At 66.5% G+C, this 51,829-nt stretch carries 50 protein-coding genes and 2 pseudogenes; 21 read left to right on the top strand and 31 right to left on the bottom strand.

Going from position 1 to position 51,829, the window contains the following annotated elements:
• The 6 genes from ASE11_RS26295 to ASE11_RS16950 all read left to right on the top strand — a co-directional run.
• The coding region (locus ASE11_RS26295) for an AMP-binding enzyme (RefSeq protein WP_414842465.1) at window positions 1-354 on the top strand (354 nt) is incomplete at its 5' end.
• Window positions 351-1,364 (top strand): Bug family tripartite tricarboxylate transporter substrate binding protein, encoded by a 1,014-nt coding sequence (locus tag ASE11_RS16930; RefSeq protein WP_056274418.1) that lies wholly within the window; start codon window positions 351-353, stop codon window positions 1,362-1,364. The genes ASE11_RS26295 and ASE11_RS16930, both read left to right, overlap by 4 nt.
• Window positions 1,365-1,410: 46 nt before the next feature.
• Window positions 1,411-2,421: a Bug family tripartite tricarboxylate transporter substrate binding protein gene (locus tag ASE11_RS16935; RefSeq protein ID WP_056274421.1), complete on the top strand. Its 1,011-nt coding sequence runs from the start codon at window positions 1,411-1,413 to the stop codon at window positions 2,419-2,421.
• The gene (locus tag ASE11_RS16940) at window positions 2,418-3,176 is read left to right on the top strand and encodes an SDR family NAD(P)-dependent oxidoreductase (protein ID WP_056274423.1); all 759 of its coding nucleotides are present in this window, start codon (window positions 2,418-2,420) and stop codon (window positions 3,174-3,176) included. Before ASE11_RS16935 ends, ASE11_RS16940 begins: the two co-directional genes overlap by 4 nt.
• A gap of 31 nt (window positions 3,177-3,207) precedes the next feature.
• Window positions 3,208-3,852 carry an SDR family oxidoreductase gene (locus ASE11_RS16945; protein WP_162258060.1) on the top strand — a complete coding sequence of 215 codons (645 nt, stop codon included), beginning with the start codon at window positions 3,208-3,210 and terminating at the stop codon, window positions 3,850-3,852.
• Window positions 3,853-3,885: 33 nt separating this feature from the next.
• A complete protein-coding gene (locus ASE11_RS16950) occupies window positions 3,886-4,653 on the top strand; it encodes an enoyl-CoA hydratase/isomerase family protein (protein ID WP_056274428.1) in 768 nt (255 codons plus the stop codon).
• 27 nt (window positions 4,654-4,680) lie between these two features.
• Here the strand turns inward: ASE11_RS16950 and ASE11_RS16955 are convergent, their stop codons facing one another.
• From ASE11_RS16955 to ASE11_RS17040, 18 genes and pseudogenes are all read right to left on the bottom strand, one after another.
• Complete coding sequence (locus ASE11_RS16955) at window positions 4,681-4,995, bottom strand: SDR family oxidoreductase (RefSeq protein ID WP_082585847.1); 315 nt, start codon at window positions 4,993-4,995, stop codon at window positions 4,681-4,683.
• The gene (locus ASE11_RS16960; protein WP_056274434.1) at window positions 4,992-5,753 is read right to left on the bottom strand and encodes an SDR family NAD(P)-dependent oxidoreductase; all 762 of its coding nucleotides are present in this window, start codon (window positions 5,751-5,753) and stop codon (window positions 4,992-4,994) included. The genes ASE11_RS16955 and ASE11_RS16960 overlap by 4 nt, the downstream gene beginning before the upstream one ends.
• Before the next feature lie 20 nt (window positions 5,754-5,773).
• Window positions 5,774-6,736, bottom strand: a complete 963-nt coding sequence (locus ASE11_RS16965) for a branched-chain amino acid ABC transporter permease (protein ID WP_056274436.1) — start codon at window positions 6,734-6,736, stop codon at window positions 5,774-5,776.
• A gap of 16 nt (window positions 6,737-6,752) precedes the next feature.
• Window positions 6,753-7,637 carry a branched-chain amino acid ABC transporter permease gene (locus ASE11_RS16970; RefSeq protein WP_056274439.1) on the bottom strand — a complete coding sequence of 295 codons (885 nt, stop codon included), beginning with the start codon at window positions 7,635-7,637 and terminating at the stop codon, window positions 6,753-6,755.
• 45 nt (window positions 7,638-7,682) lie between these two features.
• The gene (locus tag ASE11_RS16975; RefSeq protein ID WP_056275019.1) at window positions 7,683-8,402 is read right to left on the bottom strand and encodes an ABC transporter ATP-binding protein; all 720 of its coding nucleotides are present in this window, start codon (window positions 8,400-8,402) and stop codon (window positions 7,683-7,685) included.
• Window positions 8,395-9,183 (bottom strand): ABC transporter ATP-binding protein, encoded by a 789-nt coding sequence (locus ASE11_RS16980; RefSeq protein WP_056274443.1) that lies wholly within the window; start codon window positions 9,181-9,183, stop codon window positions 8,395-8,397. Before ASE11_RS16980 ends, ASE11_RS16975 begins: the two co-directional genes overlap by 8 nt.
• Window positions 9,180-10,070, bottom strand: coding sequence for an SMP-30/gluconolactonase/LRE family protein (locus ASE11_RS16985; RefSeq protein WP_056274446.1), 891 nt, complete (start codon window positions 10,068-10,070; stop codon window positions 9,180-9,182). Before ASE11_RS16985 ends, ASE11_RS16980 begins: the two co-directional genes overlap by 4 nt.
• Window positions 10,067-11,218 (bottom strand): hypothetical protein, encoded by a 1,152-nt coding sequence (locus ASE11_RS16990; RefSeq protein WP_056274447.1) that lies wholly within the window; start codon window positions 11,216-11,218, stop codon window positions 10,067-10,069. The genes ASE11_RS16985 and ASE11_RS16990 overlap by 4 nt, the downstream gene beginning before the upstream one ends.
• Before the next feature lie 49 nt (window positions 11,219-11,267).
• A pseudogene (locus ASE11_RS16995) lies at window positions 11,268-11,486 on the bottom strand (tripartite tricarboxylate transporter substrate binding protein); the annotation flags it as partial.
• Between the two features lie 46 nt (window positions 11,487-11,532).
• Window positions 11,533-12,762, bottom strand: coding sequence for an ABC transporter substrate-binding protein (locus ASE11_RS17000; protein ID WP_056274453.1), 1,230 nt, complete (start codon window positions 12,760-12,762; stop codon window positions 11,533-11,535).
• A gap of 19 nt (window positions 12,763-12,781) precedes the next feature.
• Complete coding sequence (locus ASE11_RS17005) at window positions 12,782-14,017, bottom strand: ABC transporter substrate-binding protein (protein ID WP_056274456.1); 1,236 nt, start codon at window positions 14,015-14,017, stop codon at window positions 12,782-12,784.
• Between the two features lie 54 nt (window positions 14,018-14,071).
• Window positions 14,072-16,411 (bottom strand): acyl-CoA dehydrogenase, encoded by a 2,340-nt coding sequence (locus ASE11_RS17010; RefSeq protein ID WP_056274459.1) that lies wholly within the window; start codon window positions 16,409-16,411, stop codon window positions 14,072-14,074.
• A gap of 37 nt (window positions 16,412-16,448) precedes the next feature.
• Window positions 16,449-18,095, bottom strand: coding sequence for a 3-(methylthio)propionyl-CoA ligase (locus tag ASE11_RS17015; RefSeq protein WP_056274461.1), 1,647 nt, complete (start codon window positions 18,093-18,095; stop codon window positions 16,449-16,451).
• Between the two features lie 8 nt (window positions 18,096-18,103).
• The gene (locus ASE11_RS17020; protein ID WP_235501342.1) at window positions 18,104-18,886 is read right to left on the bottom strand and encodes an SDR family NAD(P)-dependent oxidoreductase; all 783 of its coding nucleotides are present in this window, start codon (window positions 18,884-18,886) and stop codon (window positions 18,104-18,106) included.
• A gap of 114 nt (window positions 18,887-19,000) precedes the next feature.
• Window positions 19,001-19,663, bottom strand: a complete 663-nt coding sequence (locus tag ASE11_RS17025) for a TetR/AcrR family transcriptional regulator (RefSeq protein ID WP_056274465.1) — start codon at window positions 19,661-19,663, stop codon at window positions 19,001-19,003.
• 67 nt (window positions 19,664-19,730) lie between these two features.
• Complete coding sequence (locus ASE11_RS17030; protein WP_056274470.1) at window positions 19,731-20,504, bottom strand: enoyl-CoA hydratase/isomerase family protein; 774 nt, start codon at window positions 20,502-20,504, stop codon at window positions 19,731-19,733.
• 28 nt (window positions 20,505-20,532) lie between these two features.
• Window positions 20,533-22,623: an acetate--CoA ligase family protein gene (locus ASE11_RS17035; protein ID WP_056275023.1), complete on the bottom strand. Its 2,091-nt coding sequence runs from the start codon at window positions 22,621-22,623 to the stop codon at window positions 20,533-20,535.
• A 22-nt stretch (window positions 22,624-22,645) separates the two neighbouring features.
• Window positions 22,646-23,404 carry an SDR family NAD(P)-dependent oxidoreductase gene (locus tag ASE11_RS17040; protein ID WP_056274472.1) on the bottom strand — a complete coding sequence of 253 codons (759 nt, stop codon included), beginning with the start codon at window positions 23,402-23,404 and terminating at the stop codon, window positions 22,646-22,648.
• Between the two features lie 80 nt (window positions 23,405-23,484).
• Between ASE11_RS17040 and ASE11_RS17045 the strand changes: the two genes are divergently transcribed.
• Window positions 23,485-24,030: a nuclear transport factor 2 family protein gene (locus tag ASE11_RS17045; protein ID WP_200959377.1), complete on the top strand. Its 546-nt coding sequence runs from the start codon at window positions 23,485-23,487 to the stop codon at window positions 24,028-24,030.
• Window positions 24,031-24,037: 7 nt separating this feature from the next.
• Window positions 24,038-24,790 (top strand): IclR family transcriptional regulator, encoded by a 753-nt coding sequence (locus ASE11_RS17050; protein ID WP_056274474.1) that lies wholly within the window; start codon window positions 24,038-24,040, stop codon window positions 24,788-24,790.
• A gap of 61 nt (window positions 24,791-24,851) precedes the next feature.
• Here the strand turns inward: ASE11_RS17050 and ASE11_RS17055 are convergent, their stop codons facing one another.
• The gene (locus ASE11_RS17055) at window positions 24,852-26,513 is read right to left on the bottom strand and encodes a flavin-containing monooxygenase (RefSeq protein WP_082585809.1); all 1,662 of its coding nucleotides are present in this window, start codon (window positions 26,511-26,513) and stop codon (window positions 24,852-24,854) included.
• 381 nt (window positions 26,514-26,894) lie between these two features.
• A pseudogene (locus ASE11_RS27140) lies at window positions 26,895-27,354 on the bottom strand (integrase); the annotation flags it as partial.
• A gap of 305 nt (window positions 27,355-27,659) precedes the next feature.
• Between ASE11_RS27140 and ASE11_RS17065 the strand changes: the two are divergent.
• Genes ASE11_RS17065 through ASE11_RS17085 form a run of 5 tightly spaced genes read left to right on the top strand, consistent with a single transcriptional unit; the run spans window position 27,660 to window position 31,918 of the window.
• Window positions 27,660-28,508, top strand: coding sequence for an ABC transporter substrate-binding protein (locus tag ASE11_RS17065; protein ID WP_082585810.1), 849 nt, complete (start codon window positions 27,660-27,662; stop codon window positions 28,506-28,508).
• 11 nt (window positions 28,509-28,519) lie between these two features.
• On the top strand, window positions 28,520-29,206 hold the full coding sequence (locus tag ASE11_RS17070; protein ID WP_156406411.1) for an ABC transporter permease: 687 nt from the start codon (window positions 28,520-28,522) through the stop codon (window positions 29,204-29,206).
• A 9-nt stretch (window positions 29,207-29,215) separates the two neighbouring features.
• Window positions 29,216-29,929 carry an ABC transporter permease gene (locus tag ASE11_RS17075; RefSeq protein WP_056274482.1) on the top strand — a complete coding sequence of 238 codons (714 nt, stop codon included), beginning with the start codon at window positions 29,216-29,218 and terminating at the stop codon, window positions 29,927-29,929.
• Window positions 29,930-29,951: 22 nt separating this feature from the next.
• Window positions 29,952-31,091 carry a succinylglutamate desuccinylase/aspartoacylase family protein gene (locus tag ASE11_RS17080; RefSeq protein ID WP_056274487.1) on the top strand — a complete coding sequence of 380 codons (1,140 nt, stop codon included), beginning with the start codon at window positions 29,952-29,954 and terminating at the stop codon, window positions 31,089-31,091.
• Window positions 31,092-31,117: 26 nt separating this feature from the next.
• Complete coding sequence (locus tag ASE11_RS17085; RefSeq protein ID WP_056274490.1) at window positions 31,118-31,918, top strand: ABC transporter ATP-binding protein; 801 nt, start codon at window positions 31,118-31,120, stop codon at window positions 31,916-31,918.
• An 11-nt stretch (window positions 31,919-31,929) separates the two neighbouring features.
• On the opposite strand, the gene ASE11_RS17090 is transcribed toward ASE11_RS17085, so the two are convergent.
• Together ASE11_RS17090 and ASE11_RS17095 are read right to left on the bottom strand one after the other, a co-directional pair.
• On the bottom strand, window positions 31,930-34,419 hold the full coding sequence (locus ASE11_RS17090) for a penicillin acylase family protein (RefSeq protein ID WP_056274493.1): 2,490 nt from the start codon (window positions 34,417-34,419) through the stop codon (window positions 31,930-31,932).
• A gap of 71 nt (window positions 34,420-34,490) precedes the next feature.
• On the bottom strand, window positions 34,491-35,435 hold the full coding sequence (locus tag ASE11_RS17095) for an adenylate/guanylate cyclase domain-containing protein (RefSeq protein ID WP_056274496.1): 945 nt from the start codon (window positions 35,433-35,435) through the stop codon (window positions 34,491-34,493).
• A 325-nt stretch (window positions 35,436-35,760) separates the two neighbouring features.
• Between ASE11_RS17095 and ASE11_RS17100 the strand changes: the two genes are divergently transcribed.
• Window positions 35,761-36,096, top strand: coding sequence for a hypothetical protein (locus ASE11_RS17100; protein ID WP_056274499.1), 336 nt, complete (start codon window positions 35,761-35,763; stop codon window positions 36,094-36,096).
• A 31-nt stretch (window positions 36,097-36,127) separates the two neighbouring features.
• On the opposite strand, the gene ASE11_RS17105 is transcribed toward ASE11_RS17100, so the two are convergent.
• Together ASE11_RS17105 and tadA are read right to left on the bottom strand one after the other, a co-directional pair.
• Window positions 36,128-37,060: an LD-carboxypeptidase gene (locus tag ASE11_RS17105; protein WP_056275030.1), complete on the bottom strand. Its 933-nt coding sequence runs from the start codon at window positions 37,058-37,060 to the stop codon at window positions 36,128-36,130.
• Between the two features lie 40 nt (window positions 37,061-37,100).
• Window positions 37,101-38,480, bottom strand: a complete 1,380-nt coding sequence (gene tadA / locus ASE11_RS17110) for a tRNA adenosine(34) deaminase TadA (protein ID WP_056274502.1) — start codon at window positions 38,478-38,480, stop codon at window positions 37,101-37,103.
• A gap of 123 nt (window positions 38,481-38,603) precedes the next feature.
• Here tadA and nhaA point away from each other — a divergent pair, with 123 nt between their 5' ends.
• Both nhaA and opgC read left to right on the top strand, forming a co-directional pair.
• Window positions 38,604-39,959 carry a Na+/H+ antiporter NhaA gene (gene nhaA / locus ASE11_RS17115; RefSeq protein WP_056274505.1) on the top strand — a complete coding sequence of 452 codons (1,356 nt, stop codon included), beginning with the start codon at window positions 38,604-38,606 and terminating at the stop codon, window positions 39,957-39,959.
• A gap of 25 nt (window positions 39,960-39,984) precedes the next feature.
• A complete protein-coding gene (opgC, locus tag ASE11_RS17120) occupies window positions 39,985-41,115 on the top strand; it encodes an OpgC domain-containing protein (protein WP_056274508.1) in 1,131 nt (376 codons plus the stop codon).
• Here the strand turns inward: opgC and ASE11_RS17125 are convergent.
• Both ASE11_RS17125 and ASE11_RS17130 read right to left on the bottom strand, forming a co-directional pair.
• Window positions 41,095-41,766 carry a GDSL-type esterase/lipase family protein gene (locus ASE11_RS17125; protein WP_082585811.1) on the bottom strand — a complete coding sequence of 224 codons (672 nt, stop codon included), beginning with the start codon at window positions 41,764-41,766 and terminating at the stop codon, window positions 41,095-41,097. The genes opgC and ASE11_RS17125 overlap by 21 nt on opposite strands.
• Window positions 41,759-42,388: an FMN-binding negative transcriptional regulator gene (locus ASE11_RS17130; RefSeq protein WP_056274512.1), complete on the bottom strand. Its 630-nt coding sequence runs from the start codon at window positions 42,386-42,388 to the stop codon at window positions 41,759-41,761. Before ASE11_RS17130 ends, ASE11_RS17125 begins: the two co-directional genes overlap by 8 nt.
• A gap of 119 nt (window positions 42,389-42,507) precedes the next feature.
• On the opposite strand from ASE11_RS17130, the gene ASE11_RS17135 reads away from it, so the two are divergent.
• Window positions 42,508-43,083, top strand: a complete 576-nt coding sequence (locus ASE11_RS17135; RefSeq protein WP_156406399.1) for a hypothetical protein — start codon at window positions 42,508-42,510, stop codon at window positions 43,081-43,083.
• Between the two features lie 81 nt (window positions 43,084-43,164).
• Window positions 43,165-44,085, top strand: a complete 921-nt coding sequence (locus ASE11_RS17140; protein ID WP_056274516.1) for a RibD family protein — start codon at window positions 43,165-43,167, stop codon at window positions 44,083-44,085.
• On the opposite strand, the gene ASE11_RS17145 is transcribed toward ASE11_RS17140, so the two are convergent.
• The 4 genes from ASE11_RS17145 to ASE11_RS17160 are packed head-to-tail and all read right to left on the bottom strand — an operon-like array spanning window position 44,082 to window position 47,484.
• A complete protein-coding gene (locus tag ASE11_RS17145) occupies window positions 44,082-44,978 on the bottom strand; it encodes a class I SAM-dependent methyltransferase (protein WP_056274519.1) in 897 nt (298 codons plus the stop codon). The genes ASE11_RS17140 and ASE11_RS17145 overlap by 4 nt on opposite strands.
• Window positions 44,975-46,036 (bottom strand): glycosyltransferase family 4 protein, encoded by a 1,062-nt coding sequence (locus ASE11_RS17150; protein ID WP_056274520.1) that lies wholly within the window; start codon window positions 46,034-46,036, stop codon window positions 44,975-44,977. Before ASE11_RS17150 ends, ASE11_RS17145 begins: the two co-directional genes overlap by 4 nt.
• Window positions 46,033-46,467, bottom strand: coding sequence for a 6-pyruvoyl trahydropterin synthase family protein (locus ASE11_RS17155; RefSeq protein WP_056274521.1), 435 nt, complete (start codon window positions 46,465-46,467; stop codon window positions 46,033-46,035). Before ASE11_RS17155 ends, ASE11_RS17150 begins: the two co-directional genes overlap by 4 nt.
• A gap of 18 nt (window positions 46,468-46,485) precedes the next feature.
• Window positions 46,486-47,484 carry a zinc-dependent alcohol dehydrogenase gene (locus tag ASE11_RS17160; protein ID WP_056274522.1) on the bottom strand — a complete coding sequence of 333 codons (999 nt, stop codon included), beginning with the start codon at window positions 47,482-47,484 and terminating at the stop codon, window positions 46,486-46,488.
• A 91-nt stretch (window positions 47,485-47,575) separates the two neighbouring features.
• On the opposite strand from ASE11_RS17160, the gene ASE11_RS17165 reads away from it, so the two are divergent.
• The 3 genes from ASE11_RS17165 to ASE11_RS17175 are packed head-to-tail and all read left to right on the top strand — an operon-like array spanning window position 47,576 to window position 50,694.
• A complete protein-coding gene (locus ASE11_RS17165; protein ID WP_082585849.1) occupies window positions 47,576-48,373 on the top strand; it encodes a CDP-alcohol phosphatidyltransferase family protein in 798 nt (265 codons plus the stop codon).
• Window positions 48,374-48,376: 3 nt separating this feature from the next.
• Window positions 48,377-48,994, top strand: coding sequence for a YceI family protein (locus tag ASE11_RS17170; protein WP_082585812.1), 618 nt, complete (start codon window positions 48,377-48,379; stop codon window positions 48,992-48,994).
• A complete protein-coding gene (locus tag ASE11_RS17175; RefSeq protein ID WP_056274526.1) occupies window positions 48,991-50,694 on the top strand; it encodes a hypothetical protein in 1,704 nt (567 codons plus the stop codon). The genes ASE11_RS17170 and ASE11_RS17175 overlap by 4 nt, the downstream gene beginning before the upstream one ends.
• Window positions 50,695-50,706: 12 nt before the next feature.
• Here ASE11_RS17175 and ASE11_RS17180 read toward each other — a convergent pair whose 3' ends face one another.
• Window positions 50,707-51,492 carry an FkbM family methyltransferase gene (locus ASE11_RS17180; protein WP_056275034.1) on the bottom strand — a complete coding sequence of 262 codons (786 nt, stop codon included), beginning with the start codon at window positions 51,490-51,492 and terminating at the stop codon, window positions 50,707-50,709.
• Between the last annotated feature and the right edge of the window lie 337 nt (window positions 51,493-51,829).

Below are 51,829 nucleotides of genomic sequence, written 5' to 3' on the forward strand. Positions count from 1 at the left end.
CACGCCGACGGCTCCATGCAACTGCTCGGCCGTGGCAGCCTGGTCATCAACTCGGGCGGCGAAAAAATCTACGTCGAAGAAGTGGAAGAGGCCTTGAAGCGCCTGCCCGGTGTGGACGACGTGCTGGTGGTGGGCGTGCCCGACGTGCGCTGGGGAAGCGCCATCGTGGCCCTGCTGCGCACCGACACGCCACCCGATGCACAGGCCTTGCGCGCGGGTCTGGCACCGCACCTGGCGGGCTACAAGATGCCCAAACATTTTCTCGCCGTGGACCAACTGCCCCGCGCCGACAGCGGCAAGGGCGACTACAAGGCCGCGCGTGCGTTGGCCGAACAACTTCTGGAGACAACATGAACAAGGACATGAACCACAACGCGAGACGCACCCTTCTGAAAGCCTTGCCCGCTGCCCTGGTCGGCAGCGTGAGCGGCGCCAGTCTGCTCACCGCGTTCAGCGCGCACGCCAACGACGACACCTGGCCCAACAAGCCGATCCGCCTCATCGTGCCGGCCGCGCCCGGTGGTGGCGCAGACACCGTCGGCCGCATCGTGGCCCAGGGCCTGAGCGAGAAGCTCGGCAAGTCGGTGATCGTGGACAACCGCGCCGGTGCCGCAGGAACGCTCGGCGTCACCTCGGGCCTGCAAAGCCCGGCCGACGGCTACACCTTCATCTGGTGCACCCCCTCGGCACAGATCATGACGCCGGGCAGCGTGCGCTACGACCCGGTCAAAGACATCGTGCCCGTGAGCCTGGTGGTGTCGGCGTCCTACCTGCTGGTGGTGGGCAACCAGCAGCCCTGGCATAAAGTGCAAGACCTCGTTGCCGCTGCACGCGCCAAGCCGGGCAGCATCAACTACGGCACGGCCGGCACCGGCACGTTCGGTCATTACATGGCAGCCTCGTTCGGCCTGGCCACCGGCAGCGAACTCGTGCAGATCCCGTATGCCGGGGAAGGACCAGCCATGGTGGCGCTGATGCGCGGCGACGTGCAGATGGCCTTCATCAGCGGCGCGGGCGCCTTGCCGCACGTGACCTCGGGCCGCGTGCGCGCGCTGGGTGTGTCGTCCGCCGCGCACATGGAAGGTGTGCCGACGGACATTCCGTTCGTGGCGAACAGCGTGCCCGGCTTCGACCTCGTGGCCATCAACTACATCGCCGCGCGCGCCGGTACGCCGCAGCACATTGTCGACAAGATGAGCCAGGCCATTCAGACCGTGCTGGCCACGCCTGCGGTGCGCGAGCGTGTCATTGGCCTGGGCGTGTCGCCGGTGGCGAGCACCCCCGATGCGTTGGGCCGCCGTGTCGCGGTCGAGCGCAAACGCGTTCAAGACACCCTGCAGCGCGCCAAGATCGTGCTGGAGTAGCGGCACCGTTTCGCGGGCAATTCACACAAGAACAGAAGGAAACAAGATGACTCATTCCCAGAACCCGGCCCAAGGCCTCCGCCGCCGCGACGCGTTGCTCGCCGCTCTCGCCAGTGCCGCAGGTATCGCCGCGCCCACGGTCGCTTTCGCTGCCGGCCCCGAAGCCAACTGGCCCAACCGCCCGCTACGCCTGGTCGTTCCCTTCCCGCCGGGAGGCGGCTCCGATACCGTGGCACGCATCCTCTCCACCGTGCTCGCCGAGCGTCTGGGTCAACCCGTGGTGATCGACAACAAGCCCGGTGGCGCGGGCACCGTGGGCGTGAGCTACGCGCTCGCCCAGCCGGCCGATGGCTATACCATCGTCTGGTGCACGCCCGCGGCGCAATACCTCGCGCCCAAGTCGGTGCGTTACGACCCGATCGCCGATTTCGCGCCCGTCAGTCAGACGGTGGCCGCGACCTACATACTGCTGGTCGATCCCAAGCTCAACATCCATTCGGTGGCTGACTTGGTCGCGGCCTCCAAGGCCAAGCCAGGCACCATCAACTACGCCACCGCAGGCACAGGTGGCCAGGGTCACCTCATGGGCGCGTACTTCAACCTGCTGGCCGGCACCGACATGACCATGGTGCCTTTCACCGGCGAAGCCCCTGCGCTCATGGGCACCATTGGAGGCCAGGTACACGCCACCTTCATCAGCAGCGCGGCCGCGCTGCCGCAGGTCAAGGCGGGCAAGCTGCGTGCCATCGGCATGTCCTCCGCCACGCGCCTGCCTGGCATACCCGAAGACATCCCGCCGATCGCCGCGACACTGCCGGGTTACGACGTCACGGCCATCAACTATGTGGCCATGCGCGCCGGCACCCCAAAGCCCATCGTGGACCGACTGAGCAAGCTGGTCAACGAAGCGCTCGAGACGCCATCGGTGCGCGACCGCATCGCCGCCGTGGGTGTGGTGCCCGTGGGCAGCACGCCCGAAGAGCTGGGCCGCCGCGTGGCCGTGGAGCGGGTCAAATGGGCCGATATCCTGCGCAAGGCCAACATCGTTCTCGAATGAGCACGGCCACCGAGCCAGCTAGTGCCCCGGCGCGCTGCGCGGTGGTGACCGGCGCGGCGCGCGGCATCGGCCTCGCGGTCGTCGAGCAACTCGCGCGCGACGGCCTGCGGGTGCTGGCCACCGACCGCGATGGTGATGTGCTGCAGACGGAGGCCGAACGCCTGCGCGGCCAGGGCCTGAACGTGCAGGCCGCTGCGCTCGACGTGCAGGACCGCAGCGCGGTCGCGGCGCTCTTCGCCACGTTGTCCACCATCGACGTGGTGGTAAATAACGCTGGCATCGCGTCGACCCTGCTGCCGTTTCGCGAACTCGACGCCGCGCGTCTGCGCAGCATGATGGGCGTCAATCTGTTGGGCAGCTTCATCGTGGCCCAGGAGGCGGTGCGCCGCATGCCCGAGGGCGGGCGTGTGGTTCAGATCGCCTCGCGCGGTTACCTGGGCGGCTCGGGCGCCGCGCACTATGTAGCCAGCAAAGCGGCGGTGGTGGGCATGGTGCGCGCGATGGCGATCGAGCTGCGCTGGCGCAGTATCACCGTCAACGCGATCGCGCCGGGCATGGTTGACACCCGCATGCTCGAGGGATTCACGCCCGAGATGCGGCGCGTGCTCGAACAGCGCGAACCGGCCGGCGCCGCGGCCAGCCCTCAAACCATCGCCGATGCCGTGTCCTTCCTGGCCTCGCCGCGCGCGGCTCAGTGCAACGGCCAGGTGCTGTTCGTGGATGGCGGCAAGAGCGTCGGCATGCCGCCACTGTGAGCCGCTGTCATCCACACCGATCATGATCCCCATGCCCCCTCCATTCTTCGAAAATCGCCAGGGCGCGTTGCTGCTCGTGGGTGCGCAGGAGCCGCTGGCCGATGCCGTGCTGCGCCGCCTGCAGCACGACGGCCACGACGTGCTGACCGTCCACAGCGGCGATGACGCCGCGCTGCAGGCGGCCCTGGCCGCCGCTCCGCCCTTCGATGCGCTGGTCACGCTCACGCCCACCAGCCGTTCCAACCTCGCCTTCGACGACATCGACGACGCGGCTTTCGAAGCCGCGATCGACGCCCAGTTGCTCAGTGTGGTTCGCACCGCACAAACCGTGCTGCCACGCCTGCGCGAAGGCGCGCGCATCGTGCACGTGGGCTCGCGCGGTCACCTCGGGGCCTGGGGCGGCGTTCACCAGATGGCCGCGAGCGCGGGCCTGGTCGCCATGACGCGTTCCATGGCGCTGGAGCTGCAGCCCGAGGGCTTCTTCGTGAACCTGGTGGCGAGCGAGTTCACCCACGAACGCCAGGACACCCAGCGCAACCGCGAAGCCGTGGCGCATGCCGTGAGCATGCTGGTCGCGCCGCACAACGGCATCACCGGCCAATGCCTTGTCATCGACGGCCTGGCCTCGCTGCGCATGAGCGAAGCGCGCAGGCCCCATGTCACGCCCCTGAACTGAAATTTCCAGACCTATCCAACCGAGGAAAACACCATGCAATACCTGAAACTGAACGTTGAGAACTTCGTCGCCGTGATCACCATGGATGCGCCGCCCGTGAACGCCGTGTCTGCCGATCTCATGGACGAGATGATTGCCACCTTCGACCAGATGAGCGACCGCGACGACGTGCGAGTTGTGGTGCTTACCGGCGCCGGCAAGATCTTCTGCGCCGGCGCCGACATCAAGAGCCGCGCCGGCAAGGTCTTCGAGCCAGGTGAGCGCTGGGCCCACTCGCGCCGCGCGCGCGAGCTGAGCTATTCCATCATCGAGTGCAAGAAGCCCGTGATCGCCGCCATCAATGGCGCTGCGCTGGGCGCGGGCCTGGGCATCGCCGTGTCCTGCGACATCCTGATGTGCTCCGAGAACGCCTCGCTGGGCCTGCCCGAGGTCGATGTGGGCCTGATGGGCGGAGGTCGCCACGCCATGCGTGTCTGCGGCCATTCGCTCACGCGTCGCATGATGCTCACGGGCGACCGCATCAGCGGCGCCGAACTCTACCGCCGCGGTATCGTGGAAGCCTGCGTTCCGCTCGAACAGCTCATGCCTGCCGCCATGGAGATGGCCACACGCATCGCGTCCAAGAGCCCCATCGCCAGCCGCACGGCCAAGAACTCGGCCGCCACCATCGAGAACATGACCCTGCGCGACGGCTACCGCTTCGAGCAGAACATGACGGCCGAACTGGGCCAGACCGAAGACTCGCGCGAAGCCATGCGCGCCTTCGCCGAGAAGCGCCCGCCGGTATTCCAGGGCCGTTGAAGCCGGGGTGGCCGCGGGCTCCAGGGCTCAGCGCGCCAGCCAGCCGCCCATATTCAGGCTGCCCATAAGTCCATTGGACAGTCCGCCGTCGACCAGCAACTCGGTGCCGTTCACATAGGCGGCGTCGGACCCGACCAGGAAGGACAGCACGTTGGTTATGTCCTCGGACTGCGCGATCCGCTGCAGCAGCACACGCGCCTCGCGCTGCGCGCGCGCCTGTGCGTCGGCATACACCGGCGCGGTGCCCGGTGTCTCGGCATGCGAGCAGACAGCAGCGGGCTCGGGATCGCGCAGGCGTTCGATCGAATCGCGCGCCAGGCGCTCGGCCAGGGCGCGCCTCAGTTCGCGAGCACGCCACCGTCCACTGGCAGCGTCACGCCATTGATGTAACTCGCCATCGCCGAGGCCAGGAACACGGCGGGCGCGGCGATCTCGTCCGGTTGGCCCACGCGGCCCGACGGCGTGCGGCGCAGAAAGCCTTCGAGCCGGCGCGCATCGGCGCGCGTGGCATCCGTCATCGGCGTTTCGATCACGCCAGGTGCGATGGCGTTGACCCGGATGCCGTCCGGCGCGAGGTCCACCGCCATGCTTTGCGTCAGCATCTTCACCGCGCCCTTGGAGCCCGAGTAGCCGATGCAACCGGCCTGCGCGATGAAGGCCGCGCCCGAGGCGATGTTGATCACGGTGCCGCGCGTCTTGCGCAAGGCGGGCAGGAACGCGTGCAGCACGTTGAAGCCCCCCATCACGTTCACGTCGAAGACCTTGCGGATCTTTGTGTGCACGTTGGGCGTGTCGATGCCTTCGCGGATCAAGATGCCGGCGTTGTTGACCAATGTGTCCACCGCGCCGATCTCGCGGCCCACCTGCTCGGCAAGCGCGGCACAGGCCGGCACATCGGTGATGTCGAGTGCGAAGGCCCAGGCGTCGCCACCTGCGTCGCGGATGGTTTGCACGGTGGCCACGCAGTCTTCGGCTCGCAGGTCCACCAGCACCACGCGGGCACCAGCTTGCGCGTAGTGCAGGGCGATGGCGCGGCCGATGCCGGCGGCAGCGCCGGTGACCAGAGCCAGGCGGCCTTCCAACAGTCGTTCGTTGCTCATGGTGTCTTTCTCTTTTGAGTTCAAAGGGCTACCGCGCGAGCCGAGCGGCGTGCGAAATACGCGTTGATCTCGCCGACGATGCCGCGGCGGAACAGCATCACCACGATGACGAACACGGCGCCCTGCACGATCAGCACGGCCTCCGCAATGGCGGACAGCGAGTTCGCCATGGTGACCACCACGATCGCGCCGACCACCGGGCCGAGCAAAGTCTGCAGGCCACCGACGATGCCCATCAGCAGCGCTTCGCCCGAGGTGACCCAGCTCACGTCGGTGAGCGTGGCAATCTGGAACACGATCGTCTTCATGCTGCCCGCCAGACCCGCGAGCGCGGCCGACAGCGTGAAGGCCAGCAGCTTGTAGCGGTTCACGCGGTAGCCCAGCGAAATGGCGCGCGGTTCATTGTCGCGAATGGCGGTGAGCACCTGGCCAAACGGCGAATACACGATGCGCCAGATCAGCCAGAACGCAGCCACGACGGCCAGCATGACCACGTAGTACAGCGTGAGGTTGTTCGATAGATCGATGACGCCCAGCAAGTGACCGCGCGGTACGTTCTGGATGCCGTCTTCACCGCCCGTGATGGGCGAACGCAGCGCGATGAAGTACACCAGCTGCGCGCTGGCCAGCGTGATCATCGAGAACGCAATGCCTGCGCGGCGGATCGCCAGCAGGCCGGTGACCACGCCGAGGCCTGCCGCCACCAGCACGCCGAACGACACGCCCAGCGCCGGCTCGAAGCCCCACACCTTGACCGCGTGCGCCGTGCCGTAAGCGGCCGAGCCGAAGAACATCGCGTGCCCGAAGGACAGCAGACCCACGTAACCCACCAGCAGATTCAGGGAAGCCGCGAGCAGCGCGAAGCACAGTAGCTTCATGAGGAAGATCGGGTACGCCAGAAAAGGCGCGATCAGCAGCGCGAGTGCGCCAGCGATCAGCAGCGGGCGCTGGTAGCGCGTGAGGAGAGAAGGGGTGTCGCTCATCGTTGTCTTCCTGGTTTTATTTGTTGCTACCAAACAGACCGTTGGGTCGCACGGCCAATGTAAGCAGCATGATCACGAACACCACCATGCCTGCCCCATCGGGGTACACCACCTTGGTGATGCCTTCCACCACCCCGAGCGTGAAGCCCGCGACGATGGCGCCGACGATGGAGCCCATGCCGCCGATCACCACCACCGCGAACACCACGATGATGAGTTGTGACCCCATCAGCGGATTTACCTGGTAGATCGGTGCCGCCATCACGCCGCTGAAGCCGGCCAGCGCCACCCCCAGGCCGTAGGTGAGCATGAGCATGCGCGGCACGCGCACGCCGAATGTGCGCACCAGGTTCGGATTCTCGGTGGCCGCGCGCAGGTACGAGCCGAGCTTCGTGCGCTCGATCACGTACCAGGTCACGAAGCACATGGTGATCGAGACCGCGATGACCCAGAGCCGGTACCAGGGGAAGAAGGCCATGTCGGTGTCCAGTCCGCCCGCGATCGGGTTGGGGTAGGGCTGGCCGGTGGCGCCAAACTTGTAGCGGAAGGTGCCTTCCAGAATCAGCGCGAAGCCGAAGGTGAGCAGCAGCGCGTAGACGTGGTCGAGGTGGTAGAGCTTGCGCAGCAGGAAGCGCTCAAGCGCAATGCCCGAGAGGCCCACCAGCAGCGGTGCAATGACCAGCGCCCACCAGTAGTTCAGGCCAAGGTACTCCAGCAAACCCCAGGCCACGAAAGCGCCAAGCATGTACTGCGCGCCGTGCGCGAAGTTCACCACGCGCAGCAGGCCGAAGATGATGGCCAGGCCCAGGCTCATGAGGGCGTACAGCGAGCCGTTGATCATGCCCACCAGCAACTGCCCTGAGATGGCGGCCAGGGGATATCCGAACAAGGTGTCGGGCATGGTTGATGTCTCCAGTGTTGTGTTCTTGTGCGACGCGCTGAAGGGTCAGACGCCCAACAAGGTTTCGATGCGTGCGCGGTCGTCGGCGATGGCCTGGCGGTCGAAGTGCTCAACCACACGGCCTTCTTCGACCACGTAGAAGCGGTCGCCAACGCCCGAGGCGAAGCGGAAGTTCTGCTCCACCATGAGGATGGTGAAACCGCGTTGGCGCAGCAAGGCGATGGTCTCGCCGATCTTGTCGATGATCACGGGCGCCAGGCCTTCGGTACATTCGTCCAGCAGCAGCAGCATGGCGCCGGTGCGCAGAATGCGGCCGATTGCGAGCATCTGCTGCTCACCACCCGACAGACGCATGCCCGGGCTTCGGCGGCGCAGCTTGAGGTTGGGGAACAGCGTGTAGATCTCGTCCACCGACATGCCGCCGGGCATGAGCACCGGGGGCAGCATCAGGTTCTCTTCCACGTCCAGGCTGGCGAAGATGCCGCGCTCTTCCGGGCAATACGCCACGCCGAGGTGGGCGATGTCTTCGGGCGCCATGCCTTCGGTGGAACGGCCGTTAATGGCGATGTGGCCCTGGCGCTTGGTCAGCAGGCCGACGATGGCGCGCAGCGTGGTGGTTTTGCCGGCGCCGTTGCGGCCCAGCAGGCAGACCACCTCGCCCGGGTTCACCACGAAATCGAGGCCGTGCAGCGCCTGGGTTTCGCCGTAATGGCCGGTGAGGCCACGCACTTCGACGCAAGGCACGGTGTTGTTGTTCTCAGGCATGAGCGCCACCTCCGACATAGGCTTCCCGCACGCGCGGATCGTTGGACACCTGCTCGTAACTACCCTCGGCCAGCACCTCGCCGGATTGCAGCACGGTGATGCGGTCGCACAGCTCGGCCACCACCTTCATGTTGTGTTCGACCATCAGCACGGTGCGCTGCTTGGCCACCTCGGCAATGAGCCGCGTGACCGGGCCGATGTCTTCGTGGCCCAGGCCGGCCATGGGTTCATCAAGCAGGATCAGTTCGGGATCGAGCGCGAGCGTGGTGGCCAGTTCCAGCGCGCGCTTGCGGCCGTAAGGCAGGTCGGCGGCGGTGTGGTTCTCGTAGCCGCCCAGGTTCACCGAGGCCAGCAGCTCGCGCGCACGCGGCGTGAAGCGGTCCAGCGTCTTGACGCTGCGCCAGAACGCGTAGGTGCCACCGGCCTTGCGTTGCAGGGCCACGCGCACGTTGTCGAGCACGCTCATCTGGCCGAAGACGGCCGAGATCTGGAACGAGCGCACCATGCCGCTGGCGGCCACGCTGGCCGGGTCCTTGCGCGTGATGTCGCGACCGTTGTAGTGGATGCGGCCGGTGGTCGCGGGGATGGACGTGGTCAGCAGGTTGAAGCAGGTGGTCTTGCCCGCGCCATTGGGGCCGATGAGCGCGTGGATGCTGTTGCGCCGGATGGAGATTGACACGTTGCGCACGGCGTAAAAGCCCATGAACTGTTTGCTCAGGCCTTCAGTGCGCAGGATCACGTCCTCTCCCGCGGTGTTGTTGTTGTGGTGTGTTGTGGTCATGTGATGGCCTCGTCGCCGAACAGCACCTCGGGCAGACCGCGCACGCCCAGGCCGCGGATGGAAAAGACCGCGCCGGCATCGGGGTGCTCGCTCTTCAGGAGGTTGCCGCTGTTGCTGATGCTGGTGACGTAGAGCACGTCCAGATCGGGCCCGCCGAAGCAGGGGCAGGTGGGGTAGGTGGTGGGCACGTCGATCAGGCGCAGAAGCTTGCCTTGCGGCGTGTAGCAACCCAGTTTGCCGGCCTGCACCAGGGCGACCCAGAGGTTGCCGTCGGCGTCGACCGTGGTGCCGTCGGGCGCCGAGCCCTGAGCGCGCGTGTTGAACAACGCACGGCGTGGACCCACCGCGCCCGTGACGGTGTCGTAGTCAACCGCGCTCACTTCGTCGCTGAAGCTGTCGGCGTGGTACAGGGTGCGGCCGTCGGGGCTGAAGCAGGTGGCGTTCGCGAGTGCGATGCCGTCGAAGAGCTTCGTGGCGCTGCCGTCTCGCTCCAGCCGGTAGTACGCACCATCGCGGTCGTGGCGGCCCACCACCAGGGAGCCCGCGACGAAGCGGCCCTGGCGGTCGGTTCTGCCGTCGTTCAGGCGCATTGAGGGGCCGGCATGCTGCACTTCGGCGAGGCGGCGGGTCGCGCCGCTTTGCAGGTCGAGCAGGTGGAAGCCGTCTTCGAGCGACAGCACCAGGCGGCCGCGCTGCGTGAGCGCGATCGAGCCCACGTCGCTGGGCGTGGCCCATTCGGTGTACTCGCCCAGGGTCTCGCCCTTGAGGCGGCGCACCAGGCGGGCTTTGGAGTCTATCCAGTACAGCGCCTGTTCGCGGTGGTCCCACAACGGGCATTCGCCCAGCAGGTCGCGGCGGGTGTCGAGAATGTCGATGCGCAAGCTCATGCGGTGCTCCGGGTCATGTTGGACTTGCGAAGTGCGTCGGCGGCCGCTGCCCGGCGGACGAGGTACATGCGGTATTGCAGCGGCCAGGTGGCGTAGTCGTGGTTCACGCCCAGCGCCAATTCGGCGTGTACCGGCCAGTTGGGGTTGTAGAGCGCCTCGCGGCCCAGGGCCACGAGGTCGGCTTGTCCGGCCTGCAGGTAGTCTTCGGCGGTTTGCGGGTCGATCACCAGGCCCACACCCATCACCTGCAGGCCTGTGGCCGCGCGCAGTTGCGCCGCCATTTCCGCGCGGAACAGCAGGTTGTTGGACACCGATCGCCCCTGGGTGGGATAGCTGGAGATGCCACCGCCCGACGAGCAATCCACCACGTCCACCCCACGCTCCTTGAGCGCGAGAAGCAGGCCAACCATGTCGTCGAACTCCATGCCGCCATCGACCACGTCGGCCAGCGACATGCGCCAGAACAATGGTTTGTCGTCAGGCCATTCACTTCGCACCGCCTCTGCCACATCGAGCGCGAAGCGCCAGCGGTGCTGGCCGAAACGGTCGCTGCGCTGGTTGGCCACGGGCGAAAGAAACTGGTGGATCAGGTAGCCGTGCGCGCCATGCACTTCCAGCGCTTCAAAGCCGGCCTCACGCGAACGGCGCGCGGCAGCGGCCCAGGCTTGCACCAGGTCATCCACCTGCGTGGTGTCCAGTACCTGTGGTGTGGGCCAGCCCGGTCCCACAGGCAGCGCACTCGGGCCCACCACCGTCCAGGGAGACTCACCACGCGCAGCGTCGGTTTCGTTCAATGGGCCATGGCCGTTCCACCATTTCTGCATGCCGGCTTTGCGGCCGGTATGGCCCAGCTGGATCGCGGGCACCGCACCGTCGCGGCGCAGCGCAACGGCGATGCGCGCGAGCGGCGCGATCTGCTCGTCGTTCCACAGGCCGATATCGCCGTGGGTGTTGCGTCCACGCGCTTCCACGGCCGTGGATTCGACAAAGACGATGCCCGCGCCGCCCATCGCAAAACGCGCGAGGTGCGCCAGATGCCAATCGGTCGCCATGCCTTCGACGCCGGCGGACTGCTGCATCGGCGAGATGACCACGCGGTTGCGCGAACGCATGCCGCGAAGCGTGTAGGGGCTGAAGAGTTGGGTCATGGTCGTTGTCTGCCTTGTCTATGTTTCTGTGAGCGTGAACGTCGCGGCCCTATTGCGGCTGGATACCGACTTCGCTGGCAATGCGGCGGAATCGCTCGGTTTCTCGAACCTGGAACTCGCGCAGCTGCACCGGTGACAGCGTCAGCGGGTCCGAGCCGAACTTGCGTATGAACTCGGTGGCGGCCGGCGTCGACTGGATGCTGCTCATGGCCTGAACCAGCCTGGCGGTGATGGGATCGGGCGTTTCATAGCGCACATACATTGCGCCCCAGGTGTAGTTGACGGGTGTTCATGGTGGGTCTGCGGCTCAGGGTCTACTTCTTGATGAAATCGCAGCCACCTTCGGCCAGCGGGCGGAAGATCTGCTCAGCCGGAATGGCAGTGCCGACCTTGTAGTAGTCGTACTTGTATTTCGACTCGGCGGGCGACTTGATCTCGATCGGATACACCGCGCGCATCACCTGGCCGTCTTCGCGGATCGGAGCGTTCGCCGTCATCATGTCGTTGACGCGCGTGGCCTTCATCTTGGCGATCACCTTGGGGCCGTCGTCGGTGTTGATCTCCTTGATGGCCTTGAGGTAGTGGGACACCGCGCTGTAGACGCCCGAGTTGGTGAAGGTGGGCGGCACGCCGCCGCTGCTGCGTTCCATGAAGCGCTTGCTCCAGGCGCGCGTGGCTTCGCTCTGGTCCCAGTAGAAGGGGTCGGTGATGGTGAGACCCTGTGCCACGTCCAGGCCCATGGCGGTGACGCTGTTGATGGTCATGCCGAACACGGCGAGCGTCTGGCCGCCGCGCGTGAGGCGGAATTCCGCCGCCTGCTTGAGCGAGTTGGAAACATCTGCGCCCGCGTTCAGGATCACGATGCCCTTGGCGCCGCTGGCTTGCGCCTGCAACAGGTAAGACGAAAAGTCGGTCGCACCCAGCGGATGTTTCACCGAGCCCACCACGCGGCCACCGGCGGCCTGGATGAAGCGCGTGGCCTCGGCCTGCATCGCAGCGCCGAACGCGTAGTCCACCGTGATGAAGTAGAAGTCCTTGATGCCCTTGTTCACCATCAGCTGCACGCCGGCCTTGGGCAGCGAGTAGGTGTCGACCAGGAACTGGATGCTCATCGGCGAGCAGGCCTTGCCGGTGAGGTCCGATGAGATCGTGCCGGCGATCAGGTAAGGCTTCTGCTTTTCGCGCATGAAGCTCTGCACGCCCAGCGCGATGGAAGAGGCCGAGCCGCCCACGATGACGTCGACCTTGTCGGTGTCGATCCACTTGCGCGCCGCGGCCAGGCCCACGTCCGGTTTGTTCTGGTCGTCCACCGACACCAGCTCGATGGTCTTGCCGTTCACCTTGCCGCCAAAGTCTTCGATGGCCATGCGCGCGCCCAGCACCGAGCCCAAGCCGCCCGCACCGGAGTAGGGGCCACTGGCGTCGTTCATCACGCCGATGCGGATCACGTCGTCCGAGATCTGCGCCTGGGCGGTGGCGCCCACGAGGACGAGGGCAGCGGCCAGGGCGTGGACGCTCAGTTTGAATTTTTTGCTGGGGGTCATGGAGGTCTCCGGGTCTGGTTTATTTCTTGATGAAGTCGCAGCCGCCTTCTGCCAGCGGACGGAAGATCTGATCGCCGGGAATGGCAGCGCCGACCTTGTAGTAGTCGTACTTGCCCTTGGACTCGGCAGGCGTCTTGACCTCGATCGGGTACACCGCGCGCATCACCTGGCCGTCTTCGCGGATGGCGGCGTTCTTGGTCATGAAGTCGTTGACGGTCGTGGCCTTCATCCGGGCAATCACCTTCGGGCCGTCGTCGGTGCTCGCGTCCCGCACTGCCTTGAGGTAGTGGGTTACGGCGCTGTAGACACCGGCCTGGATGTAGGTCGGCACCACATTGCCGCTGCTGCGTTCCATGAAGCGTTTGCTCCAGGCACGCGTGGCGTCGTCCTGGTCCCAGTAGAACGGCACGGTAATGTTCAAACCTTGCGCGACGTCCAGGCCCATGGCGGTGACGCTGTTGATGGTCATGCCGAACACGCTGAGCGTCTGGCCACCGCGCGTCAGACGGAACTCGGCCGCCTGCTTGAGCGAGTTGGACACGTCTGCGCCCGCGTTCAGGATCACGATGCCCTTGGCGCCGCTGGCTTGCGCCTGCAACAGGTAAGACGAAAAGTCGGTCGCACCCAGCGGGTGTTTCACCGAGCCCATCACGCGGCCACCGGCGGCCTGGATGAACTTCGTGGCCTCGGCCTGCAGCGCAGCGCCGAAGGCGTAGTCGACGGTGATGAAGTAGAAGTCCTTGATGCCCTTGTTCACCATCAGCTGTACGCCGGCCTTGGGCAGCGAGTAGGTGTCCACCAGGAACTGGATGCCCATCGGCGAGCAGGCCTTGCCGGTGAGGTCGGCCGAGACGGTGCCGGCGATCAGGTAGGGCTTCTGCTTTTCCTTCATGAGCGTCTGCACGCCGAATGCGATCGACGAGGCCGAGCCGCCGACGATGGTGTCGACCTTGTCGGTGTCCAGCCATTTGCGCGCTGCGCTGAGGCCCACGTCGGGTTTGTTCTGGTCGTCCACCGTGACCAGGTCGATGTTCTTGCCGTTGACCTTGCCGCCAAAGTCCTCGATGGCCATGCGCGCGGCCAGCACCGAGCCGGGGCCGCCGTTGCCCGAGTAGGGGCCGCTCAGATCGCCCATGACGCCGATGCGCACCACGTCGTCCGAGATCTGGGCCATGGCCGCGCCGCCTGCGAGGGCGAGTGCGGTGGCCACGAAGCTGGCGCGCAGGCCGCTGTTGAATGTCGTATTGCTCTTCATGTCTGTCTCCGGTTGTTGTCTGCGTTGAGGGAAGGGAACGGGGAACGGGAAAGTTCAGCTCCTCGGGTTGCCCGAAGGCAGCGCCAGGATCTGTTTGGCGAGAATGTTTCGCTGGATCTCGTTGGAGCCACCGAAGATCGCGGGCATGCGCGAATCCAGGTACTGGCCCATCACATCGGTGGCGATGCCGTTGACCACCACGTCGTCCATCTGCCCACCGTGGTCGCCCGCGAGCTGCACCAGCTCGTCGGCAATGCGCTGGTAGGTCTCGGTGCCCCACACCTTGAGGTAGGACACGTCGGGGCCGAGTTCTTCGCCACCGCGCAGGCGGCCCATGAAGATTTCGAACGCGGCCTTGAGATCGCGCACGTCGAGCACCAGTTGCGCATAGCGGTCGCGGAAGTCGGCCTTGTCCAGCGCGTTCGTCGCATCGGCCAGGCGGTCCAGCTGGGCCAGCGCGCCTTCGCACTGGCGCGGCGTGCCGAAGAAAATGCGCTCTTCGCGCAGGAACGAGTTGGCGACGTTCCAGCCGTCGTCGATGCGGCCCACCACGTTGCTCACGGGCACGCGCACGTTGTCGAAGAAGACTTCACTGAACTCGCTCTCGCCCTTAAGGTTGACGATGGGGCGAACCTTCACACCGGGGGTCTTGAGGTCGATCAGCAGGAAGGTGATGCCGCGTTGTTTCGCGCCTTCGATCTTGCTGGTGCGCACGAGTGCAAACATCCAGTCGGCGCCCGGGCCCAGCGTGGTCCAGATCTTCTGGCCGTTGACCACCAGCTCGTCGCCTTCGCGGTCGGCACGGGTACGCAGGCTGGCCAGGTCCGAACCGGCGTTGGGTTCGGAATAGCCCTGGCACCACATGATCTCGCCGCTGAGCACGCGCGGCAGGTGGTGATTGATCTGCTCGGGCGTGCCGTGCATGAGCAGCAGCTTGCCGATGGCCAGGCCGTGGTCGGGGATGCGCGCGCAGCCGTGGCGCGCCATTTCTTCGGCGTAGATCACCTGCTTGATGGGCGACAAGCCCATGCCGCCGTGCGCCTTCGGCCAGGAGGGCGCGAGCCAGCCTTTCTTCGACAGCGACTGGTACCAGTCCGAGATGTCGGCGTAGTAAGCGCGCTTCTTCATGAAGCGTTTTTCGGGCGGGTAGTTGGCGGCGATCCAGTCGGCCAGCACGTGGCGGAACTCATCGTCGGGCAGGTCGTCCACGTCCACACCGTCGGCCAGTGTGACGGGCGTGCCACCGTTGAGCTGGCGCATGCGGCCGGTCTTTTGCAGTTCGTCCAGGAACTGGCCTCGCTGCCACAACGGATTGCCCAGCCAGGCCGAAAGCGTGAGCGCGCGTTTGAGGCACAGGCCGATGTCGGTCTCGTCGGCAATGCCCATGCCACCGTGCAGGTGGATCGCGGCCTTGCCCACCAGCAGGGCGCTGCTGGCGGCGCGCGCGCGTGCGGCGCGCAGCGAGAGCGTGCGTTGTGCCGCGTCTCCTGCGCCGTTCCAGTCGAGCAGCGCGTTTTCGGCCGAGGCGCGCGCGAGTTGGCAGTGCATCCACATGTCGACCATGCGGTGTTGCAGCGCCTGGAAAGAGGCGATGGGCTTGCCGAACTGCACGCGTTGCGAGGTGTAGGCGACCGTGTCGTGCAGCGCGCGCTCGGCCACACCGACGAGTTCGAAGGCCGAGGCCAGGCGCGCGAGTTCGATCGCTTGTGCCACCGCATCGCGCACGGCCGGGCCACTGGCGAGCAGCGCATCGGCCGGCAAGGTGATGCCGCTGAAATCAAGCGCGCCGAAGTCCATGCCGTCGACGGTGCGGCTGCTTTGCACGGCCGGACCTTGTGCGCCAGCGGCGGTCCAGAACAGCGCGGGTTCGCCGCCGTTCAGCGCATAGACCACGAAGCCTTCGGCGGCACTGGCCAGAGGCACGAAGCGTTTCACCGCGCCTTGCAGTTGCCAGCTGTCGGCGTGGCGCTTTGCTTGCAGTTGAATACCGTCGAGATCGAGCGCATCGGCGGCTTCCTGCCAGGCAAGGGCGGCCAGCGTCTTGCCCGTGACCACGTCTTCGAGCAACTGGCGCATGGCGGCGGAACCGTCCGCGAGCGGCACCAGGGTCTGCACCACCATCAGGCCGCTGGCCACGAAGGGTTCGGGCGTGAGGCCACGGCCGAGTTCGCTCGCGATCAGCGCGGCTTCGGTCAGGCCCAGGCCGTGTCCGCCGAGCGCTTCGGGCACCAGCACACCGAACCAGCCGGCTTCGGCCATGTCGCTCCAGACCGCCCGGTCCAGCGGCACGGCCTGGTCGCGCAGGCGGCGCACGCGGGTGGGCGCGGGCTGGCGTTGGTGGAAGTCCTGCACGCTGTCGCGCAGCATGCTCTGGGTTTCGTCGAGTGTGGTCATGGGGTCGGTGTTCGGTCAGGGAGCTGGCGCAGCGCGCTCAGGCCATGTCGGTGGGAAGAACGTGGGCGCGGAATTGCTCGCGCAACTTGAGCTTTTGCAGCTTGCCGGTGGCCGTGTGCGGCAGCGTTTCCACGAAGACCACGTCGTCCGGCATCCACCACTTGGCGACCTTGCCGTCCATGAACTGCAGCAGGTCTTCGCGAGTGGTTTGCTGGCCGGCCTTGGGCACGATGATCAGCAGCGGGCGCTCTTGCCAGCGCGAGTGCGCCACGCCGATCACGGCGGCCTCCTGCACGGCGGGGTGGCCCATGGCGGCGTTCTCCAGGTCGATCGACGAGATCCATTCGCCGCCGGACTTGATGACGTCCTTGCTGCGGTCGGTGATCTGCACGAAACCGTCGGCATCCAGCGTGGCCACATCGCCGGTGGCGAACCAGCCATCCGCGTCGAGCACGCTGCCTCCTTCGGCGCGGTAGTAGCCGCTGGCCACCCACGGGCCACGCGCCTTCAGGTCGCCGAAGGCCTTGCCGTCGTGCGGCAGCGGCTGGCCGTCTTCGCCGAAGATTTCGAGGTCGACGCCGTAGATGGCGCGGCCTTGTTTGGCTTGCAGGTCGAAGCGCTGCTGAAGGTCGATGTCGCGGTGCTTGTCAAGCAGCGTGCCGATGCTGGCCAGCGGGCTGGTTTCGGACATGCCCCAGGCATGGATCACGAACGCGCCGAACAGGGTTTCAAACTTTTCGATCATGGCGCGCGGGCAGGCCGAGCCGCCGATGACGAGGCGCTTCAAGTGGATGTCGGACAGGTCCAGCGAGGCGCGGTTGCGCTCGACGTAGTCGAACAGGCCGAGCCACACCGTGGGCACGCCGAGCGAGAAGTTGCAGCGCTCCTCCTTCAACAGGCGGTACATGTTTTCGCCCGAGAGGTTGGGGCCGGGCAGCACCAGCTTGGCGCCGCACATGGCGCCCGCGTACGGAATGCCCCAGGCGTTGACGTGGAACAGCGGCACCACCAGCAGCACGCTGTCGCGCGCCGACAGGCCCAGGCCGTCGGTGGTGCAGGCGGTGAAGGAATGCAGGACGGTGGAGCGGTGGCTGTAGAGAACTCCCTTGGGATTGCCCGTGGTGCCACTCGTGTAGCAGAGCGAGGAGGCGGTGTTTTCGTCGAAGCGCGGCCAGGTGTAGTCGGGCGAGGCGGCTTCGAGCAGGTCCTCGTAGCACAGCAGGTTGGGCAGGTTCACCTGGGGCATCTGGTCGCGCCGGCACATCGCCACGAAACCCTTGGCGTGCGTGAGCTGTGGCGCGAGGCCAGCGAGCAGCTCGGCGAAGCTGGTGTCGAAGAACACGTAGCCGTCTTCGGCGTGGTTCAGGATGTAGGTGATCTGCTCCGGGAACAGGCGCGGGTTCACTGTGTGCAGCACGGCCTGCATGCCCGAGACGCCGAAGTACAGCTCGACATGGCGGTGCGTGTTCCAGGCCAGCGTGGCCACGCGGTCGCCGGCCTGCACGCCCAGCGTGGTGAGCGCATTGGCCAGGCGCTTGGCGCGTTGCTGCACCTCGCGCCAGTTGCTGCGGTGTGTGCTGCCGTCGACCAGGTGCGACACGATCTCGCGCTCGCCGTGGAAAGCGGCCGCGTGGTCGAGCACGCCGGAGAGCAGCAGTTGGTGTTGTTGCATCAGGGCTTGCATGGGGTTTCCTAGTGGTAGCTGCGGCCGCCATCGACGGCGAGCGTGATGCCGGTGACGAAAGACGATTCGGCGCTGGTGAGGTAGAGCGCGGCGAGGGCGATTTCCTGCGCTTCGGCAATGCGTTCGAGCGCGTAGCGCGGGCCGACCTGGGCGCTCAGTTGTTCGGCGGTATAGCCGCCGCGCACCATCGGCGTGTCGACCGCGCCAGGGCAGACCGTGTTCACGCGCACGTGGGGCGCCCATTCCATGGCGATGCTCTTGGAGAACGAGATGACGCCGGCCTTGGACGCGGCGTAGGCGCTGCGTTGCTTGAACGGCTGCAGGCCCTGGCCGGACGAGAGGTTCACGATGGTGCCGGCGCCGGCCGCGCGCAGCTGCGGCAGCGCGGCGCGGCAGACGTTGAAGGTGCCGGTGAGGTTGACGTCGATCACGCGCTTCCAGTCGTCAAGCGAGACCTCGTCGGCCCAGTCGGTGTTGGCAACGCCGGCCGCGTTGACCACGCCGTCGAGGCCGCCGAAGTGCTGAACGGCCAGTTGCACGGCGCGCTCCACAGCCGGTGGTTCGGTGATGTCGGCCTCACAGGCCCGCCACTGCGAGGTTGCGCCGGCCAGGTCGGCGGGGCGGTGGCGGTCGAGCGCCAACACCTGCGCGCCGGCGCGCAGGAAGAGCTCGGCGATGGCGCGTCCGATACCCGAGGCGGCGCCCGTGACCAGGATGCGCCGGCCGGCAAGACGGTCCTCCATCCGGGCGTCGCTGGGGTTGAAGGGGGGATGGGGGTTGCTGTTGCTCATGTCGAGAGGTTTGGGGTTGATTGGCAGTTACCAGCCGGCAGGTAAATAGCAAACGCCAAAAAAAACCGTTGGATTCCTGGGTATGGCGGGGATGGGCGGGAAATGTGCGACGGCTCAGGCCGTCTCGGTCTTGCGGCGCCGCGCCGCGGGGGTGGTCGGTTCTTCGATGACAAGGCCGTGCAGCAGCATGTCGAGGAACTGTTGCATCACCTCGACCGCGCTGAGTTTGCCGTCGGGCTTGTGCCAGCGCGGCATCTGGTTGAGTGCCGAGAGCAGGAAGCGGCCGGCCATGGCCGGGTCCACAGCGCGCATCTCACCCGCTTTGATGCCGTCGGCGATGCACTGGCGCAGCAGTCCTTCGTAGCTGTCGCGCAGCTTGAGCGCGGCCATACGCTGCCCATCGGTGGCGGCCTGCCAGAACGCGTTGGAGCCGGCGATCCAGCGGTCGCGGCCAGTGTCCTGCACGCGCGCCGAGGCTTCCATGAAGGCGCGCACTCGCGCCGTCGGGCCTGTGGCCTGCGCTACCGCAGCTGCGACTTGGTCGTGCAGCAACTGGATCGATTCAAGCACTATGCGCTCGTACAGCGCGTCCTTGTTCGGGAAGTAGTAGTACAGCGCAGCCTTGGTTATGTTGGCGGCTTCGGCAATGTCGCGCAGCGAAGTGCGGTCGTAGCCATGCTGCGCGAACAGCCGGCGCGCGATCGCGAGCAACTGGTTCTCGCGCGTGTCCAGCGGATCGGGGGCATCCATCGTGACGGCGGGCTTGTGTTGGCGCATAGGGAATCTTCCGTGGTGGTGGGGTTCAGCGGACCATCATAGAAAGCTCGTGAAGGGTGTGAGGATTTCAGCGGCCCTGATAGACCGGTTTGCGTTTTTCGAGGAAGGCTTTTTGCGCCTCGCGTGCGTCTTCGGTTTTGGACAGCGCGACCGTGTTGCCCTGCTCGTAGCGGTAGGCTTCTCGCGTGGGCATGTGCAGCGTCATGCGGGCGGCTTCCTTGGCCAGGCGCATGGCGATGGGGCTCTTGGAGGCGATCTCGCGTGCGATGCCCATGGCGTAGGGCATCAGCTCGTCGGGCGGCAGGCAGGCCTCGATCAGGCCCAGGCGGTAGAGCTCTTGCGCCGACACCTGCATGCCCGTGAAGAACATGCGGCGGGCGCGTGACTGGCTGAAGTGCTTCTGCAGAAAGGTGGCGCCGCCGGCCAGGCCGACGTTGATCTCGGGCATGGAGACATACGCGCTCTCCGAGGCCACCCAGATGTCCGAACCCAGCACCAGACCAAAGCCGGCGCCCAGGGCGGGGCCGTTGATGGCTGCGATGATGGGCTTGGCGCACTCGACCATGGCGTTGGTGCACTCGCGCGTGAGGCGGTTGTGGCGGCCATAGGCGCCGGGCGTATCGCCCAGGTTCGGGCGCTCGCGGATGTCGGCACCGGCCGAGAAGGTTTTGCCCGCGCCGGTGATCACGATGGCGGCCACCTCTGCCATGTCGCTCAAGGTGTCGAAGCACTCGATGATTTCGCCGCGCAGTTCGGCGTTCTGGGCGTTGACCGGCGCGCGGTTCAACGTGACGACGGCAATGCCTTCATCGATCTGCAGCTGGAGGTGTTGGAAGTTCATGGTCGGTGTCCTGCGGCGTCGCGTGGTTTCAGTGCGTGGTGGAGATCAGCGCGTCCAGGCACACACCGCCTTCGGTCTGCACCACGAAGGGGTTGATGTCGATGCCCGCGAGCTGGTCGGCGTGTTGCACAGCGAATTCAGATAGCTTGCTAATTGCTTTGCACAGCGCCGGCACGTCGTAGACCGGCCCACCGCGCCAGCCCTTGAGCAAGGCCGAGGCGCGCACTGAATCCACCAGCGTGAGACTCTGAGCAGGCGTGAGTGGCGCCGACGCAAAGGCCACGTCCTTGTAGAGCTCCACCGCCGTGCCGCCCAGGCCGAACATCACCATGGGGCCGAACACTGCGTCCATGTGGATGCCGATGATGGTCTCCACACCGCCGCGCACCATGGGCGCGATCAGCACGCCGTCGATGCGGGCATGCGGCGCGCGCTCGGCCGCGCGGGCGAGCAAGATGTCGTAGCCTGCGGCCACTGCATCGGCGTCTTGCAGACCCACGAGCACGCCGCCGACTTCGGTCTTGTGCGGGATGTCGGCCGAGACGATCTTGGCCACCACGGGATAGCCCATCGCGTTGGCCGCAGCCACCGCATCGCTCGCGCTGTTGCAGGTTTTTTCGGGCAGCACGGGAATGCCGGCCGCGCCCAGCAAGGCCTTGGCCTGCGTTTCGGTGGCAACCGTGGGCAGCTTCTGCGCAGCGGCGGGCACGGCCACATCGGCGGTGCGCATGTCGCGGCGCAAGCGGGCCATGCGCGCGGCACCGGCGATGGCGCGCACCGCGCGGGTCGGGTCGGCAAACACGGCCACGCCCGCCGCTTCAAGGCGTTGCGAGACCCCCTCGTCGGACAGCATCACCACCACCAGCGCGCGGTCCGGGTGTTCGCGGTGGATGGCAATCAACCGGTCTTCGGTGGACTGGAACCGCTTGGGCGACAGGCCCACGTGCGCGAGGTACGCGAACAGGCTGCCATAGGCGGCGTCCTTGCCGAGCATGGCTTCGATCGTGCGCGCCACGCCGTCGGGCACGGCGGTCACTTGCGCCGTGGTGTCAAAGGGGTTGGCCGGCACGGCGTAGGGCAGCAGCTCGCGCAGCGCGGCGTTGGCGCTCTCGGTCAGCGCGGGCAGCTTCATGCCGAGTTCGGTGGCGTTGTCGGCCATCAGGATGCCGATGCCGCCCGAGCCGGTCATGATGCCGATGTCTTCGTTGCTGGGCAGCGTGCCGATGACGGCGCACAGGTGCGCGAGGTCGAGCATTTCTTCCACCGATTGCGCGCGGTGCGCACCGCATTCGGCAAACACGGCGTCGTAGACCGCGTCGTTGCCGGCCAGCGAGCCGGTGTGGGTGGCGGCGGCCGCAGCACCCACGTCGGTGCTGCCGATCTTCATGATGATCACAGGCTTGCCGGCGACCGCTGCCTTGCGCAGCGCGGCGCGCAGACGCGCGCCGTCCTTGCAGGCTTCGAGCGCGGCACAGATCACGCGCGTATCGGGGTCTTCTGCGAGGTAGTCGATGCACTCGGCCACGTCCACGTCGGCCTCGTTGCCGGTGGCAATCACGCGCGACAGGCCGATGCCGCGCAGTGTGGCCATGCCATACGTGGCCGAGCCGAAAGCGCCGCTCTGTGTGGCAAGGCCGATCACGCCGTGCTTCGGGCGCAGGCCGTTGAGCGCGGTGGAGAAGGTGGCGTAAAAATTCTGCGAAGGGTTCAACAAGCCCAGCGCGTTGGGCCCGACCATGCGCATGCCGGCTTCGCGGCAAATGGCCACCAGGCGCGCCTGCAGCTCAACACCGGCTGCGTCCACCTCGGCAAAACCGGCGGTGAACACCTGCACGGCCTTCACGCCTTTGGCTGCGCATTCCTTCAGCGCGGCTTCCACGCCTGGCACTGGCACGGCGATGATCGCGTGGTCCACCGGGCCCGGCACGTCGAGCAGGCTCGCGTACGCAGGCAGGCCCTGGATCTCTGCGGCACCGCTGCGGTTAACCGGATGCAACCGGCCTTTGAAGCCGGCTTCGAGCAGAAAGCGCAGAGGGCGGCCACCGATGCGCTCGGGGTCGGACGAGGCGCCGATCAGCGCCACGGAAGTTGGAAAGAACAGCGGGTGTAGGGGGTGCATGGCGTCGGCGCGCATAGGGTTCTTAAAGAAGAGCGTGGGTCACGCCACCGTCGACCAGCAGCGATTCGCCTGTGACGAAGCTGCTCTCATCGGAGGCCAGGAAGCAAACGGCCGAGGCAATGTCGTTCACCTCGCCCAGGCGGCCCAGCGGTGTGCGTGCAATGCGTTTGGCCACCATGTCGGGATTGACGTTGATGGCCACGCCTTCGGTCGACACCGAGCCGGGGCACACCGCATTTACGCGGATTTTCTGCGGGCCCAGATCGACCGCCGCTGAGCGCGTGAGGCCCAGCACGCCGGACTTCACGCCGCAGTACACCATGCCCGACGGAATGCCCAGAAAGCTCGCGGCCGAGGCGATGTTGACGATGGCGCCGCCACCCGAACGCGCCATTGCGGCTGCACCTATCTGAATGCCCCAGACCACCGAGTGAAAACCAGTGCCGGTCATGCGCGCCAGGGTTTCGGGGGTGATCGCATCGATGGGGCCGTAGCGCACCCAAATGGCGTTGTTGACCAGGATGTCGAAGTGACCGAAGCGGCGCTCGAGGTCTTCGACGGCGTGCTCGAAAGTGGCGCGTTGGGCCACGTCGCCCGCGTAGGCCTGGGCTTGTGCGCCTTGGTCGCGCAGCGCCTGGGCCGCGCGCTCTGCGTTGTCGCCCTTGATGTCGAGCACACCGATGGTGGCGCCCTCGGCCGCGAAGCGTTCGCAGATGGCGCGCCCGATGCCTTGTGCGCCGCCAGTGACAAGGGCCACCTTGCCCTTCAATCTTGATCCCATGTTGCAGTCTCCATCGTTGTGAATTATTCTACCTGCCGGTTAGTAAATCACGATAGCGTCAAAAACTAAGTAAATACCCTATGTCAACCCCAGATCTGAACCAGCAAGTCACCCAACTGATGGACCGCGAGGCGATCCGCGAATGCATGGCGCGGTACTGCCGCGGCATCGACCGCCAGGACGAAGAAGCGCTGCGCAGCGCTTACTGGCCGGATGCAACCGACCGCCACGGCCCCTACCAGGGCAGCGCTACCGGTTTCATCGACTGGGCCCTGAAAAAACTCGCCAAGGACAGCGAGCGCTCTATCCACAACATCACCAACATGTCGATCACGCTCGCAGGCATGCAGGCCGGCGTCGAGACCTACTTCCTTGCGCTGCAGCGCGACCGCGATGCGCAGGGCATCGCGCGCGAGGTCTTCATCGCCGGTCGCTACGTGGACCGCTTCGAGAAGCGTGGCGACGAGTGGCGCATTGCGGCGCGCACCGTGGTCTACGACTGGCTGCGCTCGTTGGGCACGCCCGGCGTGAGCGAGGCAGAGCACTTCGGCTCGGTGCGCCAGCCCGTGGGATCGCTGCGCGACAGCGACCCCATCTATGCGCTGCTCGCTTCTCTGAAGAATTGAGCACGCCATGACCTGCACCCCCGCGACCGTCAAATCGGCCGCGCGTGCACTGGAGTTGCTTGAGCACTTCCGCGCCGAGCGCGTGCCGCGCTCGCGCAAGGATATCGCCGACGCGCTCGGCTACCCGCAGTCGAGCACGACGGCGCTGCTCAAGAGTCTGACCGTGCTGGGCTACCTGAACTACGACCGCGTGCAGCGGGTGTATTTCCCCACACTGCGCGTGGCTGCGCTGGGCGAGTGGATCGGCCCCACGCTGCTCGGTGACAACGAGCAACTGCTGGAGGCGATGCGTGATGTGCACAACGCGACGGGCGAGACCGTGTCGCTGGGTTTGCTCAACGATGTTTACATACAGCACGTGCGCATCATCCAGTCCACGCACGCCATGCGCTTCTATACCGAGGAAGGCAGTATGCGGCCGGTGGTGAAGTCCTCGCTGGGCTGGCTGCTGATGTCCACGCGCAGCCCGGAGCAGATTGAGCGCCTGGTTCGGCGCTCCAACATTGTCATCACCCAACCGTCGGAGCGGGTGAATGTGGCCGAGATGGTCCAGCGCATCCTGTCATTCAAGGGCCAATCGCAGATCTACATCGAGGGCATGCCCTTCGCGGACGGCGCCACGATGTGCGCGCTGGTGCCTGTGACCATTCATGGCCAACCCGTGGTGCTCGGACTGGGTGGCAGCCTGGAGCGCGTGCGGGCAAACCGCGTGCGTTACGCGGCGGTGCTGCGCCGCGCCGTGGCTTCGATACGGCCGTAGGGCCCACTTCCTTCAGTGGAAGGAAAATGGAAAACGGAGCGGCTGAGGCCGCTCCTTGTCATCAGACCTCCACTGCCTGGCGCACCGGCTCGATCTGGTGGCCCGCGTAGCCGTTGGCCGCGGCCGCGGCGCAGTGCTCGCGGTACTTCAAGAAGCCGCCAATGAACTGCGTGAGGCCCTGCGGTTTGCCTTCCACGTTCGCGCCCACCCACCAGGTCTTGGCCTTGTTGATCAGGGAGTTCTTTGCTAGCGCGTGCACCAGCTCCATCCAGTCGTCTTCGATCTTCCTGCTGGGCTCGATGCTGCCCAGGCCGTTCTTGCGCAGGTGCGTGATGGCGTCGGCGATCCAGTCGACGTCGTTCTCGCTCATGCGGATGATGTTGGCCAGCGCCGCCGGGCCGTTGGGGCCGGTGGTCATGAACAGATTGGGGAAACCTTCCAGCATGATGCCCAGGTGCGAACGCGGGCCGTTCTTCCACTTGTCCTGTATCGTGCGGCCGTCGCGGCCCACCACGTCAAAGGCCAGCAGCGCGCCGGTGAGGCCGTCGTAACCTGTGGCCAGGATCAGGATGTCGAGTTCAGTCTCGCCGCTTGCGGTGCGGATGCCCTTTTCGGTGGCTTCGAGGATCGGGTCCGTCAGGCAGTCCATGAGGTGGACGTTGGGCAGGTTGTAGGTCTCGTAGTAGCCGGTGTCCAGGCAGGGCCGACGCGCAAAGATGGGGTAGCCGCGGGGCTTGAGTGATTCCGCCGTTGACGGGTCGGTCACGACCTCGCCGATCTTGCCGCGCACGAACTCGGCCACGTGCTCATTGGCCTCTTCGTTGATCATCAGGTCGCCAAAGGTGCCGAGCATGGCCAGGCCGCCCTGGTTCCAGGAGTCTTCGAGCAGTGCGAGGCGCTGGCCCGGCGTGACGGTGAAGAAACCGCGCGTAGACAGCGGCCGCGCGCCACCGATCGCGCTGTTGCGCGCGATCTCGCGGATACCTGCGTAGTGGCGCTTGACCTCGGCCATGTACTCGGGCTCGATCGGCACGTTGCGCATGGGCATGGTGAAGCTGGGCGTGCGCTGGAACACAAATAGCTCGCCAGCCTGACGGCCCACTTCCTGCACGATCTGGATGCCGGTTGACCCGGTGCCGATCACGCCCACGCGCTTGCCAGCAAAGTCGACCGGCTCATGTGGCCATCGCGCGGCGTACATCAGTCGACCTTTGAAGCGATCAAGGCCTTCGATCTCGGGCTTCTTGGGCACCGACAATGGGCCGGTGGCCATGATGCAGAAGGGCGCCTCAAAGGTGTCTCCGCGGTTGGTCTTCACGGTCCAGAGTTGACGGTCCTCGTCCCACACCGCGCTGTCGACGCGGGTGTTGAACTGAAAGTGGCGGCGCAGATCGAGGCGCTTGGCCACGAAGTCAATGTAGCGCAGCAACTCGGGCTGCGCGGCGTACTGCTCGGACCAGGTCCACTCCTGCTCGATCTCGGGCGAGAAGGAATAGCTGTAGTCGATGCTGGGCAGGTCCACGCGCGCGCCCGGGTAGCGGTTCCAATACCAGACGCCGCCGACGTCGTTGCCGGACTCGAAAGCCTGCAGCTTCAGACCCAGCTTGTTGAATTTGTACACGGCGTACATGCCGCCGAAGCCGCCGCCGACGATGATCACGTCGAGGCGCGTGACGCCGTCATCCGCGGGCCGAGAACGTTGGGGTAAGGCTGTTGCCGCCATGCTTGTCTCCTGGACTTGTTGCGGTGCCGCTTCGGTTCGACGCGCTGCCGCAGGTTGATCGGTCTACTCAGACGCGATCATGGCAATTAACCTGCCGACAGGCAAGTATCAAATGCATGGCGTTTGAAATATCACGTATGTGTTTTTTTCTGGCCTAGGGTTATGTGGCTGGACTGCACAGACACGGCGCGACCTTGCAACATCCGATTCATCCAGAAAACCCACCCTTACTCAGCGATGGAGGTCGGCCGTTCGCCGCGCCGGGCCGAACGCAGAGGCTAACTGATCGCCGGTGCTCTTCTAATTGCCATGAGAGCAAACTGGAGGCGGGATTGTTGGAAAGCCCACCCTGGCGCTGGTAGCCGAGCACCACGGCAACGCACCCAAGTCACCGCCATTGAGCCCCCGGCGGAAGAGGGCGCCCTCGCGGATGCCGCTCACCGACAACCAGGCTTGCAAGGCGACACCCGCCGCGCCCAGAACCGGCAGTGGTTCTCGGGCCGATTCAGGAATTTGACGTCTGCCGCGGCCACCTCGGAACGCCGGCGCTCGCCACTGGCCCAGGCAAAGAGGAGAAGGGTGCGGTCGCGTTTTCCCTTCAGTGAATCGTCGCAGGTGACCAGCACGAGCTGCAGCGGGCCCTTGGTCAGCGCGTCCTTCTTTTTGGGCAGCTCAACGCGTTTGGCGTAGGCCTTGCGCGTGCGCGAGAGCAACTCGCGCGCCCTTGGGATCCTGACACGGGTTTTTCACGTCAAGGCGAGCACGGCCAGGCGCTGCACCAGTGTGTGTGCGCCATCGGTCCTGGTTTTTGTTTGTAGCCGGCGTCGATCTCGGGCGGGAGCTAGTGCACATGGCTTTGAACCGAAGGGCTTGTTCCATGCGGGTTTCAGGGCTGCAAGGCCGTTTCCTAGGTGGTGGCTTGATCTTCCACGATGTATATTATGTATAGTTAATGATGCGGAAGTGCTTTCCGTTTCGGGCTTGAAGCTTGCTTAGTATTCCCGTGCCTTATCCAGACCGTACATCCCTACTATGCGGGGAAACACCTGCAGCCCAATGACGGTGCACCCTGAAGCGTCAACCTACAATCCAAACGCTTGTATCAACCCATTTGGCGATCAACTTAACCGCCATTGAAAGATGTCCATGAAAAACCTCCTTTTGTCCCTGAGCCTGATTGGCGCCGCCGCCTTGGTTGGTTGCGGCAAGACCGAAACTCCAGCGCCTGAGGCTGCCCCTGCGCCTGCACCCGTTGCCGCTCCGGCTGCGGCGCCCGCACCGGCCGAGCTGCCTGAACTCAAGGTTGCGATCGACCCGACCTACGAGCCCTTCACCTTCAAAACCGCGGATGGCAAACCCACCGGTTTTGACGTGGACATCGCCGAAGCGCTGTGCAACGAGATCAAGCGCAAATGCGTTTACGTCGAGCAAGTCTGGGACAGCATGATCCCCGGCCTGCAGGCCAAGAAATACGACGTCATCGTCAGCTCGATGTCGATCACCGAAGAACGCCAGCAGGTTGTGGACTTCACCGACAAGTACTACTTCACGCCCAGCCGCATCGTGGTCAAGACCGGCACGGCCTTCACCGATCTGGCCTCGCTCAAGGGTAAGAAAATCGGCGTGCTCAAAGGCAGCACGCAAGAGAAGTACGCCATGGGTGAACTCAAGGCCGCAGGCGTGAGCGTGGTTCCCTACGAAGCCCAGGACCAGGTCTACCTGGACATCAAGTCCGGCCGCCTGGACGGTACGGTGGCTGATCAGGTTGAAGTCAATGGCGGCTTCCTGAGCAAGCCTGAAGGCGCCGGCTACGGCTTCGTGGGCCCTGTGCTCGCAGATGCGAAGTATTTCGGCACCGGCGTTGGCGTGGCCCTGCGCAAAGGCGAGACCGCTCTCAAGGATGAGTTGAACGCCGCCATCAAGTCCATTCGCTCCAATGGCGTCTACGAGACGGTCAGCAAGAAGTACTTCGACTTTGACGTGTACGGCAACTAAGCTGTAGCGTGCTGTCCGGCTACTTCGCCTCGATCCTGCAGGGCGCCCTCCTCACGGTGGGCGTTTCACTGGCTGCCCTCGTGGTAGCCATCCTGCTGGGCCTGCTTGGCGCGGTGGCCAAACTCTCGGGTCGCCCCATTCTCGTGGGGCTGGCCACCGTCTACACCACGCTGGTGCGTGGCATTCCCGAGCTGGTGCTCATGCTGCTCATCTTCTATGGCGGCACCATCGGACTCAATCACCTGCTCGAATCGATGGGCAGCAAATCCTCGGTCGACATCAACCCGTTCCTGGCGGGCATGCTCACCATCGGCTTCATTTATGGCGCCTACATGACGGAGACTTTCCGTGGCGCCATCCTCTCGATCCCGAAGGGGCAGATGGAGGCTGCGTGGGCGTTCGGCATGGGCCCTGTGCGCACTTTCTTGCGCATCACCGCCCCTCAAATGGTGCGCTACGCCCTGCCCGGATTCACCAACAACTGGTTGGTGCTGATCAAAGCCACGGCGCTCGTGAGCCTGATCGGTTTGCAGGAGATGACCTACCTGGCCAAACAGGCCAGTGCGGCCACCCGCGAGCCCTTCACCTTTTTCCTGTTTGCCGCTGCGCTGTTCTTGGCCTACACCTCCGTGTCGCTGTGGGCGCTGCGCTGGCTGGATCGACGCTTCAGCTTGGGCGTGAAACGCGCCAACACCTGAGCAACAGCCATGAAATGGGACGTCATCTTTCAGCCCAGCACCCTGGCCATGTATGGCGAGGGTCTCATCACCACCTTGTGGTTGCTGCTCTCGTCGCTGGGCGTGGGCACAGTGCTCGCCGTGCTGTTCGCGCTGGCGTTGACGAGCTCGGTGGCACCGCTGCGCTGGCTCGTCGGTGCCTACACCTACGTCATCCGTGGCACGCCGCTGCTGATCCAGCTCTACATGATTTATTACGGTCTGGCGCAACTGGACTGGATCCAGGAGCGCTGGAACGACGTCTGGCCCTGGACACACTTCAAGGAGCCGTTCTTCTGCGCGTTGCTCGCCTTCAGTCTGAACACCGCTGGCTACACCGCCGAGATGCTGGCGGGAGCGATCCGGGAAACCGCGGCCGGTGAAATCGAGGCCGCGCAGGCCATGGGCATGAGCTCCGCCACGGCGATGCGCCGCATCGTGCTGCCCAGCGCCATTCGCCGCACCCTCCCGGCCTACAGCAACGAAGTGGTGATGATGCTGCACGCCACCAGTCTGGCCAGCACAGTGCCTGCCATGCTGGATGTGACCGCCGCCGCCAGCCGCATCTACTCGGACTTCTACCTGCCCTTCGAGGCCTACATTTTTGCTGCCGCGATCTACCTCACCATCACGTTCAGTCTGGTGGGCGCCTTCAAGCTCGCCGAGCGGCGCTTCCTGGCCCACCTGGCACCCCGCGGACATTGAGGGCCGCGGCCTCTGTCGAACCATGCAACGCACCGAATACCCCTTGCTCAGCCCAAGCCTGGGCAGTCAGAAGACCTTGGTAGGTTTTCACTTTGGCACGCCCGGCGCTCGTCCCAAGGTCTACATACAGGCCAGCCTGCACGCCGAAGAGCTGCCAGGCATGCTGGTCGCGCACCATTTGCGCGAGCGACTGGAAGAGGCCGAAAAGGCGGGACTCCTGCTGGGCGAGGTCATCGTGGTCCCGGCGGCCAACCCGATCGGCCTGAGCCAGCGCCTGGACCACCGCGCCATGGGCCGTTTCGAGTTCGACACGGCACAGAATTTCAATCGCCACTACCCGGACATGGCCGCCGCCGTACTGGCCGAAGCCAGTTCCCGCATGGGCCCCGACGCGCGTGCCAACGTGGCCACTGTGCGCAAATTGGTGGGTGAGTGGCTCGCCCAGTGGCAGCCCGCCAGCGAACTCGACAGCATGCGCCGACGGTTGCTGCTGCTCTCCCACGACGCGGACCTGGTGCTCGACCTCCACTGCGACAACGACGCGGTGATGCACCTCTACAGCGAGGAGGCCTGCTGGCCACCGTTCGAGCCGCTCGCGCGCTTGCTTGGCTGCCAGGCCGTGCTGCTGGCGCGCGAGTCTGGCGGCGGGCCGTTCGACGAGCGCCTCTCGGGTCTGTGGTGGCAATTGGCCGCTGCGCTGCGCGCCCAAGGCGTGAAGGCCCCCCTGCCCCAGGCATGTGCCAGCACCACGGTGGAGCTGCGTGGCGAGGGAGACGTGTCACACGACATCGCCCGGCAGGACGCGCAGGCGATCTTCGCTTTCCTGGAGCACACAGGCGCCCTGGCTGCGATCGCGCCGCGCAAGCTGCCGCCCATGGCTTGCAAACCGACGCCGCTGGCGGGCTCGCAGACACTGCGTTCACCGGTACCGGGTGTGCTGGTGTTTCTGGCCAAACCCGGTACGCACCTGGACGTGGGGGACGTGGTGGCCGAGGTGATCGACCCCACGGCCGCTGGACTTGCACGGGTGCATGAGGTGCGCTCCGAGGTCTCGGGTGTGCTGTATGCCAGCGTGCGCGACCGCTACATCGTTGCAGGCGGTGAAGTCGGCAAGATCGCCGGCGCCACACCGTTCCGCTCGGGCGACCTGCTGGGCGCCTGAGTTTCCATCTCCATCGGGCATCGAACATGACTGCAGAAACCACCGCCACCCGAACGCCCGGCCGCCCCTTGCTGGAGGTCCACGACATCCACAAGCGTTTTGGATCCAACGAAGTGCTCAAAGGCGTGTCGCTGCAGGCCCGCGCTGGCGACGTGATCAGCCTGATCGGCAGTTCGGGTTCGGGCAAGAGCACGCTGCTGCGTTGCATCAACCTGCTGGAGAACCCCAACACCGGTCGCATCGTCCTGGCCGGCGAAGAGTTGCAGCTCAAGGCAGACAAGCGTGGCGAGTTGCGCGCGGTCAACGCCGCCCAGCTGCAGCGCTTGCGCACCAAGCTGGCCATGGTGTTCCAGCACTTCAACCTCTGGGCCCACATGACGGTGTTGCAGAACATCATTGAAGCGCCGGTGCATGTGCTGGGCATCCCGAAGGACAAAGCGGTGGAGACCGCGCGCCGCTACCTGGAACGCGTGGGCCTGCGGGGCGTGGAAGACCGATATCCCTCGCACATGAGCGGCGGTCAGCAGCAGCGTGTGGCGATCGCGCGCGCGCTGGCCGTGGAGCCCGACGTGATGCTGTTCGACGAGCCCACGAGCGCACTCGATCCGGAACTGGTGGGCGAGGTGCTGCGTGTGATGAAGCTGTTGGCCGAAGAAGGCCGCACCATGGTGGTGGTCACGCACGAAATGGGCTTTGCGCGCGAGGTGTCCTCGCACCTGATCTTCCTGCACAAGGGCTGCATCGAAGAACAGGGTGTGCCCGCCGAGGTGCTGGCCCGACCCAAGAGCGAGCGCCTCGCTCAGTTCCTGTCAGGCAACTTGAAGTAACGCACCCCTCTTCAGGGTGTCAGCTCGAGCGTGGAAGTCCACTCGCCGGGTTTCATGGTGAGCGCCCGGTACTCCACCGCCGACCAGGTCTTGCTCATGTCGCGGTAGCGGCCCGAGAACACGTTGCCGCTCTGGCCGGTCTGGTAGATGAACCGGGAGTTGTCCATGTCGGCCAGGTCGTAGATGGCGCGCAGGCTGGCCGCGTGCCGGTTGGCAAACGGCGCATCGGCTTTGTCCAGGTGGTACTGACCCACGTTGATCGTGAACGGGTCGCCGCCCGTGGGCGATCGCACTTCGAAGAACGGCGCCAGCGGCTTGACATTGCTCAGTGGACGGTGGATGGAGATGGCCGGGTGGGCGTCGGCCCAGCGCCAGTTGGCTACGTTGTCGCCTTGCTTCACGCGCAACTGATCCAGTGCGCGATCCAGCGCCTGCGTGCTGGCCGCCTCGCAACCTGCCGCGCCGCACCACGCGGTGTCGTTGCGCTCCAGGATGCCCTCGACCGCGTTGCGAAACAGGCGCTTGCCGTACATGCTCTCAAAGCGTGCCTGCCCCAGTCGCTCACCCAACACCTGGCGCGTGAAGGCATCCACCCACGCCGTGTAGATCAAGGGCGCCGCCAGCTCGCCCCGCATCTCTCCGTTGAATTCCTTGAGTTGTGCCTGTGCCGCAGCGGCCAGCGGGTGGCTCGACGGGGTCTTTTGCAGGAATGGCAGCAGGCGCACCGTGGCGGCCGACTGAAGGTCGCCGTGCATGGCCTGGAAAGATGCCACCGTGTGCTGCGGCGTGGCCTGCAACAGTGCTTCGATGCGTTCCTGCCGGTACGACGGCGCCCAGTCCTGCGTGAGGAAGTGGGGGTAGTCGGCCGCGTGGATGCGATGGTTGGCGGTGGCGATCCAGCCGCGCTCACCCGCGTCCTGCGGCGTGTCTTCAAAGGGCAACCAACCCGCCCAGTCGTACCGTGCCTCCCAGCCCGGCGCCGGCGCCACGCCGCGGATGTCGTTGTCCGGCGCCCTGACGGGGATCTTGCCCACGGCCTTGTAGGCAATCACGCCGGTTCGATCGGCCATCAACGCGTTCTGCATGGGTGAATGGAAATCGGCAAACGCCTTCGTCAGATCGGCGACCGACTGGGCGCGGTTCGACTCGATCGTGGCCACCACGTTGCGGTTGTCGGTATCGAGTGCGCTCCAGCGCAGGGCGAGCACGAAACGGCTGGTGTCGATGACCTCGCCGTGGCGCGCCTGTGCGTCGCTGAGCACCGGGCCGTGGCGTGTGCTGCGCACCATGTGGCTCACGTCGGGCTGGCCCTTCACGCGGATAGTTTCCATGCTCAGGGCGAAGTCGGCCCAGACCGGCTCGGCGGTGCTGCCCGGCACCCGGTACTGCGCCGGGTTGGCCGGGTTGATCTGCTCGATGTAGAGGTCTTGCACGTCGGGCCCGGTGTTGGTGAACCCCCAGGCGACCTGCTCGGTGCGCCCCAGCACCACAAACGGTGTGCCGGGCAAGGTGGCGCCGATCACGTCCATGCCTTTGACGCCGTCCGCATCGGGCGCCTGCAAGCGCGCGAAATACCAGATAGCTGGCGCGCTCAACCCCAGGTGCGGATCGTTGGCGAGCAAAGGCATGCCGCTCTTGCTGCGCGCGCCAGACACCACCCAGTTGTTGGAGCCCTTGCCTTCGATGTTGCCCAGCTCGTTCGCCCAGCGCTGCATGTCGCGGCCAATGAGCGCGGCCATGCTTTGCGATTCCTCCGGCCTGGCCAACGAGGTGGTGGTCGGCGCGCTTCGGTACAGCCCGAGACCACGGTACAGGGCGGCCAGGTCGGCCGTGGCCGCGGGCTGCTCACCGGGATACGGTGGAAACAGTTCCCACAACGCCGGCGTGTCGATGCTTTGCAAGGCGGTGAGTCGCGCGAATTCGTTGCCCCAGTTGCCACCGAGGTCCAACGCCATCATGAGCGACCAGCCCACGCTGTCCAGCGGATCCCAATAGCGCCCGGCCCGGGCTTCGGCGCCGGGATCCACACCCAGCAAGACGAACTCGGGCGACAGTGCCTGGGAACTGTTGGCGAAGAACGCATTGACCCCTTCGCTGTAGGCCGCCAGGGCCTGGCGTGCATCGGCGGGCAAGCCCTCCCACTGCCGCTTCGCGGCCTCGCGGATGCCCAGCGTGCGCATGAGCTTGTCGGTTTCCAGGGTGGCCGGGCCGAGCACTTCGGAGAGCGCACCGCGCATCACGCGCCGGTTGAATTCCAGTTGCCAGCCGCGCTCCTGCGCGTGCACATAACCCATGGCCTTCCAGGCATCCGTTGGCCGGCTGGCCAGGATGTGTGTCACGTCGCTGGCATCGCGGTGCACCTTGACCGGCGCACTCAGACCGCTCAACTGCAGTGATCCATTCATCTTTGGCAGGCTGCTCTGCGCATAGTAGGCGGCCACGACCGCCGCAGCGACCAGCAGCACCACCAGGAGTTTGAAGAAACGTTTGATCCAGCGCATGGTGTCTCCTGCGTGCTTTTTCAGGCTGTCCACGGCCTGTACCGCGGTTGCCGCAACCGGTTGGGGAACGGTCAGTTTGGAGGGGATGTGCGCCCAAGCACCATGTTGCCGTTGACCAGCTTGAAGCTCACCGTGGGCGCACTGAAATCGGTGAACGGCGCACCCAGCGCGATCTCGCCGTCGCTGTGCAGCATGCATTCCTGGCGGCGCAACGCAATCACGTTGTCACCCCCCGCAAAGCGCACCCAGGTGCCGTAGCTACTGATGTCTTCGAGCACGTAGTTGCCGGAGCGGATGTCGATGCTGGTGTGCATGCGGGAGACGCGCGGATCGCTGACCACGAAGTCGGCTTCGGGCACACGCCCGATCTTCAGGGGCAACTCGGTCACGCCAAAGCTGCGGTTGGTGTCCAGCCAGGCCAGTTCGATCCCGCCCATGCCCACGTCCTTGGGCGGTATGAGGGCATGCAGGTCGGCGGGCAAGGTCAGGAACTCGGAGAGCATTTCCGGCTGCCATTCAATGCGAAACACTTCACAGGGCTCCGTGCGGCCCTTGATCCGGATGGGCCCCAGGCTGCGGCTGCGCACCGGGGTGCGGGCGCCGAGTTCGCGCACCACGTTGTCCGTCGCCAGAATCTGTTCTGCACCCGCCAGATCGCTCAGACGCGAAGCGAGGTTGACGGCATCACCGAAGCAGTCGCCATCGACCACCACGACCTGGCCTCGCGCCATGCCGATCTGCATCATGAGTTTGAGGCGGTTGGGCCACTGAACCACGCGCTTGGCGTGTTCCTGCTGGATCTGGACCATGGCCTCCACCGCCAGACGGTTGCTGGAAAAAGACAGCAAGACACCGTCGCCCAACATCTTCACGACCACGCCGCCGTGTTCCATGCCCGTGGCGCCGATCCACTGGGTGAGCTTGGTCACCACCATCGTGGCGCGGTCGTTACCCAGTGTTTCAAACACCGAAACGCTCCCCGTCAAATCCACGAACGCAATTGTCAGTTCAGCCATAGAGCAAAAGAATATCGGCTGGATTAAAGCACAGGCCCCCGGCGACACCTTGTCACGAACAAACACACCCGCGCGAGTTTATTGGCGGGCGTTGTTGCGTTCTTGGCAAACGCTGGACCCATCGGGTATTAATCCAGAATCACATGTTTGCCCCGAATTGATACAAAAGGTACTACAAACCTAAAGCAGGGGATAAAAATATCGCCGTAAACCTTTGATTTGAATGTTGTTTTTGTAAAAGTAAATGACGTACGGGATTGCAAGATCAGTGTGAGTGAACGTATCCTAGACACGGATTCATATAAAAGTCGTTGAGGACACCCCCATGCGCTGGTTCAAACCCGGTATTCGCAACAGCATTTCTGCCCTTCTGGGGCCGGAAGTCCATCGGGATCCCGGCGAGGCGCTGGAGCCGGTGCGAAAGGCGATGCTGGATGTGCTGGGCGAAGATGGCGCACAGATCAATCCCCAGTTGGTGCGACGCCTCAAGTACCTTCACGATCCCCACGCGCTGTGGTTTGCTCGAGCCGAAATGGTCGCCGTCTTGAGCCAGCTGTATGGCGAGGCGCTGGCGGTACACCGGGTTCAAAGCCTGTCTCCGGTGTTTCAGGGCCTCGTGCCCAAAAGCCTGATCAACTCATCCCGCTTGCGCAGCCGTTGAGCTCAGCCCGGCCCGCATCGCTGCAGCCGCGTCAACCCCAGTAGATCAGGGCATCACGCCCTTCCACCATCAGGTCGACTTTCTGCCCCACGGGCAGCAGCACCTTGGTCGGCACATGGCCGAACGGCAGGCCGGTGAACACAGGTGTCTTCGTCTGGCTCCGCAGCCAGTCGACCACGGTCTGCAGTTTGAAGCCTCGGTCGTAGCCGGGCACCAGCTTGAATCGGTTGAACGATCCCATCAGCACCGCTTTCTGCCGGCCCAGGATGCCCGCATTGAGCAACTGCGTGAGCTGTCGCTCGATACGGTAAGGGTGTTCGTTGGTGTCTTCCAGAAACAGAATGCCTCCGGTGATGGCGGGCAGGTACGGCGTGCCGACCAGAGCGCAGATCACGTTGAGGTTGCCGCCCCACAAGGTGGCCGAGCGAACCCGCAGGGCGGGCTGCGCATCGGCCTTGCCGGGCTTCATGAATGCCACGTCGGTGGCGGGCAAGCGCCAGCCTGCCCCCTCGCCCTGCCCGATCATCAGATCGCCAAAGCACGCTTCCATGATGTCGTCGGGCGCTTCGGCGCCAAAGTCCTCACCCAGTGCCGGACCAGCCCACGTGCATGCGCCGGTCTTGGCCAGCAAGGCCATCTGCAGGGCGGTGAAGTCGCTCAGGCCCACAAACCGGGTGCCTCCTTCAATGGCCTTGGTGATCTTCTTGAAGGGCAGCTCGCCCAAAATGCGCGTGAGCCCGTAACCTCCGCGGGAAATCAGCGCCACATCGGCGCCACTGGCGGCCGCACGGCCGATCGCGGCCAGGCGCGTGGCGTCGTCCCCGGCAAAGCGCATGTGGCTGGACAAGGCCGCCTCGTCGATCTCCACCTCGTGCCCAAGGACCTTGAGCCGCGCCACCCCTCGGCGAAATGCGGCTTTGTCGCGCACCGCGCTGGAAGGGGAATAGATGTAGATGTGGCTCATGGGTTCGGGGCACTGCAAAGGGCCCCCATTATCGAGGTGCTCAAGCGTTGAAATGGCGCACAGCATTGAGTGCAATGGCCTCGCCATGTTCCTGCACGAAATGACCGGCCTGCGGGATCAAGAGCGGGTCGGGACATCCGTGGATCGAAGCGTGAAGTGCCCGCATCACAGGTTCGCCCAGCACAGGGTCTTGTTGACCAATGGCCATGAGGCTCTGCCCTTTCCATTGGGTGGACCAGAAGGCCTTCGCCCGTCGGCTGAGGGCCGCACCGTCGTCGTCCAGTTGCTCCGGGACCAAGGCTGGAAACGCGCGCAGCGCGGCGCGGTGCCCACGGTCGGGAAACGGCGCGTTGTAGGCGGCGCATTCGTCGGCGCTCATCTGCGGGTTGCCGCGCGAGAACAGGCGCGCAACGTCGAACTCGGGGTTTTGCGCGCACATGCTGCGCCAGGCCAGGAAGCCGGACGAGAGCGGCACGTCGCCTGTGGCCAGTGTGGTGTTCATCACCAGCAGACCTCGGTAGCGCTCGGGCGCCTCCATCGGCAGCGTGAGGCCCAGCAGGCCGCCCCAGTCCTGCACCACGAGCACCACGTTGCGCAGGTCGAGTCGCTCGATGAATTCAAGCAGCACCTGGCGATGCCATGTGAAGGTATGCGCGCTGTCCTTCTTGGGCTTGTCGCTGCGACCAAAACCGATCAGATCGGGCGCTACCACGCGCGCTCCGCTGGCCAACATCACCGGGATCATCTTGCGATACAAGTAGCTCCACGCCGGGTTGCCGTGAAGGCAGAGCCAGGTCAAAGACGCGTGCGCAGGCCCTTCGTCCAGGTAGTGCATGCGCAAGCCGTCCAGCGCGGGCAGATCGCTCAGGTAGTGCGGTGCCCAGGGATAGCCGGGAAGTACCTGAAAGCGGTCATCTGGTGTGCGCAACGCGTCGTCGCGCAGGGGGTGCAGGTTCACGCGCCGCTCCTTGAAAAAACCACGCAGCAGGTGCGCGCCCTCTTCGGCCAGCACACCGCCCTGCACCACCGTCTGGTGGTTGAGCTGCGTGTGGTCGAACAGGTTGAGCACCGAACCGGCGGCGCCGGTCTTGGGGTCGGCCGCACCAAACACCACGCGCGCCAGGCGCGCATGCAGCATGGCGCCGCTGCACATCGCACACGGCTCCAGCGTCACATACAGGGAACAGCCCTCCAGCCGGTAGTTGCCCAGCGTCTGTGCCGCCGCGCGCAGCGCCACGATCTCGGCATGGGCAGTGGGGTCGTGGCCGTCAATGGGCGCATTGCGCCCGGTGGCGATCACACGCCCGTCCTTCACCACCACTGCGCCCACCGGCACCTCGCCGGTCTCGGCGGCAGCGCTGGCTTCGGCCAAGGCCAGGCGCATGAAGTGGGCGTCGTCTTGGTGTGGCACAGAGGGCATTGGACGAGTGTAGGCGAGCCCCGATACCCTGCCCTGTAAAATGCACGAGGGTGTTCGCGTTGCATGTCGCAACGAAACAGGTTGTTTGCGCTGGTCGGGCCGCCACGCGGTATCAACACGACCATGAACCGAAACACCTCTCGGCAGTCCCTCCCTCGCGCCCAAGTTCTGGCCGAGCGCGCCTTCTCCACCCTCGATCGTTTCCTTCACATCGAAGCCGTCAGCGGCATCGTACTGCTGCTGGCCGCAGCCACTGCGTTGATCTGGGCCAATTCGCCCGCCGCCGCTGGCTACCACGCGCTGTGGCACGCACCGGTGTCGATCGGCCTGGGCAGCCATGTGTTTTCCCAGTCCCTGCATTTCTGGATCAACGACGCCTTGATGGCCGTGTTCTTCCTGGTCGTGGGCATGGAGATCCGGCGCGAGATTCATGAGGGTGCACTGGCCAGCCTGCAGCTCGCAGCCCTGCCGCTGGCCGCCGCGCTGGGTGGGGTGCTGGTGCCGGCGCTGATCTTTGTGGCACTGAATACCGAACCCACGCAGTTGCGCGGCTGGGCTGTTCCGACCGCCACCGACATCGCCTTCGCCGTGGGCGTGCTGGCGCTGCTGGGTCGCACCATTCCGGGCAACGTGCGCGTGCTGCTGCTGGCACTGGCCATCATCGACGACATCGTTGCGGTGCTCATCATCGCGGCGTTTTACTCGGGTGGTCTGGAATACAGCGGCTTGCTGGTGGCGGGCGTCGGGGTGCTGATGGTGCTTGGCCTGCAACAGATCGGCGTGGGGTCGGCCTGGGCCTACGTGCTGCCGGGCGCGGTGCTGTGGGTGGGCCTGTTGCAAACCGGTGTGCACCCCACGCTGGCCGGTGTCGTGCTGGGACTGATGACGCCGGTGCTGCCCGCTCCCATGCGCGAGCAGCCGCTGGACGCGGCGCGGCACGCGCTCGACGAGCTGAACACGCGCAACGATCCCACCCCCAACGAACTCGCGGGGCCGCTCAAGCAACTGCGGCAGGCGCAACGCGAGGTATTGCCGCCAGTGACCCGAGTGCAGATGGCGCTTCACCCCTGGGTCGCTTTTGGCGTGATGCCGCTGTTCGCGCTGGCCAACGCAGGCGTCACGCTTGAGGGCGTCGACCTGAGCCCGGACAGTGCGCAGACCGTCACGGTGGGCGTGTTGCTGGCGCTGGTGCTGGGCAAACCCTTGGGCGTGATCACGGCCAGCTGGCTGGCCGTGCGCCTGGGCTGGTGCCGATTGCCACCAGATGTGACCTGGTCGGGCGTCTGTCTGGTCGGCCTGCTTGCGGGCATCGGCTTCACCATGTCGATCTTCATCGCCACCCTCGCCTTCGACGACGACAACCTGCTCAACGCCGCCAAGCTGGGCGTTCTGCTGGCGTCGCTGGTGGCGGCCGTGCTCGGCCTGGCCTGGGGGTTTCTGCAAGCATGGCGGGCGCGTCAACACTCCCCTCTGGCATGATCGCGGCCTCTACTGGTTTTCCCTGATGCCACACGCCCCGCAACGCCGCTGGGAGCTCGATGCCCTGCGGGGCCTCATGCTCGTCCTGATGACGCTGACCCACATGCCGACGATGTACTCGTTGCCCACCGGTCAGCCCTTCGGCTTTGTGTCAGCCGCTGAAGGCTTCGTGTTCCTCTCGGCTTTCATGGCCGGCCGCGTGTACGGCAACCGAGCCCGGCGCGACGGTGTGGACGTCATGCAGAACGCCTTTCACCAGCGCGCACTCAAGCTCTACCTGTGCCAGCTCGGCTTGTTGTTGCTGGCGTTCACGGTGATCGCCTGGCTGGGCGTGCACAACCGGCAAGGTGGCGCCACGGGCCTGCTCGAGTTCTTCTTCATCGACCCGAAGGCCGCCGTGGTGGGGGCCGCCCTGCTGCTGCACAACCCGCCCCTGCTGGACATCCTGCCGCTGTACATCGTGCTGATGCTGGCAAGCCCCTGGCTGCTGCGTCGCGCCTTGCACCGCGGCTGGGCTGGCGTGCTCTCGGTCAGCGCCCTGCTCTGGCTGGCCGAGCAGTGGGGTCTGGGTCTCGCGTTGTACGAACTTGTTGGCCTGCCCATTCCCTACAAGGACATGGGCGCTTTCCACTGGTTCGCCTGGCAGGCGCTGTGGGTGGTTGGCCTGTGCCTGGGGGCGCGTCAGCAGCCACTGCCCCGCATTCCACTCTGGTGTGTCGTGCCCGCTGCGGTGTACGCCGCGGGCATGTTCTCGTGGCGCCACATGGTGGGCCAGGACCCGATGCCCGGCGTGCCGGCCGTGGGCATGCTGCTGGACAAATGGTCGCTCGGGCCCCTGCGTGTGCTGAACTTCGCCAGCGTGTTCCTGCTGCTGGTGTCCTTCGGCCCCTGGTTGAAGCAGGTGTTGCCGCGCCCGCTGCCGCTGGAGTTGCTGGGCCGCCATTCGCTGTCGGTGTTTTGCGCCCACATCGTGATTGCCTTGTTCACTCTGGCCTTCTTCGGCTCCACCCAGGTCGTGCGCCCCTGGAGCACCGATGTGGCCCTTCTGGCTGGCGCATTCGCAGGCCTGTTTGCGGTGGCCTTGGCGGCGCAGGCGCGCGAACGCAGCAGTTGGCGTCCCGTCCGGGTGTGGCGCTCAGGGCCTCAGGTGCGCTGAGACGATCTGGCGCCACAGGCCATAGCCTTCGGCGCTCAGGTGCAATTGGTCGCGCACGAACAGCTCCGGTCGCGCCCGACCGTCGTTGTCCAGCATGGCGGTGTGCACGTCGATGTAGTCGAGACGGTCGTCGTTGAGCACAAAGGTCTGGATCAAGAGGTTGGCTTCGCGCATGGCGGCCATGTGTGCCAGCCGCGAGGGGCTGGGCTTGATCGACATGTAGGCCACCCGCGTGGCCGGCAGTGCGCTGCGCACATGCTGCACGAACCGCACGAAATGGCCCAGCAGATCCTGCGGGCTGGCACCTTCAACAAGGTCGTTTTCACCCGCATAGAGCACCACCAGGCGGGGCTGATAGGGCAGCACGAGACGGCGCACCAGATCGGCGCTGTCGGACAGGCGCGAGCCGCCAAATCCGCGCCGGATCACCACAGGCTGATCGGCAAAGGCTGTTTCCAGGCCGCTCCACATGCGGATGGACGAGCTGCCCACGAACAACACGCCGCCAGCGGGCGGCATCTGCTTGCGATCGGCCGCGGCGAACGCGTCCAGTTCGCTCATCCAGCGCTGCTCCGCCGTGGCACCGGCCTGTGCCCGGGCGGGCGGCGTCAGCCAGGCCAACGCGACCAGCAACCAGGCGCGTCTATTCATGCGTCCTGCCCGTGACCCCCAGACGGCGCATCCAGCCGGCCAGGGCCCGTTCTTCGCCGTTGCCCTGCGCGTAGGCGCTCAGCATGGCCGCGTGCGCCTCGGGGCGGTGTTGATTGAGCTTGACCTTGCACTGCAGGTCTGTGATGCGCAGCTCGAACGCCACGATGCCCTGCATCATCTTGTGCTGGTAGTCCTCGCCCAGTCCGCGCCATTGGTCGGCGTAGGCCGGGTCGTGGTCATGGATCAGGTGCTTGAGCAAGCGATCCTTGTTGTCGAAGGTCTCCAGCAGCGTCGCCTCCACTGTGCAGTGCACGGCGAGGTAGTTCCAGGTGGGGACGCGCGCCAGATCCGGGTAGACGCGCGGCGTCATGTAGGCATGGGGACCCATGAACGTGACCACTGCCCTTGGGCGCTCGCGCAGGAATTTCGCGTGCGGGTTGGGCCTTGCCACGTGACCCAGCAGCACGAGTCGCCCCTCTTCTTCCAGCAGATGCAGCGGCAGGTGCGTGACGAACGGCAGGCCCTCGTCGTCGGTGGAGATGAGGCTGCCAAAGGGGTGCGCCCGGATGAGTTCGCGGGCGATGGCGGGGTCCTTGGCAGCGAACTGCGGCGGCAGGTACATGGCGGCCTCTTTCAGGCGGTGGTTCGGGCAATGGTTCAAGTGCGCGAGGCGCAGTGTATTCCCGCACCACAAAGTCGGGCGCGAGTGGGATGATGGCGCGACGTCACTGCGCCACCGCCATGTCCTTCCTCCACCACCCCGCCTTCCAGAGCCTCGTGCTGCCCTTCGTGCTCGCGTTGGCGGTGTGCTTGCTGCTGCGCACGGTGGGCCTGCGCTGGGCAGCGCTGGGTGCTTCGCTCGGGCTGGTGCTGGCCATGGCCGCGTGGCCTGGGTTCGACTGGCCGGCCAGTTCACGCGCGCAGATGCTGCCGTGGGCCACACTCGTCAGCACGCTGCTGGCCGCACTGGCGATCACGCTGACAGCGCCGGGCACGAAGGCCATGGGTCGGCGCAACGGCCTGGTCGCCACCGTGTTGCTCACGCTCGCCGCCCTGTCGCTGGTGGCCTGGGCGGCCCTCGGTGGCTCGATGCTGCTGGCCCAGCTCGCCTTGATGCTCGGGGCGGTCAGCGGTGTGGCGGTGCTGTGGGCCTGGCGCGCGGCGTCGGTCTCGTCGGTCTCGCCGGTTTCGCTGCTTCCCTTGCTGGTCACCGGCATCGGCATCGCGCTGTGCCTGACCTGGCTGCCGCCCGGTGGATCCGAAGGCACCGGTGGGAGCGGGGGCGACGACCCTTACTACGCGCCCCAGTGGAAGTAGGCCGCCCGCTCCCCGATCGTCAAGTCGAGGGCTATTCCGGGTTTTGACGCAATGGCAAGGTGGCAATGCGATGATGACCCCATGCCTTCGACCGTGCAGCTCACTTCCCCGCCCGCGGCTGCCGATGCGGTGACGGACGTCCCGCTCGACTGGCCCGGATTCTGGCTGCAGGTGCTGCGCGCGCGCGACGGCGAGCCCTCGCCACAACTGCGCCAGAACCCTGAGAGCGGCTGGGAGCTGGATGGTCTGGTCAGCGCGCGCACCGCTGCCCTGTTCGGTCTGTACAAACCCCTGCTTGACGCGCGGGCGCGCCAGCAAGAGTCACACGCTCATTCACCGTGGGTGATGGCACAACTCGGCCAGAGTCTGGACGGCTTTGTCGCCACCGCCACCGGCGACTCTTACTACGTCAACGGCGCCCACTGCCTGTTGCATCTCCACCGGTTGCGCGCGCTGTGCGACGCGGTGCTGGTGGGCGCGGGCACGGTGTCCATCGACAACCCGCAGCTCACCACCCGCCGCGTACCAGGGCCGCAGCCGGTGCGCGTCGTGATGGACCCGGCCGCCCGCCTGGATGGCCAGTCTCGCGTGTTTCGCGACGGGCGGGCGCCCACGCTCTGGGTGTGCGACACCCGCCACGCGGCGCAGGCTCGCGCGCGCCTGGCTCGGCAGGCGGTGCCCACCGAGGTGCTGCCGGTCGACGACCTGCTCGCCACAGACACGCAGGCGTGTTATCACCCGCGGCGGGCCGTGGATGCGCTGGCCAGGCGCGGCTTGAAACTCCTGTTCGTCGAGGGCGGGGGCATCACCGTTTCGCGTTTTTTCTCCGCGGGCGCGCTGGACCGCCTGCACCTGGTGGTGGCGCCGGTGCTCATCGGCAACGGCCGCCGTGGTCTGCAGGCCCCTCCCCACGCGGTGATGGCCGACTGCCCGCGCCCCCCGGCGCGCACGCTGGCGCTGGGGCCCGATATGCTCTGGGATCTGGACCTTCGTTCGTCTTAGGAAGGCAACGCCAGCAGGTCCAGGTGGCCCACGCGCAGACGAGTCTCTGGCGCCATCGCGCGCCGCCGTCGACGCCACGCGCGCACCGACGGCGCAGACGCGCGCGACTGTTCGCCGGCGGCCACCGCCATCCCATCGATCAAGGCGCATTGCAGCGCCCTCGCCTGCGGGCTTTCGCCGCCGTCCACCCACCAGTCGCTGGCGGCTGTGAACACACGGTAGCCCGCTGATTCGAGCGCACCCCGCAGCGCGGCCACCGCACCCGAACCGAGGGCGGGGCCAAGACCTTTATCGCGCTTCTGGTGCTCTGCGAACAGCTGGCCCACGGTGGCATCCATCGGGTCTTCAGGCCTCCAGACGTGGCGACCATCGACGTTCAGGCTCATGAGCAGGGCCACGCGAGATGCAGCGCTCGCCGCCACCAGGCGGTGCAGCCACTCGGTGCCCACGAGGTCGAGCAACGCGGAAGCGGTGACGAGGTCGGCCGCGTGCCAGGGCAGTGTTTCGAGCCTGGTCATCAGGTCCAGCTGCTGCCGCAGGATGGTCGCCTCGAACCCCGGTCCGTCGAAGCACAGGGGCTGTTCAAGAGCGACGGCGGGACCGGCCAGCGCACCGCCTGCCGCGGCCGGACGCTCGGGCCAGCACCGCAGCAAGGCGGCATCGTGGTCCACCACCAGCCACTGCTGCGCCCCGCCCAGCCGGGGCGCGAGCCAGCGCAGGTTGGCGCCAGTGCCGCAGGCCAGGTCGATCACCCGCCAGGGGGTCGGTCCGTGAGGGCGCAAGGCTGCGAGTCGGGTCTGCAGCTGAAGGTGTTGCGCCGCCGCGCCGCGCGCCGTCGCATCGAAGGGCTCGCGCTGTTGCAGCCAGTCGGCGCTGAAGGTGGCCGTGCTCATTCGACGCCCTCCAGCACGGTTGCGAAGCGGGCGGCCTGCACAGGCCAGGTGGGGAGTCGCCCGGCCGCTGCACGCGCACCCGCGCCCAGCCGCTCTCGCAGGCGCGCATCGGACATCACGCGCGCCAGCGCGGCCTGCAATGGCGCCACCTCGCCGGCGGGCACCTGGAGCCCGGCATCGGGCGGCAGCGTTTGAGCCAGGGCACCGGCGTCGCTGGCAACCACCGGCAGGCCATGCGCCAGAGCTTCGGTGATCACCATGCCATAGCCTTCGTACAGCGAGGCCAGCACAAACACGTCGGCCGCCGCGTAGTGCGCGTGCAACGCCTGAGCGTTGACATCGCCGTGCCAGAACACGCGATCAGCCATGGGCGCTGCCTGGGTTTGCAGGCGAGCGGCGGTGCCGGGGTCGCGCGTGGCGCTGCCCACGTTGTGCAGTTCCCAGTCCAGCGGCATCAAACCCGCCAGCGCCTGCAGCAGCAGGCTGTGGCCCTTGCGCGCCGTGAGCGTGGCCACGCAGAGCAGGCGCAGCGGGCCCTTGCGCGGTGGCTTGACAGACCTAGGCAGCGGGTCGGTGCCCGGCTCCACCACGGCGGTGTGCACCAGCGGCACGCCCATCGCCGCAACATCGACCGCCGTGTTCGGGCTGGTCACCACCACCCGGCGCGCATGCCGCAGCGCGCGCGCCTCACTCACCAGCAGGTGTTGGCGCGCGGCATCGGACAAGCCGGTTTCCAGATGCAGCGGGTGGTGCACGAGGGCCACCCAGCGCAAGCGCACGGCGTGCCGCGCCACCGCATCGTCCAGTGCGCCGAAGGCCAGGCCGTCGGCCACCACCAGGGTGCCATCGGCCAGCGAAGCGATGACCTCTTCGGCGGTGGCGAGCTCCGCGGTGCCGGGGTGTGGCCAGGCGCCCTCCACAGAGCGCACATCCACTGTCCAGCCGGCCTCGCGCAGCGCCAGCACGATCCGGCGGTCGTAGGTGTAGCCCCCCGTCGGGATGGTCCAATCGCCCGGGATCAGGAAGCAGCAGGCGCGCGGGACGGGCGTGGCACTCACGCGGATGCGCGCACCGGCAGAGCGCCCTCGTACGAGGCCCAGGCCACGTGGGATTCGTTCAGCGTCACCCGCATCTGCTGCACGCCGGCCGATTGCGCCGACGGCAAGGCGTGCACACCCAAGGCACCAGCGGCGATGCGCGCGGCCACGCGGTCGAAGATCAGGCGCGCGAGGAATTCGGTGGTGGTGTTGCGACCCTTGAACTCGGGCACTTCATCGAGGTTGCGGAAATTGAGTGCCGCGAGTTCCTCGCGCAGCACCTGCGTGGCCAGGCCGATGTCGACCACGATGCCGTCGGCATCCAGCGCCTCGCGCCGCAGTTCAAGGTCCACCACATAGGTGGCACCGTGCATGCGCTGCGCCGGGCCGAACACCGCCCCCTGGAAGCTGTGGGCGATCATGAAATGGTCTCTGACGTTGACGGCGTACATGGTGGTGTTCTCTGTTCTTCAAGCGGGGTAATCGATTCGATGGCACAGCGTGTCGCTCGCACCCGTGGCCAGGCGCGCAAGCACCTGCGGCAATTCTTGAAACGGCGCGCAGTGCGTGATGAGGCGGTCCAGCACCGGATCGGTGAGCAGCGAGAGCGCGAGTTCAAGCCGGCGGCGGTGGCTCCAGCGGCCGCGCTGCGCTGTGGCCACATGGCCGACCTGGGAGCTTTTCAGGGTGAGGCGCTGTGAGTGGAATGCCTCACCGAGCGGCACGCTCACTGCGCGGTTGCCGTACCAGCTGAGTTCGAGCACCGTGGCCTCGAAGGCGGCCAGCCGCAGCGCGGTGGCCAGGCCCGCGCCCTGCCCGCTGGTGTGCACCACCAGGTCGGCATCGGCCCGTGCAGCCATCGGCAGGGCAAACCCGGCGCCCAGCGCCGCAGCGATGTCGGCGCGGCTCGCTTCGGTGTCGATCACCTGCACGTCGCAACCGGGCAACCGGGCCGCCAGCCACGCCACCAGCAGGCCCAGCGTGCCGCCCCCCACCACCGCGATGCGGTCGCCCAGGCGCGGCGCGGCATCCCACAACGCGTTGATGGCGGTCTCCAGGTTGGCGGCCAGCACGGCACGCTCGGCCGGCACGCCACTGGGCAAGGGCACCACGGCGTGGGCCGGCACCTGGTACACGGTCTGGTGCGTGTACAGGCAGAACACCGTGCGTCCCAGCAAGCCGGCGGGTCCGGCCTCGACCACGCCCACGTTCACGTAGCCGTACTTCACCGGGCCGGAGAATTCACCCACCTGGAACGGCGCGCGCATGCGATGCGTCTCGCCGGCCGGCACCTCGCCACGAAAGACCAGGCCCTCGGTGCCTCGGCTCACGCCGGTGTGCAGGGTGCGCACCCGCACCTCGTCGCCTCCCAGGGGCGGCAGCGTCTCGTCGCGGATCTCGGCCCGGCCGGGTGACACGGTCCAGCAGGCCTGGGCAACGGTGGTCGAGGGGGAAAAAGGAGATGCCATGAACGAAGAGGGGTATGTCGTGTCTGAGGGGTGGTGCGTGCCATGATCACCGCGAACCGCCGACCCGGACAACGATCTTATGTTGCAGAACATGAAAACCGCAGGCAACCCACCCGTATCGCCCCGGATCCGGCAGGAGATCGCGGACCGCCGCTGTCTGGCGCGCGATGCCGCACGCGATCTGGCCGTCGTCGGGGCTGTGGTACTGCTGGTCGCGCTCTGGCTGGATGGGGCCGCTGGTCTCGGCCTGGAATACGCGGCCAAGGCCCTGCTGGTTTTCGGCGCGGGCGCATGGCTGGTGTGGCGCGGACGGCTGGCCCATCCGCATGCGCGCTTTGGCCCGGCCAATCGGGTGACGCTCGCGCGTCTGGGCTCCGTGGCCTTGATGGCGGCGCTGGTGGGTGAGCCCCTTCCCCGTGCGCCACTGGACTCGATGCCGGCGGCCGCCTGGTGCCTGGTGGCGGTGGCCACGCTCACGGCGCTGCTCGATGCGGTGGACGGTGCGCTGGCACGGCGCAGCGGCATGGCCAGTGCCTTCGGCGCCCGCTTCGACATGGAGACCGACGCCGCTTTCACCCTGGTGCTCTGCGCGCTGGTGGTGCAGGCCGGTCAGGTCGGCCCCTGGATCCTGGCCTCCGGGCTCATGCGCTACGCCTTCGTGGCGGCGGCCCTTCCATGGCCCTGGCTGGGCGGCCCCCTGGCGCCCAGCAAGCGGCGTCAGACGGTGTGCGTGATCCAGATCGCCACCCTGGTCGTCTGCCTCGCGCCGATCGTGCCGCCCTGGCTGGCCGGCGGGCTGGCCGCGATCAGCCTGGCCTTGTTGACCCTGTCCTTCGCCATCGACGTGCGAACCCTGGCGCGGCAGCGCCCCACCCCACCGGAGACCTGAACCATGCGTGCAAGAACCCTCTCCACCGCCCTGTTGTGGGCTGCTCTGGCGGGCAGCGGCCAGTTGTTGATGAGCGCTCCCGCCCAGGCCCAGGCGGCGCGCTACGAGCTGGACCCCGACCACATCACAGTGGCCTTCCTGGTCGACCACATCGGCTTTGCCAAAGTGCTCGGCCTGTTCCGTTCGGCCCGCGGCAGCTACCGTTTCGACGAGGCCAGCGCCACGCTCTCCGAGGTGCGCATCGAGGTGGAGACCGCCAGCGTCTTCAGCAACCAGCGCAAGCGCGACGACCACCTGAAGGGGCCGGACTTCCTCAACAGCGGCGAGTTTCCGAAGATGGTGTTCACCGCCGCCAGCGCCAAGCGCACCGGCGAGCGCACCTTCGAGATCGGCGGCCAGCTCGAGCTGCTGGGCAAGTCGTTGCCGCTCACGCTGCAGGCCACCTGGAACAAGAGCGCCGAGTCGCCGATGGGCGGCCCGCTGCGCAAGCCCTACACAATGGGCGTGTCGGCGCGCGGCAGCTTCAAGCGCAGCGCCTACGGCATGAACTACGCGGTGTCCAACGGCTGGGTGGGTGACGAAGTGCCGCTCATCATCGAGTTCGAGGCCGTGCGCCAGTGAAGTGTGCAGACTCAGCGCTGCCGTCGGCGCTGGGCTGGCTGCTGCGCTTTGCCCTGGCCTTCGGGCTGCTCAACACCCTGCTGACCTTCGAGAACCGCTGGCCCGGCTTCGGGGTGGCGTACATGCCGCGCCTGTCCTTCGAACTGTGTCTGGCCGTGGTGGCCCTCATGGGTTGGGTGATCTGGCGAGGAAGCTTGTCACCCCGCGCGGCCACCGTCAGCGCAACGGGCTTCATGGCATTGGTGCTGGTGCGCTACGCCAGCGTGACGGCTGCGGCCGTGATGGGCCGACCCGTCAACGTGTACTGGGATGGGCGCCATGCCGGCGAGCTGCTGCGCGTGGCGGCGCAGTCCTGGCCCGTCTGGCAAGGGGTGGTCGTGTTGTTGGCATTGTTGCTCGGGACGTTGCTGCTGACCGCCGTGGCGCGCAGGGCGATAGCGGAGCTCGCGCGCGGCCTGGCTTGGGAGCGTCCACGGCCGTGGCTGCTGGCGGGTGTGGGGGTCTGCACGCTGAGCTTTGCCGCCTACGTGCCGGAGCAGCGCGACACGCGCTGGTTTTTCTCGCTGCCCCTCACGCCCACGCTGGTGCACCAGGTCCAACTGCTTGCGCGTGTGGGGCGGCCCGGGCAGGCCACCCAGGTGCTGGGCCCGAGTCCGGTTTTTGATGGAGACCTGTCCGGACTGGTGAGCGACCCGGGCGCCGCCGACGTGCTGCTGGTGTTCGCCGAGTCCTACGGCGCCATCACCTTCGACGATACGGCGCAGGCAGCCGCACTGGCCGCGCCGCGAACGGAGCTGGCCGAGGCCATTCGGGCCAGTGGCCGTTTCGTGGTGTCGTCACGCGTCAAAGCGCCCACCTTCGGCGGATCGTCCTGGCTGTCGCACGCCGCGCTGCTGGCTGGCGTGGACACCAGCGACCCAGCCGACCACGACCTGCTGCTGACCAGCCAGCGGCCCACGCTGGTGAGCCACTTCGAGCGCCACGGCTACCGCACGGTGGGCTGGATGCCCGGCCTCAAGCGGCCGTGGCCCGAAGGCGTGTTCTACGGCTTCGACCGCCTGGCCGACGACGCCGGCATCGGCTACCGCGGCCCGGACTTCGGCTACTGGCGCATCCCCGACCAGGCCGCCATGGCGCTGCTGCAGGCGCAGGAACTGGACCGAGCGTCGGACCGGTCGCCCCGCTTCGCCGTCTTCGCCACCACCAGCACCCACGCGCCGTTCCACCCGGTTGCGCCTTTCGTGCAGGACTGGAGCCGGTTGACGCAGCCCGATGCCTACATGCCGGCCGAGATGGCGGCCGCGCTGGCCGCACCGTTGTCTGTCACAGAGCCACTGTCACAGTACCTGGAGAGCCTGCGCTACCAGTTCGCCTGGCTGGCCGATTACCTGCGGCAGGTGGCGCCCCGGCCGCTGGTGATGGTGATCGTGGGCGACCACCAGCCGCCGGCCCTGGTCAGCGGCCCGGGCGCCTCATGGGACGTGCCGGTGCACGTGGTGAGTGACAACCCGGCCCTGCTGCAACGCCTGCTGGGCAGCGGCTTCGTGCCCGGCCTGACACCGCCGGCACACGCGCTTGGCCCCCTGCACCAGCTGACGACCGTGCTGCTGGAGGCCTTCGATGCGCCGGGCGCCGGGGAGACGCTCGGTATCGAGCATGTGGCGGTGCCCGACGCACCCCACTCGGCGCCCGGCTCCTGAGTCCGCCCCAGCTTAGGCCTCGACCAACCAGGCGTGCACATCGCCCGAGGGACCATCCGCCGGCATCTCGGCCAGCCAGGCGCGCAACGCATCGGCCGGCTCGCCCTGGGATTGCAGCAGGTGCAGGCGTTCGCCCAGCGACACGGCATAGCGGTAGCGTCCCGGCCCGGCCAGCGCTTCCAGCCGGGCTATGCAGCCCAGCGCGATGTCGCGCACCGCCGGCAGGAACTCAAACGACAAGGCAGGCAGCGGCACGCTCAGGCCCATCAGCACCTCCAGTTCGAAACCTTCCACATCGATCTTCACGAAATCGGGCACGCCGTGCGCGGCGATCAAGGCGTCCAGCGTGGTCACAGCCACCAGTGGCCCGGCTTGCCAGCGCACGGCGCGGAACGATGGCGCCGCGCCCGCGCGCCGCACAAAATCGGTCGAGAGCGTGGCCACGGTGGGTGTGCGCGGGCTGGCCAGCAGGCGGGCTTCGCCGGGCGCGCGGCCCAGCGCCTGCGGCAGCAGCGTGACATCGGCATCGCGACCGAAACGGCGCTGCAGCAGCTGGACAAAATCGGGCTGCGGTTCCAGCGCGACCACGCGCGCACCGAGCTGGCGGAAGGCCGCCACCCGGTTCCCGGCGTGCGCGCCGACGTCAAACGCCAGCCCGTTGGCCGGAACGAAGCGGCGGTAGAAACGCCTGAGCTGCGCACCGCGCCAGGGTATGCCACGGTAGACCAGCAGCGAACGCAGCAGGCCGAGCTGGCGGTTGAGGCGCTCACCCAGGCGATGTCCTGTCTCGGGTTTCATGGTCAAGATCATGCCGCGCTTCGCAGCGCCCGCCCCACACGTCTGATCACACCGGGACCGCCATGGCCGACGACGCACCCAGCGAGCTCCTATCTCGCCGCCACCAGATGTTCCCCCTGCTCACCGACGCCGAAATGGCGCGGATGCAGCGCTTCGGCACGCGTCAGACCCATGCGCCCGGCTCGCGCCTGGCCTGTTCGTGATCTTCGAGGGCGTGGTGGCGGTGAGTGAGCGCGATGGAATGGGCTGAGTCACACCGATCGTTCAACATCGCCGCGGCCACTTCATGGGTGAGGTGGGCGCCTTGTCGGGCAAGCCTTCGCTGGTCGATGGCGTC

This window comes from Hydrogenophaga sp. Root209, assembly GCF_001428625.1.
Taxonomy (GTDB): Bacteria; Pseudomonadota; Gammaproteobacteria; order Burkholderiales; family Burkholderiaceae_C; genus Hydrogenophaga.

What these genes read in the sequence shown, in the direction of transcription:
- ASE11_RS16930 (WP_056274418.1), top strand. Translation starts at nt 351, where the DNA reads ATGAACAAGGACATGAACCACAACGCGAGACGCACCCTTCTGAAAGCC.
- ASE11_RS16935 (WP_056274421.1), top strand. Translation starts at nt 1,411, where the DNA reads ATGACTCATTCCCAGAACCCGGCCCAAGGCCTCCGCCGCCGCGACGCG.
- ASE11_RS16940 (WP_056274423.1), top strand. Translation starts at nt 2,418, where the DNA reads ATGAGCACGGCCACCGAGCCAGCTAGTGCCCCGGCGCGCTGCGCGGTG.
- ASE11_RS16945 (WP_162258060.1), top strand. Translation starts at nt 3,208, where the DNA reads ATGCCCCCTCCATTCTTCGAAAATCGCCAGGGCGCGTTGCTGCTCGTG.
- ASE11_RS16950 (WP_056274428.1), top strand. Translation starts at nt 3,886, where the DNA reads ATGCAATACCTGAAACTGAACGTTGAGAACTTCGTCGCCGTGATCACC.
- ASE11_RS16960 (WP_056274434.1), bottom strand. Translation starts at nt 5,753, where the DNA reads ATGAGCAACGAACGACTGTTGGAAGGCCGCCTGGCTCTGGTCACCGGC.
- ASE11_RS16965 (WP_056274436.1), bottom strand. Translation starts at nt 6,736, where the DNA reads ATGAGCGACACCCCTTCTCTCCTCACGCGCTACCAGCGCCCGCTGCTG.
- ASE11_RS16970 (WP_056274439.1), bottom strand. Translation starts at nt 7,637, where the DNA reads ATGCCCGACACCTTGTTCGGATATCCCCTGGCCGCCATCTCAGGGCAG.
- ASE11_RS16975 (WP_056275019.1), bottom strand. Translation starts at nt 8,402, where the DNA reads ATGCCTGAGAACAACAACACCGTGCCTTGCGTCGAAGTGCGTGGCCTC.
- ASE11_RS16980 (WP_056274443.1), bottom strand. Translation starts at nt 9,183, where the DNA reads ATGACCACAACACACCACAACAACAACACCGCGGGAGAGGACGTGATC.
- ASE11_RS16985 (WP_056274446.1), bottom strand. Translation starts at nt 10,070, where the DNA reads ATGAGCTTGCGCATCGACATTCTCGACACCCGCCGCGACCTGCTGGGC.
- ASE11_RS16990 (WP_056274447.1), bottom strand. Translation starts at nt 11,218, where the DNA reads ATGACCCAACTCTTCAGCCCCTACACGCTTCGCGGCATGCGTTCGCGC.
- ASE11_RS17000 (WP_056274453.1), bottom strand. Translation starts at nt 12,762, where the DNA reads ATGACCCCCAGCAAAAAATTCAAACTGAGCGTCCACGCCCTGGCCGCT.
- ASE11_RS17005 (WP_056274456.1), bottom strand. Translation starts at nt 14,017, where the DNA reads ATGAAGAGCAATACGACATTCAACAGCGGCCTGCGCGCCAGCTTCGTG.
- ASE11_RS17010 (WP_056274459.1), bottom strand. Translation starts at nt 16,411, where the DNA reads ATGACCACACTCGACGAAACCCAGAGCATGCTGCGCGACAGCGTGCAG.
- ASE11_RS17015 (WP_056274461.1), bottom strand. Translation starts at nt 18,095, where the DNA reads ATGCAAGCCCTGATGCAACAACACCAACTGCTGCTCTCCGGCGTGCTC.
- ASE11_RS17020 (WP_235501342.1), bottom strand. Translation starts at nt 18,886, where the DNA reads ATGAGCAACAGCAACCCCCATCCCCCCTTCAACCCCAGCGACGCCCGG.
- ASE11_RS17025 (WP_056274465.1), bottom strand. Translation starts at nt 19,663, where the DNA reads ATGCGCCAACACAAGCCCGCCGTCACGATGGATGCCCCCGATCCGCTG.
- ASE11_RS17030 (WP_056274470.1), bottom strand. Translation starts at nt 20,504, where the DNA reads ATGAACTTCCAACACCTCCAGCTGCAGATCGATGAAGGCATTGCCGTC.
- ASE11_RS17035 (WP_056275023.1), bottom strand. Translation starts at nt 22,623, where the DNA reads ATGCACCCCCTACACCCGCTGTTCTTTCCAACTTCCGTGGCGCTGATC.
- ASE11_RS17040 (WP_056274472.1), bottom strand. Translation starts at nt 23,404, where the DNA reads ATGGGATCAAGATTGAAGGGCAAGGTGGCCCTTGTCACTGGCGGCGCA.
- ASE11_RS17045 (WP_200959377.1), top strand. Translation starts at nt 23,485, where the DNA reads ATGTCAACCCCAGATCTGAACCAGCAAGTCACCCAACTGATGGACCGC.
- ASE11_RS17050 (WP_056274474.1), top strand. Translation starts at nt 24,038, where the DNA reads ATGACCTGCACCCCCGCGACCGTCAAATCGGCCGCGCGTGCACTGGAG.
- ASE11_RS17055 (WP_082585809.1), bottom strand. Translation starts at nt 26,513, where the DNA reads ATGGCGGCAACAGCCTTACCCCAACGTTCTCGGCCCGCGGATGACGGC.
- ASE11_RS17065 (WP_082585810.1), top strand. Translation starts at nt 27,660, where the DNA reads ATGAAAAACCTCCTTTTGTCCCTGAGCCTGATTGGCGCCGCCGCCTTG.
- ASE11_RS17075 (WP_056274482.1), top strand. Translation starts at nt 29,216, where the DNA reads ATGAAATGGGACGTCATCTTTCAGCCCAGCACCCTGGCCATGTATGGC.
- ASE11_RS17080 (WP_056274487.1), top strand. Translation starts at nt 29,952, where the DNA reads ATGCAACGCACCGAATACCCCTTGCTCAGCCCAAGCCTGGGCAGTCAG.
- ASE11_RS17085 (WP_056274490.1), top strand. Translation starts at nt 31,118, where the DNA reads ATGACTGCAGAAACCACCGCCACCCGAACGCCCGGCCGCCCCTTGCTG.
- ASE11_RS17090 (WP_056274493.1), bottom strand. Translation starts at nt 34,419, where the DNA reads ATGCGCTGGATCAAACGTTTCTTCAAACTCCTGGTGGTGCTGCTGGTC.
- ASE11_RS17095 (WP_056274496.1), bottom strand. Translation starts at nt 35,435, where the DNA reads ATGGCTGAACTGACAATTGCGTTCGTGGATTTGACGGGGAGCGTTTCG.
- ASE11_RS17100 (WP_056274499.1), top strand. Translation starts at nt 35,761, where the DNA reads ATGCGCTGGTTCAAACCCGGTATTCGCAACAGCATTTCTGCCCTTCTG.
- ASE11_RS17105 (WP_056275030.1), bottom strand. Translation starts at nt 37,060, where the DNA reads ATGAGCCACATCTACATCTATTCCCCTTCCAGCGCGGTGCGCGACAAA.
- tadA (WP_056274502.1), bottom strand. Translation starts at nt 38,480, where the DNA reads ATGCCCTCTGTGCCACACCAAGACGACGCCCACTTCATGCGCCTGGCC.
- nhaA (WP_056274505.1), top strand. Translation starts at nt 38,604, where the DNA reads ATGAACCGAAACACCTCTCGGCAGTCCCTCCCTCGCGCCCAAGTTCTG.
- opgC (WP_056274508.1), top strand. Translation starts at nt 39,985, where the DNA reads ATGCCACACGCCCCGCAACGCCGCTGGGAGCTCGATGCCCTGCGGGGC.
- ASE11_RS17125 (WP_082585811.1), bottom strand. Translation starts at nt 41,766, where the DNA reads ATGAATAGACGCGCCTGGTTGCTGGTCGCGTTGGCCTGGCTGACGCCG.
- ASE11_RS17130 (WP_056274512.1), bottom strand. Translation starts at nt 42,388, where the DNA reads ATGTACCTGCCGCCGCAGTTCGCTGCCAAGGACCCCGCCATCGCCCGC.
- ASE11_RS17135 (WP_156406399.1), top strand. Translation starts at nt 42,508, where the DNA reads ATGTCCTTCCTCCACCACCCCGCCTTCCAGAGCCTCGTGCTGCCCTTC.
- ASE11_RS17140 (WP_056274516.1), top strand. Translation starts at nt 43,165, where the DNA reads ATGCCTTCGACCGTGCAGCTCACTTCCCCGCCCGCGGCTGCCGATGCG.
- ASE11_RS17145 (WP_056274519.1), bottom strand. Translation starts at nt 44,978, where the DNA reads ATGAGCACGGCCACCTTCAGCGCCGACTGGCTGCAACAGCGCGAGCCC.
- ASE11_RS17155 (WP_056274521.1), bottom strand. Translation starts at nt 46,467, where the DNA reads ATGTACGCCGTCAACGTCAGAGACCATTTCATGATCGCCCACAGCTTC.
- ASE11_RS17160 (WP_056274522.1), bottom strand. Translation starts at nt 47,484, where the DNA reads ATGGCATCTCCTTTTTCCCCCTCGACCACCGTTGCCCAGGCCTGCTGG.
- ASE11_RS17165 (WP_082585849.1), top strand. Translation starts at nt 47,576, where the DNA reads ATGAAAACCGCAGGCAACCCACCCGTATCGCCCCGGATCCGGCAGGAG.
- ASE11_RS17170 (WP_082585812.1), top strand. Translation starts at nt 48,377, where the DNA reads ATGCGTGCAAGAACCCTCTCCACCGCCCTGTTGTGGGCTGCTCTGGCG.
- ASE11_RS17180 (WP_056275034.1), bottom strand. Translation starts at nt 51,492, where the DNA reads ATGAAACCCGAGACAGGACATCGCCTGGGTGAGCGCCTCAACCGCCAG.